Origin of the sequence: Acinetobacter sp. YH12076 (assembly GCF_013419525.1) — a bacterium.
Taxonomy (GTDB): Bacteria; Pseudomonadota; Gammaproteobacteria; order Pseudomonadales; family Moraxellaceae; genus Acinetobacter; species Acinetobacter amyesii.
The window spans coordinates 1-57,671 of the sequence record NZ_VOZY01000009.1 but is presented as its reverse complement, the minus strand read 5'-3'; the positions used below and the strand labels follow the sequence as shown (position 1 = coordinate 57,671).

Annotated in this window: 51 protein-coding genes and 1 pseudogene (1 of these 52 running past the window's edge); 36 read left to right on the top strand and 16 right to left on the bottom strand. The window is 40.9% G+C overall.

The window, feature by feature from the left end; all coding sequences use genetic code 11:
* On the bottom strand, window positions 1-1,076 hold the beginning of the coding sequence (locus tag FTU22_RS10515) for a ribonucleoside-diphosphate reductase subunit alpha (RefSeq protein ID WP_168378562.1). Its footprint begins 1,756 nt before the window's first position; the window shows 1,076 of its 2,832 coding nt (coding positions 1-1,076); it begins with the start codon at window positions 1,074-1,076; its stop codon lies beyond the left edge, outside the window.
* 588 nt (window positions 1,077-1,664) lie between these two features.
* Here FTU22_RS10515 and bfmR point away from each other — a divergent pair.
* Together bfmR and bfmS are read left to right on the top strand one after the other, a co-directional pair.
* On the top strand, window positions 1,665-2,381 hold the full coding sequence (bfmR, locus tag FTU22_RS10510) for a response regulator transcription factor BfmR (RefSeq protein ID WP_067764711.1): 717 nt from the start codon (window positions 1,665-1,667) through the stop codon (window positions 2,379-2,381).
* A 44-nt stretch (window positions 2,382-2,425) separates the two neighbouring features.
* Window positions 2,426-4,087, top strand: coding sequence for a sensor histidine kinase BfmS (gene bfmS / locus FTU22_RS10505; RefSeq protein ID WP_180094354.1), 1,662 nt, complete (start codon window positions 2,426-2,428; stop codon window positions 4,085-4,087).
* A 92-nt stretch (window positions 4,088-4,179) separates the two neighbouring features.
* Here bfmS and FTU22_RS10500 read toward each other — a convergent pair whose 3' ends face one another.
* Window positions 4,180-4,536: a hypothetical protein gene (locus FTU22_RS10500; RefSeq protein WP_078192296.1), complete on the bottom strand. Its 357-nt coding sequence runs from the start codon at window positions 4,534-4,536 to the stop codon at window positions 4,180-4,182.
* A 557-nt stretch (window positions 4,537-5,093) separates the two neighbouring features.
* Here FTU22_RS10500 and ndhC point away from each other — a divergent pair.
* From ndhC to FTU22_RS10420, 16 genes are all read left to right on the top strand, one after another.
* Complete coding sequence (ndhC, locus tag FTU22_RS10495; RefSeq protein WP_078192295.1) at window positions 5,094-5,642, top strand: NADH-quinone oxidoreductase subunit A; 549 nt, start codon at window positions 5,094-5,096, stop codon at window positions 5,640-5,642.
* A 6-nt stretch (window positions 5,643-5,648) separates the two neighbouring features.
* Complete coding sequence (locus tag FTU22_RS10490; protein WP_078191105.1) at window positions 5,649-6,326, top strand: NADH-quinone oxidoreductase subunit B family protein; 678 nt, start codon at window positions 5,649-5,651, stop codon at window positions 6,324-6,326.
* An 87-nt stretch (window positions 6,327-6,413) separates the two neighbouring features.
* Window positions 6,414-8,201 carry an NADH-quinone oxidoreductase subunit C/D gene (gene nuoC, locus FTU22_RS10485; RefSeq protein ID WP_078191104.1) on the top strand — a complete coding sequence of 596 codons (1,788 nt, stop codon included), beginning with the start codon at window positions 6,414-6,416 and terminating at the stop codon, window positions 8,199-8,201.
* A 14-nt stretch (window positions 8,202-8,215) separates the two neighbouring features.
* A complete protein-coding gene (gene nuoE, locus FTU22_RS10480; RefSeq protein WP_078191103.1) occupies window positions 8,216-8,725 on the top strand; it encodes an NADH-quinone oxidoreductase subunit NuoE in 510 nt (169 codons plus the stop codon).
* On the top strand, window positions 8,722-10,053 hold the full coding sequence (nuoF, locus tag FTU22_RS10475) for an NADH-quinone oxidoreductase subunit NuoF (RefSeq protein ID WP_111884890.1): 1,332 nt from the start codon (window positions 8,722-8,724) through the stop codon (window positions 10,051-10,053). The genes nuoE and nuoF overlap by 4 nt, the downstream gene beginning before the upstream one ends.
* 11 nt (window positions 10,054-10,064) lie before the next feature.
* Window positions 10,065-12,743: an NADH-quinone oxidoreductase subunit NuoG gene (nuoG, locus tag FTU22_RS10470; RefSeq protein WP_180094352.1), complete on the top strand. Its 2,679-nt coding sequence runs from the start codon at window positions 10,065-10,067 to the stop codon at window positions 12,741-12,743.
* Between the two features lie 3 nt (window positions 12,744-12,746).
* Window positions 12,747-13,763: an NADH-quinone oxidoreductase subunit NuoH gene (gene nuoH, locus FTU22_RS10465; RefSeq protein ID WP_078191100.1), complete on the top strand. Its 1,017-nt coding sequence runs from the start codon at window positions 12,747-12,749 to the stop codon at window positions 13,761-13,763.
* An 18-nt stretch (window positions 13,764-13,781) separates the two neighbouring features.
* Window positions 13,782-14,324 (top strand): NADH-quinone oxidoreductase subunit NuoI, encoded by a 543-nt coding sequence (gene nuoI / locus FTU22_RS10460; RefSeq protein ID WP_078191099.1) that lies wholly within the window; start codon window positions 13,782-13,784, stop codon window positions 14,322-14,324.
* Window positions 14,324-14,842: an NADH-quinone oxidoreductase subunit J gene (gene nuoJ / locus FTU22_RS10455; protein WP_171262661.1), complete on the top strand. Its 519-nt coding sequence runs from the start codon at window positions 14,324-14,326 to the stop codon at window positions 14,840-14,842. The genes nuoI and nuoJ overlap by 1 nt, the downstream gene beginning before the upstream one ends.
* Window positions 14,842-15,150, top strand: coding sequence for an NADH-quinone oxidoreductase subunit NuoK (gene nuoK, locus FTU22_RS10450; RefSeq protein WP_067665227.1), 309 nt, complete (start codon window positions 14,842-14,844; stop codon window positions 15,148-15,150). Before nuoJ ends, nuoK begins: the two co-directional genes overlap by 1 nt.
* On the top strand, window positions 15,147-17,036 hold the full coding sequence (gene nuoL / locus FTU22_RS10445; RefSeq protein ID WP_078191097.1) for an NADH-quinone oxidoreductase subunit L: 1,890 nt from the start codon (window positions 15,147-15,149) through the stop codon (window positions 17,034-17,036). The genes nuoK and nuoL overlap by 4 nt, the downstream gene beginning before the upstream one ends.
* 1 nt (window position 17,037) lies before the next feature.
* Window positions 17,038-18,651, top strand: a complete 1,614-nt coding sequence (gene nuoM / locus FTU22_RS10440; protein WP_078192291.1) for an NADH-quinone oxidoreductase subunit M — start codon at window positions 17,038-17,040, stop codon at window positions 18,649-18,651.
* Window positions 18,652-18,654: 3 nt separating this feature from the next.
* The gene (gene nuoN, locus FTU22_RS10435; protein ID WP_078192290.1) at window positions 18,655-20,199 is read left to right on the top strand and encodes an NADH-quinone oxidoreductase subunit NuoN; all 1,545 of its coding nucleotides are present in this window, start codon (window positions 18,655-18,657) and stop codon (window positions 20,197-20,199) included.
* Between the two features lie 126 nt (window positions 20,200-20,325).
* The gene (gene upp, locus FTU22_RS10430) at window positions 20,326-20,961 is read left to right on the top strand and encodes a uracil phosphoribosyltransferase (protein WP_078192289.1); all 636 of its coding nucleotides are present in this window, start codon (window positions 20,326-20,328) and stop codon (window positions 20,959-20,961) included.
* An 85-nt stretch (window positions 20,962-21,046) separates the two neighbouring features.
* Entirely contained in the window at window positions 21,047-21,340 is a 294-nt protein-coding gene (locus FTU22_RS10425) for a cold shock domain-containing protein (RefSeq protein ID WP_078192288.1), read from the top strand.
* A 107-nt stretch (window positions 21,341-21,447) separates the two neighbouring features.
* Window positions 21,448-22,200: a cold shock domain-containing protein gene (locus FTU22_RS10420; RefSeq protein ID WP_180094350.1), complete on the top strand. Its 753-nt coding sequence runs from the start codon at window positions 21,448-21,450 to the stop codon at window positions 22,198-22,200.
* A gap of 27 nt (window positions 22,201-22,227) precedes the next feature.
* Here the strand turns inward: FTU22_RS10420 and gigC are convergent, their stop codons facing one another.
* Window positions 22,228-23,112 carry a LysR family transcriptional regulator GigC gene (gene gigC / locus FTU22_RS10415; protein WP_078191091.1) on the bottom strand — a complete coding sequence of 295 codons (885 nt, stop codon included), beginning with the start codon at window positions 23,110-23,112 and terminating at the stop codon, window positions 22,228-22,230.
* Window positions 23,113-23,197: 85 nt separating this feature from the next.
* Between gigC and FTU22_RS10410 the strand changes: the two genes are divergently transcribed.
* Window positions 23,198-23,959: a ferredoxin--NADP reductase gene (locus FTU22_RS10410; RefSeq protein WP_180004746.1), complete on the top strand. Its 762-nt coding sequence runs from the start codon at window positions 23,198-23,200 to the stop codon at window positions 23,957-23,959.
* 68 nt (window positions 23,960-24,027) lie between these two features.
* Here FTU22_RS10410 and FTU22_RS10405 read toward each other — a convergent pair whose 3' ends face one another.
* The 5 genes from FTU22_RS10405 to FTU22_RS10385 all read right to left on the bottom strand — a co-directional run bounded on the left by FTU22_RS10405 (window position 24,028) and on the right by FTU22_RS10385 (window position 27,972).
* The gene (locus FTU22_RS10405) at window positions 24,028-24,771 is read right to left on the bottom strand and encodes an amino acid ABC transporter ATP-binding protein (protein WP_373684435.1); all 744 of its coding nucleotides are present in this window, start codon (window positions 24,769-24,771) and stop codon (window positions 24,028-24,030) included.
* Window positions 24,768-25,451: an ABC transporter permease subunit gene (locus FTU22_RS10400; protein ID WP_078191088.1), complete on the bottom strand. Its 684-nt coding sequence runs from the start codon at window positions 25,449-25,451 to the stop codon at window positions 24,768-24,770. The genes FTU22_RS10405 and FTU22_RS10400 overlap by 4 nt, the downstream gene beginning before the upstream one ends.
* A complete protein-coding gene (locus tag FTU22_RS10395; protein WP_078191087.1) occupies window positions 25,451-26,194 on the bottom strand; it encodes an amino acid ABC transporter permease in 744 nt (247 codons plus the stop codon). The genes FTU22_RS10400 and FTU22_RS10395 overlap by 1 nt, the downstream gene beginning before the upstream one ends.
* Window positions 26,195-26,264: 70 nt before the next feature.
* Window positions 26,265-27,212 (bottom strand): transporter substrate-binding domain-containing protein, encoded by a 948-nt coding sequence (locus FTU22_RS10390; RefSeq protein ID WP_180094349.1) that lies wholly within the window; start codon window positions 27,210-27,212, stop codon window positions 26,265-26,267.
* 337 nt (window positions 27,213-27,549) lie between these two features.
* The gene (locus FTU22_RS10385; RefSeq protein WP_078192409.1) at window positions 27,550-27,972 is read right to left on the bottom strand and encodes a hypothetical protein; all 423 of its coding nucleotides are present in this window, start codon (window positions 27,970-27,972) and stop codon (window positions 27,550-27,552) included.
* A gap of 360 nt (window positions 27,973-28,332) precedes the next feature.
* Between FTU22_RS10385 and FTU22_RS10380 the strand changes: the two genes are divergently transcribed.
* The 4 genes from FTU22_RS10380 (at window position 28,333) to FTU22_RS10365 (ending at window position 31,212) form a co-directional block, all read left to right on the top strand.
* On the top strand, window positions 28,333-28,611 hold the full coding sequence (locus FTU22_RS10380) for a hypothetical protein (RefSeq protein ID WP_111884899.1): 279 nt from the start codon (window positions 28,333-28,335) through the stop codon (window positions 28,609-28,611).
* Between the two features lie 284 nt (window positions 28,612-28,895).
* Window positions 28,896-30,674 (top strand): mechanosensitive ion channel, encoded by a 1,779-nt coding sequence (locus FTU22_RS10375; RefSeq protein ID WP_180094347.1) that lies wholly within the window; start codon window positions 28,896-28,898, stop codon window positions 30,672-30,674.
* A 69-nt stretch (window positions 30,675-30,743) separates the two neighbouring features.
* Window positions 30,744-30,926: a hypothetical protein gene (locus FTU22_RS10370; RefSeq protein WP_180094345.1), complete on the top strand. Its 183-nt coding sequence runs from the start codon at window positions 30,744-30,746 to the stop codon at window positions 30,924-30,926.
* Between the two features lie 124 nt (window positions 30,927-31,050).
* A complete protein-coding gene (locus FTU22_RS10365; RefSeq protein ID WP_180059308.1) occupies window positions 31,051-31,212 on the top strand; it encodes a hypothetical protein in 162 nt (53 codons plus the stop codon).
* 93 nt (window positions 31,213-31,305) lie between these two features.
* On the opposite strand, the gene FTU22_RS10360 is transcribed toward FTU22_RS10365, so the two are convergent.
* Both FTU22_RS10360 and FTU22_RS10355 read right to left on the bottom strand, forming a co-directional pair.
* A complete protein-coding gene (locus FTU22_RS10360) occupies window positions 31,306-32,505 on the bottom strand; it encodes an NAD(P)/FAD-dependent oxidoreductase (RefSeq protein WP_180094343.1) in 1,200 nt (399 codons plus the stop codon).
* 33 nt (window positions 32,506-32,538) lie between these two features.
* Window positions 32,539-33,429 carry a 1-aminocyclopropane-1-carboxylate deaminase/D-cysteine desulfhydrase gene (locus FTU22_RS10355; protein ID WP_180094341.1) on the bottom strand — a complete coding sequence of 297 codons (891 nt, stop codon included), beginning with the start codon at window positions 33,427-33,429 and terminating at the stop codon, window positions 32,539-32,541.
* Window positions 33,430-33,710: 281 nt separating this feature from the next.
* Here FTU22_RS10355 and FTU22_RS10350 point away from each other — a divergent pair, with 281 nt between their 5' ends.
* On the top strand, window positions 33,711-33,914 hold the full coding sequence (locus FTU22_RS10350; protein WP_180004753.1) for an NF038215 family lipoprotein: 204 nt from the start codon (window positions 33,711-33,713) through the stop codon (window positions 33,912-33,914).
* Between the two features lie 236 nt (window positions 33,915-34,150).
* Here FTU22_RS10350 and FTU22_RS10345 read toward each other — a convergent pair whose 3' ends face one another.
* Window positions 34,151-34,609, bottom strand: coding sequence for a DIP1984 family protein (locus FTU22_RS10345; protein WP_180094339.1), 459 nt, complete (start codon window positions 34,607-34,609; stop codon window positions 34,151-34,153).
* 171 nt (window positions 34,610-34,780) lie between these two features.
* Here FTU22_RS10345 and FTU22_RS10340 point away from each other — a divergent pair, with 171 nt between their 5' ends.
* Window positions 34,781-35,404: a LysE family translocator gene (locus FTU22_RS10340; RefSeq protein WP_078192408.1), complete on the top strand. Its 624-nt coding sequence runs from the start codon at window positions 34,781-34,783 to the stop codon at window positions 35,402-35,404.
* Window positions 35,405-35,739: 335 nt separating this feature from the next.
* Entirely contained in the window at window positions 35,740-37,338 is a 1,599-nt protein-coding gene (locus FTU22_RS10335; protein ID WP_180094337.1) for a DUF6119 family protein, read from the top strand.
* Between the two features lie 111 nt (window positions 37,339-37,449).
* On the opposite strand, the gene metG is transcribed toward FTU22_RS10335, so the two are convergent.
* The gene (metG, locus tag FTU22_RS10330; RefSeq protein WP_180094335.1) at window positions 37,450-39,507 is read right to left on the bottom strand and encodes a methionine--tRNA ligase; all 2,058 of its coding nucleotides are present in this window, start codon (window positions 39,505-39,507) and stop codon (window positions 37,450-37,452) included.
* Window positions 39,508-39,678: 171 nt separating this feature from the next.
* Here metG and FTU22_RS10325 point away from each other — a divergent pair, with 171 nt between their 5' ends.
* A complete protein-coding gene (locus FTU22_RS10325) occupies window positions 39,679-40,473 on the top strand; it encodes a hypothetical protein (protein ID WP_180094440.1) in 795 nt (264 codons plus the stop codon).
* Window positions 40,474-40,751: 278 nt separating this feature from the next.
* Window positions 40,752-41,150, top strand: coding sequence for a hypothetical protein (locus FTU22_RS10320; RefSeq protein ID WP_180007518.1), 399 nt, complete (start codon window positions 40,752-40,754; stop codon window positions 41,148-41,150).
* A 49-nt stretch (window positions 41,151-41,199) separates the two neighbouring features.
* On the opposite strand, the gene FTU22_RS10315 is transcribed toward FTU22_RS10320, so the two are convergent.
* A complete protein-coding gene (locus FTU22_RS10315) occupies window positions 41,200-41,538 on the bottom strand; it encodes a hypothetical protein (RefSeq protein WP_180094326.1) in 339 nt (112 codons plus the stop codon).
* A 347-nt stretch (window positions 41,539-41,885) separates the two neighbouring features.
* Here FTU22_RS10315 and apbC point away from each other — a divergent pair, with 347 nt between their 5' ends.
* The 8 genes from apbC to FTU22_RS10275 all read left to right on the top strand — a co-directional run bounded on the left by apbC (window position 41,886) and on the right by FTU22_RS10275 (window position 51,865).
* On the top strand, window positions 41,886-43,157 hold the full coding sequence (gene apbC / locus FTU22_RS10310) for an iron-sulfur cluster carrier protein ApbC (RefSeq protein WP_180094324.1): 1,272 nt from the start codon (window positions 41,886-41,888) through the stop codon (window positions 43,155-43,157).
* A 199-nt stretch (window positions 43,158-43,356) separates the two neighbouring features.
* Window positions 43,357-43,593 carry a hypothetical protein gene (locus FTU22_RS10305; protein WP_180094322.1) on the top strand — a complete coding sequence of 79 codons (237 nt, stop codon included), beginning with the start codon at window positions 43,357-43,359 and terminating at the stop codon, window positions 43,591-43,593.
* Between the two features lie 428 nt (window positions 43,594-44,021).
* Window positions 44,022-44,615 carry a LysE family translocator gene (locus FTU22_RS10300; protein WP_078192265.1) on the top strand — a complete coding sequence of 198 codons (594 nt, stop codon included), beginning with the start codon at window positions 44,022-44,024 and terminating at the stop codon, window positions 44,613-44,615.
* A gap of 112 nt (window positions 44,616-44,727) precedes the next feature.
* Window positions 44,728-45,297: a dCTP deaminase gene (gene dcd / locus FTU22_RS10295; protein WP_005008040.1), complete on the top strand. Its 570-nt coding sequence runs from the start codon at window positions 44,728-44,730 to the stop codon at window positions 45,295-45,297.
* Between the two features lie 244 nt (window positions 45,298-45,541).
* Window positions 45,542-47,602 (top strand): hypothetical protein, encoded by a 2,061-nt coding sequence (locus FTU22_RS10290; RefSeq protein WP_180094320.1) that lies wholly within the window; start codon window positions 45,542-45,544, stop codon window positions 47,600-47,602.
* A 10-nt stretch (window positions 47,603-47,612) separates the two neighbouring features.
* On the top strand, window positions 47,613-48,302 hold the full coding sequence (locus tag FTU22_RS10285; RefSeq protein ID WP_111884916.1) for a hypothetical protein: 690 nt from the start codon (window positions 47,613-47,615) through the stop codon (window positions 48,300-48,302).
* Between the two features lie 30 nt (window positions 48,303-48,332).
* The gene (locus FTU22_RS10280) at window positions 48,333-50,513 is read left to right on the top strand and encodes a DUF6160 family protein (protein WP_180094318.1); all 2,181 of its coding nucleotides are present in this window, start codon (window positions 48,333-48,335) and stop codon (window positions 50,511-50,513) included.
* Between the two features lie 50 nt (window positions 50,514-50,563).
* Window positions 50,564-51,865, top strand: a complete 1,302-nt coding sequence (locus tag FTU22_RS10275; protein ID WP_180094316.1) for a hypothetical protein — start codon at window positions 50,564-50,566, stop codon at window positions 51,863-51,865.
* A 62-nt stretch (window positions 51,866-51,927) separates the two neighbouring features.
* Here the strand turns inward: FTU22_RS10275 and FTU22_RS10270 are convergent, their stop codons facing one another.
* The 3 genes and pseudogenes from FTU22_RS10270 to FTU22_RS10260 all read right to left on the bottom strand — a co-directional run.
* Window positions 51,928-53,643 carry a proline--tRNA ligase gene (locus FTU22_RS10270; protein ID WP_180094314.1) on the bottom strand — a complete coding sequence of 572 codons (1,716 nt, stop codon included), beginning with the start codon at window positions 53,641-53,643 and terminating at the stop codon, window positions 51,928-51,930.
* Between the two features lie 96 nt (window positions 53,644-53,739).
* The gene (locus tag FTU22_RS10265) at window positions 53,740-56,844 is read right to left on the bottom strand and encodes an efflux RND transporter permease subunit (protein ID WP_180094312.1); all 3,105 of its coding nucleotides are present in this window, start codon (window positions 56,842-56,844) and stop codon (window positions 53,740-53,742) included.
* Between the two features lie 23 nt (window positions 56,845-56,867).
* Window positions 56,868-57,554, bottom strand: a pseudogene (locus FTU22_RS10260) (efflux RND transporter periplasmic adaptor subunit); the annotation flags it as partial.
* Between the last annotated feature and the right edge of the window lie 117 nt (window positions 57,555-57,671).

Here is a 57,671-nt window from a genome sequence, read left to right as displayed (position 1 = left end):
TTATCACGCATTGCGCCATAAATGTTGTAAAGGTCATCTGAAATCGTTGTTAAGTAGCAGCTAGATAACTGTGGACGTAAAGTACCAGAGTTAAATAGAGTAGGCGTAGACGCCATGTAATCGAAGCTAGACAATAAGTTATAGAATTCGATTGCACGTTCTTCACGGTTTGCTTCGTTCAATGAAAGACCCATTGAAACACGCATGAAGAATAATTGTGGTAATTCGAAACGTACACCATCTGAGTGGATGAAGTAACGGTCAAATAAGGTTTGTAGACCTAGATAAGTAAATTGGTTTGAGCGTTCTGGTTGAATCGCAGCAGCCAATTTTGCAAGGTCAAAGTTAAGTAGTTCTGGAGAAAGAAGATCAAGCTCGATACCTTTCTTCAAGAAAGTTTCTAAAGCGTCGCCTTCATTCGTGTCAGTATCTAAACCTAAGAACTCTAACCCTGTAGCAACAAGGTCGTTACGCAATAAACGCGCAGTCACATATGTATAGTTTGGTTCTTGTTCGATACGTGTACGAGTAGCCATCATCATGGTCGTTGAGATGTCTGACTCTTTTACGCCGTTATAAAGGTTTTTTACAGTCTCATCGATAATCGCTCGAACATCGATGCCTTCTAAACCTTCAGCTGCTTTAACAATATTTGCCTCAAGTGCGCCAAGATCAAGCGGTTTAAGCTGACCGTTTGAACCTGTCACTTGTAAAGTAGGGTGGTGGTGAGCACCAGTTTGTTTACGAGCTTCGGCACGTTGTTCGCGGTAAATCACGTAAGAGCGAGCAACTTTTTGCTCACCTGTACGCATAAGCGCAAGTTCAACCTGATCCTGAATTTCTTCAATATGAATGGTACCGCCAGAAGGTAAACGACGGTTAAAGGTATTCAATACCATCTCAGTTAATTGAGAGATACGGTCATGAATACGGCTGGAGTCAGCGCTTTGCTGGCCTTCAACGGCCAAGAACGCTTTACCAATCGCCACAGAGATTTTTTCTGCATCAAAAGGTGCAACGTCACCGGTGCGTTTAATCACCTGAATTTGACCAGGGGTTGAATTCGTTACGCTCATGCTAGCATAGCTCCATTTGTCATCTATTTTTATGTTAGGACCGTTTGAACTGGGCAATTTTTATGCCACAGTGTTTGAGGTTTAAACACAAGACCTAGTGGTTTAAAAATTTATTGAACACAAGATACGGGAAAATTCAGGGTATATCAATATTGACATTTTACTAAATGCTTTGAACTTTTCTGGCAGAAATCCATCTCAAAAAATCCCTATTTTTTATCTTTGTTATATATGCCTTATCCGACAAGGGCATAGCATAGCAAAGTCGAAAAAGAGTGCTTATAGATAACATTGTGGATAACTTCAGAAAGCCTAAAAAGTTGTGAATTAATCAGTCAGTTTTTATTCGATGAAAATGTATCCAAATTTATAATTGTTGGTATTGTGAGCAATAGGTCATGGAAATGATTGGTAAATACGGCTGCAAAAATGTAGCAGGTTAAAATTTATTACAAAATACGATATTGATGTATCAGTTTGGTGAATGCCATCTTGTTTACAATGTAAACGTGTGTATATTGCAAACTATGTTTAAGCGTATCTATCGGATTTCAAATAGGATACGCCCAATCAAATAAGGGGCAATCAATGAGCCAAGAAGAAAAGTTACCTAAAATTTTAATTGTTGAAGACGATGAGCGTCTTGCTCGTTTAACTCAAGAATACTTAATCCGTAACGGACTTGAAGTTGGGGTAGAACCAGACGGTAATCGTGCGATTCGCCGTATTATCGCTGAACAACCAGATATGGTATTACTTGACGTGATGCTTCCGGGTGCAGATGGTTTAACCATTTGTCGTGAAGTTCGTCCACACTACCATCAACCAATTTTAATGTTGACTGCACGTACCGAAGACATGGACCAAGTGTTGGGTCTAGAAATGGGTGCAGATGATTATGTTGCAAAACCTGTTCAACCTCGAGTTTTACTTGCGCGTATTCGTGCATTATTACGTCGTACAGACAAAGCACCAGAAGATGAGGTTGCACAGCGCATCGAATTTGATGATCTTGTAATTGATAATGGTGGTCGTTCTGTCACACTTAATAATGAGTTGGTTGACTTTACCAGTGCAGAATATGACCTTTTATGGTTGTTGGCATCTAATGCGGGTCGCATTCTTTCTCGTGAAGATATTTTTGAGCGTCTGCGTGGTATTGAATACGATGGTCAAGACCGTTCAATTGACGTGCGTATCTCGCGTATTCGTCCAAAAATTGGCGATGATCCAGAAAACCCGAAACGTATTAAGACCGTACGTAGTAAAGGTTATTTATTCGTAAAAGAAACCAACGGCATTTAATGTAAAATACCGTCCCTTAGTTTGGCAAAGTAGGACACTTTTACGTGTTTAAACACAGTATATTTTTGCGCGTTTATGCGGGGCTACTGATTTTAGTCTTTTTAGTCGCTACATTTGGCTATTTGCTGGTGCAAATCATAAACTACCAGCGCGCGCAAGAATATCGTGAATCGCTTACTGACGGTTTGGCTTTCATTATAAGTGAAGGTATTGCACGTCAGCCAAATGAACAACAAAAGTCAGATTGGGTGTCAGATGCATCCGATCTACTTGAGTTGCCTATTTATTATGTAAAAGCTAATCAGGTTGATTTAACCCGAGCGGAAACAAAACGTATAGAAGAGCGTAAAGCTGTAGTGCGTTGGGACGCACAAACCACAGCAGCTTATATTATTATTGGCTTAAAAGATGACCCTGCACATCTACTGTATATAAAAGCTGATAATATTTCAGAACGCCAAATGAAAGCATTGCCTGTATTTATACTGGATTATTTGGTGTATTACCCAGGTCAAGAAAAACAATATCTTGAAAAAATCCAACATCATTTTTCTTATCCAATTTCAATTCAAAATATTCAAAGTTTACCTTTAGACTCTGAGCAAATCGGCCGACTACGTTTAGATCACAGCATTATTTTGTATCGTGATAGTGCGACGGAGCGCGGCACAACTATTTCGATCGTATCGCCAATTCCAAGTTCAACATCAGAAGTCTTGGTCATGGGGCCGGTACCGCTATTTAATTGGATGCCTTTCCAATTGGCGGCCGGTATTACGCTACTAAGCTTATTTGTCTTGAGTTTGGGTGTTTATGGTCTATTGGTACCGATGCAACGTAAGTTACGTGCTGTAAATTATGCTTTAAATAAAATGAAGGGCGGGGACTTATCTGTACGTCTGCCTGTCGAAAGCACGGATGAGTTTGGTACTTTAGCATCGAGCTATAATTCCATGTCAGATCATATTGAGCGTTTAATTGAAGCACAGCGTGAGTTGATGCGCGCGGTATCGCATGAACTGCGGACACCCGTGGCACGTATTCGCTTTGGTGTAGAAATGATGGCGGATGAAGATGATTATGATTACCGGCAGCAACAAGTTGAACAAATCGACAAAGATATCGAAGCGCTCAACACCTTGATTGATGAAATCATGACCTATGCTAAGCTCGAACAGGGTATGCCATCTTTGGAGTTTGAAGATGTCAGCTTGTTTGAAGTTTTAGATCAGGTCCTGATTGAAACTGAAGCCTTAAAGACTGGGAAAACCTTGGAATTGCAAGCACCACCAATTGGAGTGGTTGTGGAAACCGAGCGTCGCTATTTACACCGTGTTGTACAAAACTTGGTGGGGAATGCAGTGCGATATTGTGATGATAAAGTGCTGATTAGTGGTGGTGTGAATGATGAAGGTATGGCTTATATCTGTGTTGAAGATGATGGCCCCGGCATTCCAGAAGAAGATCGTAAACGTATCTTTGATGCTTTTGCACGTTTAGATGATAGTCGCACTCGTGCCTCAGGGGGCTATGGTTTAGGCTTATCGATTGTTAGTCGCATTGCATATTGGTTTGGCGGGACTATTGATATTGATGAAAGTCCAATATTAGGCGGGGCGCGTTTCACCATGACATGGCCTGCAACTCGTTTTAAGAAAAATAAACCGAAGTTAGATGTTAAAGAACCGAGTACCAATGAAAATTAAGTAAGCTTAGATATGTAGCTAAGCTGATTTTAGTGAATGATAAGTATAAAAAGCCATTCAATTTGAATGGCTTTTTGATATCAGTTTTCTACTTATTCCGTAATTGTTGCATCGGGTTCAATAATAGGTTTGCCATTTTTTAATGCGGCAAGAGCATCTGCATTAAAATCGATGAGTAAGGAGTTGTTTTTAGCATCGATAGAATAATTGCTAATAAGTTTTTGATCACCGTTTAAAGTTTCAAGTTTATATTCATCTGCAATATTCATAATCCCGTTAAGGTTGGTTGTTGCAGAAGCTAAATCTTGTCGTAACAACTCATAAATATCACGTAAATCAAAAATGGCATTTTGAGCATCAGGATGCTTATCTAAGTAGCTTTTAATATGGTGAATCACCAATTGTGCAGATAGAAAATAATCAGGTTTATGCGTAAATTCTAAAGTCATTATTGTCTCTCCGTTGTGATTGCTTTTTCTGTTTTAACTACAAATATCACACTCTTTGTGGGTCGTGTCAAAGAATTGCAAAAAAGTCACAAGAAGCTAAAAAAAGACTTTTTTCTTTGTGCTAATTCAACTTGTTTTTCATTTTAGGGGAAAGATCAAAGCTAATAGATGGGATAAAAAAGGCAACCAATTTGAAACAAGATGGAATTTCTTTAATAAATTATACGGCCATGAAAATTTAATACATGAGCTAAAAGTTGAAGGATTTGTTCATGAAACTGAACAGTCATAATTTTCTGTTAAAATCACATAAATGTAATAATTAATAAAAAAATAAGATCTAATCTAATTAAACGATTAATCCTAAATTTAAGGGAGTAAACCCAATTTAAATGCTGAAATGATTAAAAAATCATCCTAAAGACGAATATCGATAAGCTAGCAAGAAGCCTCCTCAATCAGGTACAATTGGCGGGATTAATTTTGTGTTTGGTGTATTTGAAGGCCAATACATACATTCTTTGTTAATAAATAGGCCTGCCAGGAGTTATCCCCGCATGAGTGCCATTACTCCATACGATTGGGCAATTATTGCCTTCGTGATCGGCGTTACATTCCTTTGCGTCTTTATGCTGACCGTCCCTTTACTCCTTGGGGGTAAATCATGGGGTCGTGCTAAGCAAGAGCAGTTTGAGTCAGGTGTAGTAGGTGCTGGTGGTGCACGTATTCGCTTGTCTGCGAAATTCTATTTAGTTGCGATCTTCTTCGTGGTGTTCGATATCGAAGCACTTTACCTTTATGCATGGGCATCTTCTGTTCGTGAAACTGGGTGGGTTGGTTTTGCAGCTGCAGCAGTCTTTATTTTAGTTTTACTTGCTGGTTTGGTTTATGAATTGTCTTCTGGTGGTTTGAATTGGTCACCTTCTGACAAGCGTAAAGCGGCGGGAATTAAACCTAAAATTGGTTCGCCAAATATGGATATCGCAGAAATCACACGCTTTAACTCTATTGAAGAGTTGGTTATGGACCCTACAGGTCAAATTCCAGCGCAATCATCTGGTCGTGTGAAATCTAAGTCACCGACTGCATCATCTGACAAGGAGTAAGACGGGATGAAATATACATTAACCCGTGCGAATCCGGATGCTGATCAATATCCACTTCAAGAGCGTCAAATCGTCACCGATCCGCTTGAAGAAGAAGTGAATAAAAATGTGTTCATGACTCGTTTAGAGGATGTTGCACATACAGCAGTAAACTGGGGTCGTAAAAACTCAGTTTGGCCGTTCAACTTTGGTACATCTTGCTGCTACGTAGAGTATGCAACGACTTTAACAGGCGTGCATGACTTGTCACGTTTCGGTGCCGAGGTTATTCGTGCTTCACCACGTCAGGCTGACTTGATGATTGTTGCAGGTACATGCTTCATGAAAATGGCGCCTGTAATTCAACGTTTGTACGAGCAAATGCTTGAGCCTAAATGGGTAATCTCAATGGGCGCATGTGCAAACTCTGGTGGTATGTACGACATTTATTCAGTTGTGCAAGGTGTGGATAAAATCATCCCTGTCGATGTGTATATCCCGGGTTGCCCACCACGTCCTGAAGCTTTAATTCAGGCATTGATGTTATTGCAAGACCAGATTCAACTTGAGCGCCGTCCTTTATCGGCCGTGATTGGTGATGATCTTAAGCCAGTGTATAAGCCAAAGATGATGCCAGAACGTGACCGTAAGAACGCACAGCGTATTGCAGTGAAAAACTTACGCTCAATGGATGAAATTAAATAATCACTACGACGAAATATTGATACACCCGGACTGGGTGTAATTGTCGTTTTGATTGACTGAATTTGTATTAAATAGGAAGCCAAGCCAATGGCTGAAACTGACATTGCTATGCCAGAATCAACTCCAGTTGATTCCCGCCCTGCATTTGCAATTGTAGAAGAGCTCAAAACCAAATTTGGTGAGAACTTCTACGTGCAAACGACTTTTGAAGACTTTCCAACAGTCTGGGTTGAGCGCGCACGTGTACAAGAAGTTTTAATGTTCTTGCGTACGGTGTCACGTCCATACGTGATGCTGTTTGACTTGTCTGCGGTTGATGAGCGTTTACGTACACACCGCGATGGTCTGCCTGCATCTGACTTCACTGTGTTCTATCACTTGTTATCGTTAGAGCGTAACAGTGATATTCGTATCAAGGTTGCATTAGCTGAGAATGATGTAAACATTCCAACGGCAACCAATATTTGGCCGAATGCCAACTGGTACGAACGTGAAGCTTACGACATGTTTGGTATCAACTTCGAAGGGCATCCAATGCTCCGTCGTATCTTGTTGCCAACATATTGGGAAGGTCACCCGTTACGTAAAGAATATTCTGCACGTGCGACCGAATACACGCCTTATCGCCAAAACCAAGCGAAACAGGATTACGAACAAGAACATCTTCGTTTCGTACCTGAAGATTGGGGTATGAAGCGTGGGAACGATGATGAAGACTTCATGTTCCTAAACTTGGGTCCTAACCATCCATCTGCGCACGGTGCCTTCCGTGTGATCTTGCAGTTGGACGGTGAAGAAGTGAAAGACTGTGTTCCTGACATCGGCTATCACCACCGTGGTGTGGAAAAAATGGCTGAGCGTCAAACATGGCACTCATTCATTCCGTATACAGACCGTGTTGACTACTTAGGTGGTTGTGCGCAAAACATGCCTTACGTTCTTGGCGTAGAGCAAATGGCAGGGATTACCGTTCCTGATCGTGCACAATGTATCCGTGTCATGATGTCTGAATTGTTCCGTATCAATAACCACTTATTGTTCATTGGTACTGCGATTCAGGATGCCGGCGGTATGACCCCAGTATTCTATATGTTCGCTGACCGTCAAAAAATCTATGACGCGATCGAAGCGATCACGGGTTACCGTATGCACCCAGCATGGTTCCGTATCGGTGGTACAGCGCACGACTTGCCAAACAACTGGCAGCACCTCATTCGCGAAATCCTAGATTGGATGCCGAAGCGTATGAACGAGTATTACACTGCAGCACTTAAAAACTCAGTGTTTATCGGTCGTACCCGTAATGTTGCTCAGTATGATGCTAAATCTGCATTGGCTTGGGGTGTAACGGGTACTGGTCTACGTGCTACAGGTATTGATTTCGATGTTCGTAAATACCGTCCTTATAGCGGCTACGAAAACTACGACTTCGATGTGCCTTTAGAGTACGAAGGCGATGCTTATGCACGTGTTCTTGTTCACTTCCGTGAAATTGAAGAATCGCTGAAAATCATCAAGCAATGTTTAGACAACATGCCTTCTGGTGCATACAAAGCAGACCATCCACTGGCTGTTCCACCACCAAAAGATAAAACTTTACAAGACATCGAAACATTGATTACGCACTTCTTGAGCGTGTCATGGGGTCCTGTAATGCCAGCAGGCGAAAGCTCTGTAATGGCGGAAGTGGTAAAAGGTGCGTCGAACTACTACTTGACTTCAGACAAGTCAACGATGAGTTACCGTACACGTATCCGTACACCAACCTTCACGCACTTACAGCAAATGCCTTCTGTGATTAACGGCAGCTTAATGTCTGACTTAATCATTTATTTAGCGACAATTGACGTCGTAATGGCTGACGTGGATCGCTAAGGGGTAATCGCATTATGATGATTTTGACTGACAAAAAACCACGTGTGAATGTTGAAGGGATTTTAACTGCGGAAGAAATCCACGATATCGAACATCACATTGGTCACTATCCGTACCCACGCGCAGCATGTCTTGATGCTTTGAAGTGTGTACAACGCCGTAATGGCTGGGTAGATGATGCACAGATGAATGCTATTGCGCAATTGCTTAGCATGAGCCTTGCAGACCTAGAAGGTGTTGCAACTTTCTATAACCGTATTTACCGTCAACCAGTTGGTCGCCACGTAATTTTATTATGTGACTCGATTGCTTGTTTCTTGATGGGTGCGGAAACACTTGCTGAAGCATTCCAGCGTGAATTAGGCATTTCATTTGGTCAAACGACTGCAGATGGTCGCTTTACTTTATTGCCAATTTGCTGCCTAGGTAACTGTGACAAAGGTCCGACGTTAATGATTGACGAAGACACTCACGGTCTAGTTGAAGTGACTTCAATTAAACAGTTATTGGAGAAGTATGTATGAATACTGAACCAAAACCAATTTATGGCGACGGTAACCCAGAAACTCACCCATTAACTTGGCGTTTGAGCAAACAGGAACACGTTCGCAGTGCAGATGATTACGAAGCACTTGAAGGGTATGCAGGCTTTAAGAAAGCTGTTGGCATGCAACCGAAAGAAGTGCTTGAAGTGATCAAAGCTGCGACTGTAAAAGGTCGTGGTGGTGCGGGCTTCCCTGCAGGGATCAAATGGTCGCTTATGGCGCCAAATGATAACTCAGGCCCTCGTTACCTTATCTGTAATGCCGATGAAATGGAACCAGGTACCTTTAAAGACCGTCTGTTGATGGAAAAACTTCCTCATCAGTTGATCGAAGGTATGTTGATTGCTGCTTATACATTAGAAGCAACACAGGGTTATATCTTCATCCGTGGTGAATACATCGAAGCGGCTCAATACTTAAATGAAGCATTGGACCAAATTCGTGCCAAAGGTTACTTGGGTGAAAACATCTTAGGTACAGGTTGGAACTTCGAGTTACACGTGCATACTGGTGCGGGTCGTTATATCTGTGGTGAAGAAACTGCATTGATTAACTCGCTTGAAGGTCGCCGTGCGAACCCTCGTACTAAACCGCCATTCCCACAAGTTGCAGGTGCTTGGGGTCGTCCTACGATTGTTAACAACGTAGAGACTTACAACAACTTACCCGCAATTATGCTTCGTGGTCCTGAATGGTATATCGGTTTATCTGAAGGTAAGTCGAAAGATCCAGGTACTAAAATTTATGGCGCTTCAGGCAAAGTAAAATTCCCAGGTCTTTGGGAGCTTCCATTTGGTACAACTGCGCGTGAAGTGATTGAAGATCATGCTGGTGGTATGCGTGATGGTTTAAAACTCAAAGCATGGTTACCGGGTGGTGCTTCTACAGACTTCCTTGCTGCTGAACATATTGACCTTCCTATGGATGCTGAAAGCATCATGAAAGCAGGTTCACGTTTAGGTACGTGTTTGCTCATGGTAGTCGATGAAACTCAGTGTATGGTTTCAGCAACCCGTAACTTAGAAGAATTCTTTGCGCGTGAATCTTGCGGTTGGTGTACACCATGCCGTGATGGCTTACCTTGGGCGGTTAAAGCGCTTAAAGCCTTGGAAGATGGCACAGGTAAGAAAGAAGATATCGATCACTTACAAGAACTGACTCGTAAGCTTTGGATTGGTAAAACTTTCTGTGCGCATGCTCCAGGTGCGATGGAACCGTTAATGGGCGCACTCAAACATTTCCGTGGCGAGTTTGAAGCTAAAGTCGTAAATGCGGCAGCTCAAACTAGCAACGTAGAACAAGCTTAAGGAATTCGACTATGGCTACAATTCATGTCGATGGAAAATCGTATGAAGTCAACGGCTCAGAGAACTTGCTACAAGCATGTCTTAGCCTTGGCATCGACATCCCATACTTTTGTTGGCATCCATCCTTAGGTTCTGTCGGTTCTTGCCGTCAATGTGCTGTGACTCAATACGCGAATCCTGAAGATACTCGCGGTCGTTTAGTTATGTCATGTATGACGCCTGCATCTGACAATACCTACATCTCGATTGAAGATGACGAAGCAAAAAATTTCCGTGCTTCTGTTGTTGAATTCTTGATGACCAACCACCCACACGACTGTCCAGTGTGTGAAGAGGGTGGTCACTGTCATTTACAAGATATGACTGTAATGACTCAGCATGACCGTCGTCGTTACCGCTTCACAAAACGTACGCATTACAACCAAGAGCTAGGCTCTTTCATTTCTCATGAAATGAACCGTTGTATTGCGTGCTACCGTTGTGTGCGTTACTACAAAGATTATGCAGGTGGTACGGACTTTGGTGTGTATGCAAACGCTTCGCGTGTTTACTTTGGTCGTCCAGAATCAGGTACTTTAGAATCTGAATTCTCTGGTAACTTGACTGAAGTGTGCCCAACAGGTGTATTCACAGATAAAACACACTCTGAACGCTATAACCGTAAATGGGACATGCAGTATGCGCCAAGCGTATGCCAAGGCTGTTCTTCAGGTTGTAACATCTCTCCGGGTGAACGTTATGGCGAACTACGTCGTGTAGAAAACCGCTTTAACGGTGACGTGAACCAATACTTCCTTTGCGATAAAGGTCGTTTCGGTACAGGTTATGTGAACCGTGAAGATCGTCCACGTCAACCACAATTCCGCTCTGGTGCAAATGTGACTACAGTTTCTGTAGACCAAGCATTGGATACCGTAATTGAAAATATCCAAGGCAAAAAAGTATTGGGTATCGGTTCACCACGTGCGTCCCTTGAATCAAACTTCGCGCTTCGCGAACTTGTAGGTCAAGACAACTTCTCAACAGGTATGTCTCAAAAAGAGCAAAAACTTGTTGAGCTTGCAGCTTCTATCATGCAAACCGAAGGTGTTTATAACCCTGGTATGCGTGAAATTGAAAGCTACGATGCTGTGTTAATTTTGGGTGAAGATCTGACTCAAACTGCACCACGTATGGCTCTATCTGTTCGCCAAGCTGCGAAAAATAAAGCTAAAGAAATGGCTGCAGAGCGCCGTACGCAAGAGTGGTTGGCTGAGCCTGTACAACGTATTGCTCAAGATGCGAAATCTCCGATTTACATCCTTGCTGCAACTCAAACACGTTTAGCTGATGTTGCAACAGGTGAAGTTGTTGCATCACCTAACGACATTGCACGTTTAGGTTTTGCGGTCGCTGCTGCTGTCAAAGGTGAAGTGATCTTAGGTTTGGATGACGATGCAAAAGCATTTGCACAAACGATTGCTGACACTTTAAAAGCTGCGAAAAAAACATTAATCATCTCTGGTACAAGCTTGCAAGACGCATCAATCATGGAAGCTGCTGCACAAGTTGCACAGAACCTTGGTAATGCGGGCTTAACATTGACTGTTCCTGAAGTGAACTCAATGGGCTTAGCGATCTTTGGTGGTCAAAGCCTAGAACAAGCATTTGCACAAGATTACGATACTGTGATCGTGGTGGAAAATGACCTTTATCGTCGCTTACCAGCCGCTCAGGTGAATGCTGCACTTTCTGGTAAAGAAGTGATCGTACTTGATCATTCTGAAACTGAAACTGTGAAGAAAGCCAACATCGTACTTTCTGCTGCTTCATTTGCTGAAGGTGATGGTACTGTTGTCTCTCAGGAAGGCCGTGCACAACGTTTCTACCAAGTGTATGACCCAAGCTACTACAAACCAGAACTTGCGATCAAAGAATCTTGGCGCTGGTTACATGCCATTGAAACTGGCGTGAAAGGCAAAGCGATTTCTTGGACAGTTCTTGATGACGTGATTGAGTCAGTAGCGAAAAACGTTCCTGCACTTGAAGCAATTCAAGATGTAGCACCAGATGCTGGCTTCCGTGTACATGGTCTGAAAGTGGCACGTGAACCACGTCGTTACTCAGGTCGTACTGCGATGCGCGCACCACTTTCTATTCATGAACCAAAACAACCAGTCGATAAAGACTCTGCGTTGACGTTCTCTATGGAAGGTTATGTAGGTAACCAAACTCCAGCTTCACTTGTACCATTTGCTTGGTCTGCAGGTTGGAACTCACCACAAGCTTGGAACAAATTCCAAGACAACGTGGGTGGTCACTTAAAAGGTGGTGATGCAGGCGTTCGTTTATTTGATCGTTTAGCGAAACGTCCAGCACGTACATTCGTTGCACCTGCACCTGTTGCGGTTAATGGTGAAAGCTTCCGTCTTGTACCGATGCATCACATCTTCGCTTCTGGTGAATTTACAGTGAAAACACCTGCGATGGAATCACGTATTCCTGAAGCAATGTTTGCTGTGGGTGAACAAGATGCAGCACGCTTAAATGTTCAAGATGGTCAACGTATCGCTGTGAAAGCAGGGGATGTTGAAATCGTCCTTCCAGTTCAAGTGATTGAATACTTACCTACAGGTTATATCGGTTACCCAGTGGGTCTAGCACCTACAGTATCGCTTGCAGAACCTGTTTCAGTCGCGGTAGGAGTGTAATTCATGGAACAAGAATTAATCCGTCAAACGCCGCTGTGGGCTGAAAACTGGCCAATCGCCTATTCAGTTCTTCAAGCAATTGTGATCTTACTGGTTGTGGTATTGATCGCTGCGTTGATGTCTTTTATTGAACGTCGTTTACTCGGCTTGTGGCAAGACCGTTACGGTCCGAACCGTGTAGGTCCGGGCGGTATGTTCCAGATTGTTGCCGACATGCTGAAAATCATGTTCAAAGAAGACTGGACACCAAAATTTGCTGACAAATTGACTTTCCGTATGGCTCCAGCAGTTGCGATGGCAACTGCGGTGCTATCGTTCATGGTTATTCCTGTTTCACCTTATCTAGGTGTTTCAGACATGAGCATCGGTCTATTGTTCTTTATGGCAATGGCTGGTATTGCGGTATACGCAGTATTGTTCGGTGGTTGGTCATCAAATAACAAATACGCATTACTTGGTGGTTTACGTTCTGCTGCTCAAACCATTTCTTATGAAGTGTTCTTGGGTATTTCACTGATGGGTGTGGTTGCGATTGCAGGCTCATTCAACATGCGTGAAATTGTTGAAGCTCAACGTGATGTTTGGTTTGTTATTCCTCAGTTCTTAGGTTTCTTAATCTTCGTGGTTGCGGGTGTTGCGGTAACTCACCGTCATCCATTTGACCAACCAGAAGCAGAACAAGAATTGGCGGAAGGTTACCATGTCGAATACGGCGGTATGAAATGGGGTATGTTCTTCGTTGCGGAATACGTCAACGTCGTACTGATCTCTGCATTAATCGTGACTTTATTCTTCGGTGGTTGGTTAGCGCCTTTCAACCTAGATATTCCATTCATTCCAGCTGCGTTCTGGTTCATTATTAAAACAGCATTCTTTGTAATGATGTTTGTCTTGGCTCGTGGTTCTTTAATGCGTCCACGTTATGACCAAGTCATGAACTTTGGTTGGAAAATTTGCTTGCCATTGGCGTTGGTTAACCTTCTGGTAACTGGTGCTGTGATTCTGATGAATCAGGCCTAAGACAGCAGGGAGAATAAAATGTTTAAATTTCTAGCTGGATTTGGGTCAATTGTACGTTCGTTGTGGATGGTATTCTCACACGCGACACGTAAACGTGACACCATTTTATATCCAGAGGTTAAAGCGGAAGACATCGTACCACCACGTTTCCGTGGTCGTATCGTGTTAACGCGTGACCCTGATGGTGAAGAGCGCTGCGTTGCATGTAACCTTTGTGCGGTTGCATGTCCAGTCGGCTGTATTTCACTACAAAAAGCTGAAAAAGAAGATGGTCGTTGGTATCCGGAATTTTTCCGTATCAACTTCTCACGTTGTATTTTCTGCGGTATGTGTGAAGAAGCATGTCCTACGACTGCGATTCAAATGACACCTGACTTTGAGTTAGGTGAGTATGTTCGTCAGGACTTAGTATATGAGAAAGAAAACCTTCTTATCTCAGGTCCTGGTAAATACCCAGACTATAACTTCTACCGCGTAACAGGTATGGCTGTTGCTGGTAAAGATAAAGGTCAGGCTCAACGCGAAAGCACACCAGTTGATGTACGGAGTCTATTACCATGATGTGGCCATTTTATTTGATGGCGCTTGTGGCCATCGTCTCTACCGTTCGTGTTGTAACTAACACGAACCCAGTACACGCTTTATTAAGCTTGATTATCTCTTTACTTGCAGTTGCAGGTATCTTCATGATCGTGGGTGCGCCGTTTGCCGGTGCTCTCGAAATTATCGTTTACGCTGGCGCAATCATGGTGCTATTCGTATTCGTCGTGATGATGCTGAATCTTGGTCAAAATACTGTTGAACAAGAAAGCAAATGGCTGACTTCTTCAGCGTGGGCATATCCTGCGTTGATGAGCTTCCTGATGGGTCTAATCCTTGTTTGGATGTTGAAGTCAGACTACACAACTGCTGGCACTGTCATGGGTGCTCAAGTTGTCGGTCCGAAAGAAGTGGGTACTTCACTCTTTACTCAGTACTTATTGCTGGTTGAAGTTGCTGCGATGTTATTGCTTGGCGCACTTGTCGCTGCATTCCATCTTGGCAAACGTGAGCCAGGTGCAGAAGAGGACAAAGAATAATGGGCAACATCCCTTTAGAACATGGTTTGATCGTTGCAACCATTCTTTTTGCACTGGGTTTTTACGGTGTGATGGTTCGACGCAACCTACTATTTATTTTAATGAGCCTTGAAATCATGATGAACGCAGCTGCTTTAGCGTTCGTTTTGGCAGGAAGCGCATGGGCACAGCCAGATGGTCAAGTGATGTTTATCTTGATCTTAACGCTTGCTGCAGCAGAGGCTTGTATCGGTCTTGCGATCGTCCTTCAGTTCTATCATCGCTTCCATCATCTGGATGTGGATGCTGCTAGTGAGATGCGCGGATGAGTTATTTATATTTAACAGTACTATTCCCGCTAATTGGTTTTATCCTGTTGGCGGCAGGTCGTAAAAATCTTCCTGAATCAGTTGCTGCAATTATTGGTGCAGGTTCAGTTGGTCTTTCAGCTTTATTTGCATTAATTGCCGGTATCGACTTTGTTAATAATGGTTCAGTTGCAACAACTCAGCATCTTTGGACTTGGTTCAGTGCAGGTAACTTAGCACCGGGCTTCACGCTTCATTTAGATGGCTTATCATTATTGATGATGGGCATGATTACAGGTGTGGGTTTCTTAATTCACATCTTTGCAACATGGTACATGCGTGGCGAAGAAGACTTTGCACGTTTCTTCTCATACTTCAACCTATTCGTAGCAAGCATGCTGCTTTTAGTGTTGGGTGACAACTTAGCATTGTTATTCTTGGGTTGGGAAGGTGTAGGTCTATGTTCATACCTATTGATTGGTTACTACTACCAAACACCTGCAAACGGTTTTGCTGCAATTAAAGCATTCACTGTGACACGTGTGGGTGACGTATTCCTACTGATCGCATTGTTCTTGATCTACCAACAATTCGGCACTTTAAACATTGCAGAAGTTGTAGCTGCTGCGCCAACAGTTTTGGCTCAGAGTTCTTCAATTGCGATTTGGACTGCATTGATGTTGTTCTTGGGTGCTGCAGGTAAATCTGCTCAGATCCCATTACAAACATGGTTGGCAGATGCGATGGCTGGTCCTACACCAGTATCTGCATTGATCCACGCAGCAACAATGGTAACGGCAGGTGTTTACCTATGTAGCCGTATGTTCAGCGTGTTTGAACAAGCGCCAGAAGTGATGATGTTCATCTCAATCACAGGTGCGGTGACATTGTTAGTTGCAGGCTTTGCTGCATTGGTACAAACAGACATCAAACGTATTCTTGCTTACTCAACTATGAGTCAGTTGGGTTATATGTTTATGGCTGTAGGTGCTGAAGCTTACCAAGCTGGTCTATTCCACATGCTGACTCACGCATTCTTCAAGGCATTATTATTCTTGTCTTCTGGTGCAGTGATTTTGGCTTACCATCATGAACAAAACATCTTCAAGATGGGTGGTCTATTCCACAAAAACAAATTCTTGTTTGCTTGTTTCGCGATTGGTGGCGGTGCATTGGCTGCGATTCCATTCATCACGATCGGCTTCTTCTCGAAAGATGCGATTCTTGGTGCGGTATGGGTGAAAGGTCAAGCGATTGCAGTTTATGACTGCTTGTACTGGACTGGTGTAGCAGGTGCGTTCTTAACTTCAATTTATACATTCCGTCTTATTTGGGTTGTATTCTTTGGTAAAGAAAACACGCCTTACCACGAAATCAAAGGTGTTACTTACTGGGGTCCATTGGCGATTCTTGCAGTGCTTTCAACTGGTTTAGCTTATGTATTAAAAGCACCAGTAACGAATATTTTAAATGCTGCACAAATCCCAGCGTTTAATATTCCAGAAGCACTAGAACACGGTATGCATAGCGCTGAATATACAGCAGTTGGTATTGCACTTGCAGGTCTTGCAGTGGGTGTGGTGTTATTTGCCTTTGCTTATGGTGCAGTGAAATCGTTCGCGAAAACTTCACTGGGCGCGGGTCTTGCAAATATCTGTCGTAATGCACTTGGTTTCGATGCTTTGTACAACATTGTTTTCGTTAAGCCTTATTTACTACTGGCTAAAATCTTTGGTCGTGATCCAATTGACGGCTTATGGCTTGTATTGCCTGCACTTGTTAAAGGCGGTAATAGCTTTACAAGTTCACGTCAAACAGGTTCATTGCGTGAATACGCATCTAGTATGGCATTCGGTACGTTTGCATTACTATTGATCCTGGTCGTGATTCAGGTCGTGGGGAAATAAAATGGAAACTCCAAACAATTTAATTCTACCCGCTCTGATCCTTATTCCGTTCATTGCAGGTTTTGTATGCTGGCTTGTCGATAAACTCGACAAGCACTTACCACGCTATATTGCCTTAATTGGTATGCTATTAACGTTGGTGTTAACCGTCGTTTTATGGCAAAGCGGTACTTATAACTACGAGTTGGGTACACAAGCTCCACAGTGGGCTGCTCAATTTAATCTACCATGGATTACCACTTTAGGGATTAACATTCACCTTGCGGTGGATGGTCTTTCACTGCTTATGGTAGGTTTAACTGCATTACTGGGTGTACTTGCGGTCGGCTGTTCATGGGGTGAGATTCAAAAGAACGTTGGTTTCTTCCACTTAAACCTACTTTGGTCTTTAGGTGGTGTGATCGGTGTATTCTTAGCGATTGACATGTTCCTCTTCTTCTTCTTCTGGGAGATGATGCTGGTACCAATCTACTTCTTGATCGCACTTTGGGGTCATAAAGGGGCAGAAGGTAAGTCACGCGTTTACGCTGCAACTAAATTCTTTATCTATACTCAGGTTGCGGGTCTGATCATGTTGATCGGTATCTTGGGTCTAGTGGTTGTTGGCTTCCAACTTCACGGTCAAATCAGCTTTAACTATGACTTCTTGATGAGTGTTGCACACACTGTTGAGGCAAAAGCTCCAGCACTTGCGTATGCATTCATGATCTGTATGTTTATTGGTTTTGCGGTAAAACTTCCAGTTTTCCCATTACACGGCTGGTTACCAGATGCACATGCGCAAGCACCTACAGCGGGTTCTGTCGACCTTGCAGGTATCTTGATTAAAACTGCGGCTTATGGTCTTTTACGTTTCGTTATTCCATTCTTCCCAGTAGCATCTGCTCAATTTGCTGACATCGCGATCATTCTTGGTCTAATCGGTATTTTCTACGGTGCATGGTGTGCATTCCAACAAACAGACATGAAACGTCTGCTTGCGTACACATCTATTTCGCACATGGGCTTCGTACTTCTTGCTTTGTATGCAGGTAACATCCTGACATTCCAAGGTTTGATGATTATGATGCTGGCTCACGGTCTATCTTCTGCTGCATTGTTCATTATGTGTGGTCAGGTTTACGAACGTCTGCATACACGTGACATGCGTTTGATGGGCGGTATCCGTGGTCAGTTCCAATACCTTTCATTCTTCTTAATGTTCTTTGTTGCGGCACTTGTAGGTATTCCGGGTCTAGGTAACTTCATCGGTGAATTCCTGATCTTGATGGGTTCTTATGACAAGTTCCCTGTGTATACAATCCTTGCTGCAGTAAGCTTAGTATTTGCCGGTCTTTACGGTTTAATCCTGATCCACAAAGCGTTGTTTGGTACACCAAACGAAGAACAAAAACAGCATTACGCAAATCCGTTGAAAGACTTAAATGCGCGTGAAGTTGTGATTCTTTTAATCTGTGCTCTTGGTCTAGTATGGCTTGGTCTATTCCCACAAAGCTTCCTTGATATTTCAAATTCAAGCATGGCGTGGATTGCAAATAGCTATATCCCAGTTCAAGAAGTCGTTGATGTTGTGCAGCAGATTGCTGTACAACCTGAAAATGTGGAGATGCAATAAGCCATGGACTTCACAATGTCATTTTCTGAGCTTATGCCATTAGCTCCTGTGATGATCGTGGCTTTAACTGCGATCGTCGTGATGTTGCTAATTGCAATCAAGCGTAACCACAATTTAGTTGCAACGACTTCCGTTATCGGTCTGAACCTTGCAGCCTTTTATATTATTTTTGTTTTCGTTGCAGGGCAGTATGCACCTGCAAACGTAATGAATTTGTTCATCGTAGATCCATTTACGATGTTGTACCAATTCGTGATTTTGATTGCAGCACTTGCTTGCTGCACATTGTCACATGCGTATATCGAAACCTATAAAGATAACCGTGAAGAACTTTATATCTTGATGCTGTGCTCTGTAACAGGTGCATTGTTAATGGTTGCAAGTTCTCACTATGCGTCATTCTTTATCAGCCTTGAGTTAATGTCGATTCCTGTATACGGCCTATTGGCTTATACACACCAACGTTCACAGTCGCTTGAAGCGGGTGTGAAATACTTGGTGCTTTCAGCAACCGCTTCTGCGATGTTGTTGATGGGTATGGCTTATGTATATGCGTATACAGGTACAATGGCATTCGTTGCTGAACCAGGCAAAATGTTCACAACATTCAGCCAACCGGGTGTAGTCCTTGGTCTTGCACTGATTGTATTTGCTGTTGCATTTAAATTGTCTCTTGCGCCATTCCACAAATGGACACCAGACGTGTATGCAGGTGCGCCAGCGCCAATCGCGACATTCTTAGCGACTGTGGCTAAAGTGGCAATGATCGGTCTATTCGTTCGTTACTTCTTGGCTTCTGGCTTAATCCTTTCTGACAGCTTCATCACGATCGTGACCATCATTGCAGTATTGTCTATCCTTGCGGGTAACTTACTAGCAGTACGTCAAGTGAACTTGAAACGTATCCTTGCATACTCTTCAATCGCTCACTTTGGTTACTTACTTGTTGCGATTGTCAGTGCACGTAATACTGATTTTGTTCAAGTACAAGGCTTTGCAACATTTAGCAGCGTCAACGTTTATGTGATTACTTATGTATTAACAACGATTGGTGCGTTCGGTGTTGTGACACTGATGTCTAGCCCTTACAACAACAAAGACGAAGCAGGTAGCCTTGCTGAGTACCGTGGTTTGTTCTGGCGTCGTCCAGTGTTGACTGCAACACTAACTGTCATGATGTTATCTCTTGCAGGTATCCCATTAACAGCGGGCTTTATTGGTAAGTTCCTTGTGATCAAAACAGCAGTTGCTGGTGGTTCATGGTTCTTAGCTGCGATGGTTATCCTTGGTTCAGGTATCGGTTTGTACTACTACCTACGTGTGATGGTTGTGATGTACATGACTCCACCGGAAAACCCACGTATCGACGCTGTCGATCATTGGGGTCAAAAAGTGGGTGGTATTATGGTGCTTGGCGCAGCTGCTCTTGTGTTGTTGATCGGTGTATATCCAGATCCAATCATTGCAGTTTCTCAAGTGGCATACTTTGCGATCTCACCTGAATTACAACAGTTCATTTTTAGCTTAATTCAAAGTGGGTTTAACTAATGAATTAAGCAATTAATTTGCTTATTACAAAAAAGCCTCCTGTAAAGGGGGCTTTTTTATTTTTATCATTTGTTAAATAGCTTTATAATGGTTGAAATTTTATCTTAACCTTTTAGGTGTTCTCCCGTGGCTATCCATGAAATCCGTCATCCGCTTATTCGACATAAACTCGGCTTACTTCGTCGTGCAGATATTAGTACTAAAAACTTCCGTGAGCTTGCTCAAGAAGTGACTATGCTTCTGACTTATGAAGCAACGAAAGATTTACCAATGGTCGATCATGAAATTGATGGTTGGAATGGTAAAGTAACTGTAGATCGTATTGCCGGTAAAAAAATAACAGTTGTACCGATTTTACGTGCAGGTATTGGTATGTTGGATGGTTTCTTAAACCTGATTCCAAGTGCGAAGGTATCTGTATTGGGTTTAGAGCGTGATGAAGAAACTTTAGAAGCGCGTACTTACTACAAAAAATTAGTACCAGACGTACAAAACCGTTTAGCGATGATTATTGACCCAATGCTTGCAACAGGTTCATCGCTCGTTGCTGCTATTGACGTTCTAAAAGCCAGTGGTTGTAAAGATATTCGTGTCATGGTGCTTGTTGCCGCTCCAGAAGGCATTAAACGTGTGAATGAAGCTCACCCAGATGTGATCATTTACACAGCATCTGTAGACCAAGGTTTAAATGAAAACGGTTATATCGTTCCTGGTCTTGGCGATGCAGGCGATAAAATTTTCGGTTCAGTTCAAAAAGACTAATTTTTGCATCATGAACAGAAAAGGGGCTTTTATAGCCTCTTTTTTATATACTAAAGACATTGGAATAAATGGAATAGGGTACTTTATGAAGTCCGAACAATATAAAGGTAAAGTGAAGCAGTACAATCCTGAAAAGGGCTTTGGCTTTCTTTCATGTGAAGAAGGTGATGTATTTTTCCATATCTCTGACTTTCCCGCAGATGGTGTCGAGCCAAAACGTAATGATCGTGTGAAATTTAATGTGGTGAAAAATGGTGATCGTTATAAAGCCATAAACATTGAGCGTGAAGAAGACAAATCTGCAAAAGCTAAAAAATCTAAAGTCGTGGCAAATAACCAGTCAATTACTTCAGCTTTGCTTTCGAATTTGCGTAAATAATGTGATTTTAAGATTTCATGGAAATCTTTGAAATAAAAAAAGAGGTCTATAGGACCTCTTTTTTATTATCATAAGAGTATTAAAAGAAAAGATGAGAGACAATTTTTATGTTTAAAGAGGGGAAAATCAAAAGCTATAACGTTGAGCGCGGCTTTGGATTTATACAACAAGATCAAGCACAGGATTTATTTTTTCATATTCGTGATTTTCCTAGCCGACACATCGAACCACGTGTTGGAGAAAATCTCAAATACAGGATTGAAGAAGATCAAGGTAAATTTAAAGCTGTAAATATCATCCGTTTAGATTTGAAAAAAGAGCAGTCCGCTCATGAACAGATAAATCCATCATTTGAATCAAGGTCGGATCGAGTGAACGATCAAGTTACTCGTCACGATATAGCCAAAGGCACAGTCTGGGGCAGTAAAATCTTCAGCATGATTGGACTCATTGTAATTGTAGTATTAGCTGTGGCAATCTATGGGAAATATCAGCAGTACCAAGAACAGAAGCAGCTACATTTACAACAGCTCATGCAAGAAAATGAAAACATCGTAAAAGAACAACGTAAAGCTCAAGGGGATTTACCCGATCGGGTGCTGACTGAGCAAGGTGAAAAAAATCTATACGGAACAGCTTCAACGCACGCTCAGTCTGTTGTTCAAGACACTGCGCAGGCACCTGCTTCAAGTGAATCGCCAAGGGCAGTAGAAAAAGCTCAGTTTAGTTGTGATGGGCGTACGCATTGTAGTCAGATGAAATCTTATGAAGAAGCGGTGTATTTTCTACAACATTGTCCAGGTACGAAAATGGACGGAAACAACGACGGAATACCTTGCGAACGACAATTTAATAAATAAAAAAAGCGCCATTAGGCGCTTTTTAGTTTAAACAGATTTTTCACAAAATTGCATAAAGGCTTTGAGACCCGGTCCTTGGTATTTCTGACGATGTACCAACATAAATAATGGACGGGCAAGTTGCCAAAACGGCGTATCTAAAACCACCAATTGACCTTTTTCACGTAAAGGCTCAATTGCCAGTTTAGAAATACATGACATACCAAGACCACCTGCCACGATTTTTAAAATGGCTTCGTTATGACCCAAGGTTAAACGAATATTGGCATCTGGCAGGTCTTTTAAAATTGCGTTGTCAAATACTTCACGTGTGCCTGAACCTTCTTCACGTAAGATCCATTCCACGTTATCAAAGTCAGCTGCAGTGAGTGCACGATCCAACTTCGCTAAAGGGTGCTCTGGTGAACAGCACACGGCAAGTTCATCGTCACGCCAGTGAATACATTGTAGCTGTGGCAGATGGCATGAACCTTCAATTAAGGCCAAATCCAACTGAAATTGGTTTACCGCTTCAATCATTTGGCGGGTATTGCCGACTTGAAGTTGTAAATGTGCTTGAGGCTGAATTTGTAAGAAATCTGCCATGAGGTCTGGCATCAGGTAGTCGCTGATGGTCAGGGTAGCGCCCAAACGTAGATCAATACTTTGTAGTTCGCCTTTGGCTGCTTGTTCAAAAGCTTCGCAGCGCCCTAAAATTTCCAAAGCTTGTGGCAATAAAAAACGACCCAAGTCATTCAATTGCAAGCGTTTACCAAGTCGGTCAAACAGTGGAGCACCGAGACCATCTTCGAGGTCTGCCAATGCCATACTTGCTGCACTTTGAGTAAGTTTGACAGCATCACTGGCTTTGGTAACGGTACCTTCTTGAGCGACTGCTACAAAAACAGCCAACTGGCGTAAAGTCATGCGCATGAATCAGGCCTTAACATTTAAAAAATATTAATAAATTATGCTGTCATGCTAACATGAGCACAGTCTGTCACGCCACGTTCAAATCATGTCAATTGAAAAATTTAGCTTAGAAAAGGTTTTATCTGTACACCGTTGGACCAATACTTTGTTCAGTTTTACCATGACACGCCCTGCACATTTTAAATTCACCGCTGGTCAGTTCGCACGAATTGGTTTGAAAGTGGGCGATGAATTGGTGGTTCGTGCCTATTCTGTGGTGTCGTCACCTTTTGATGAAACTTTAGAATTTTTCTCTATCGTCGTTCCAGATGGTGCGTTTACTTCAAATTTGCAGCATCTACAAGTTGGCGATGAGCTGTATTTAGAAAAAGTGCCTTATGGCTTCCTCACCTTGGCACGTTATCAGTTGCCATTGCCGAAGGACTTATGGCTGTTGGGAACAGGAACGGGTTTGGCACCATTTTTATCGATGTTACAAGACTTTGAAACGTGGTCTAAATACGAAAAAATTAATCTAGTCTACAGTGTGCGCACCGTATCAGAACTGGCTTATGTAGAGCGGATTCAAGAAATCGCTGAGACCTTTGGTGAAGGGCATACGGGCTTCAAATTTATTCCTATTGTGACACGTGATCCAAATGCACCGCTGCATGACCGTCTACCAGTTTTAATTGAAAATGGCGAGTTAGAACAGGCGGCAGGCTTAGCGTTTAATGTTGATACGACGCATGTCATGCTGTGTGGTAATCCACAAATGGTTGATGACACCAAGGCGGCCTTAAAAGCGCGTGGTTTGACCATGAACCGTCGTGGTGAAGGCAATATTGCTGTAGAAAATTATTGGTAATCTGCCATGAAAAAAAGCTCATCGATGGATGAGCTTTTTTATTTTCGGAAATTAAATACGTTTTGATGTTAATGCAGAATTTTATTTAAGAACTGCTGCGCTCGTTCACCACGAGGGGCATTAAAGAAATCATCTTTACTGCAGTCTTCCACAATTTTTCCTTGATCCATAAAGATCACACGGTCCGCAACCTGACGCGCAAAGCCCATCTCATGGGTTACACACATCATGGTCATACCTTCTTTGGCAAGACCCACCATCACATCAAGCACTTCGTTAATCATCTCTGGATCAAGTGCCGAAGTCGGTTCATCAAACAGCATGGCAATCGGGTCCATACTGAGCGCACGTGCAATCGCAACACGTTGTTGTTGTCCACCTGATAACTGTGCAGGGAATTTAGCGGCATGTGCACTTAAACCCACACGGTCTAAATAAGCCAAACCTTTATTCTTGGCTTCGGCTTCTGATCGGCCCAAGACTTTAACTTGCGCAATGGTCAGGTTTTCGGTAATGGATAAATGTGGAAACAGTTCAAAGTGTTGGAACACCATACCGACACGACTACGCAATTTATTTAAATCAGTTTTTGGGTCATTAATGGAAATACCGTCGACCAAAATCTTACCGGCCTGAAAAGGCTCAAGTCCATTGACGGTTTTAATGAGCGTTGATTTACCTGAACCCGAAGGTCCACACACCACAACCACTTCACCTTGTTTAATTTGAGTCGTGCAATCGGTGAGCACTTGAAAATCTTTATACCATTTACTGACATTTTGGAGGTCAATCATCGTTTTTTGATCGGTCATACACTTAACCTCCGTTGTAATTTTTTAACTGCATAGGTAGCGATCATACTAATAGTGAAATACACCAGACCGGCAAACAGAATGTATTGAGTTAACAATGACATGAGGTCGCCTCGAACATAGTTGGTGCGGAAAAAGTCTAACAGTCCGATGGCATAAACCATGGTTGAATCTTGGAACAGAATGATGGTTTGCTGTAAAAGCAGTGGCGTCATTTTGCGAAAAGATTGCGGCAAAATAATTAAGCGCATCGCTTGGCTATAGCTCATACCGAGAGCATAAGCTGCAGAAGTTTGACCTTTAGGAATTGATTGAATCCCTGCACGGACAATCTCTGAAAAGTAAGCCGCTTCAAATAGCATGAAGGCCACGATACTCGACACAAGGGCAGTATCAATCGTTAGATAGTTACCGGTGATTCCTGTGTAGATAAAGGGTACTGCAAAGTAGAACCACATCAGCACCAAGAGCAAAGGAATAGAACGGAAGAGGTTCACATAGCCTTTAGCAAAAATATTAAAAGCCTTAATCGAGGACAGGCGCATCAACGCCAGTAAGGTCCCAATAAAGACACCACCAATGGTTGCCGTGATCACCACTTTGAGTGTGATACTGAAACCATGCCATAGCGCAGGGCCAGACGCTTGGAGGTCTTGAATAAAAGAACTGAGCCATTCCATTATTTATCTCCTGCAATTAAGCCAGGAACGCGTAGGCGTTTTTCCAGAAAATTCATGAAACCAATTAAACAGATATTGATCACGATGAAAATAATGGTGACGTAGGTATAAATTTCGATGGTGTTTTGCGTGTATTCACTGATGGTTTTCATCTGCGAAATGATTTCTGCAACACCGACCAAAGACGCGACTGAGGTGTTTTTGACACAGTTGGTCAACTCAGAGCTCAGTGGTGGCAAAATCGTGCGGAATGACTGCGGTAAGATCACATAGCGGTATAGTTGAGCCGTACTAAATCCCATGGCATAACCTGCATTGGTTTGCCCCAAAGGAAGCGCTTCAATACCTGTCCTGACTTGCTCACAGACTCGTGCAGCTGTAAAAAGACCCAAGCCGACACTTGCAGAAATTAAGGCGGTCGTGTTTGCCCCAAGGTCATTCATCCACCAGCTTTTAATCGCAGCAGGGAGGAAGTTGGGTACAACATAGAACCATATAAACAGTTGAATCAATAAGGGTACATTTCGGAAAATAGTCACGTAGGCCGTACCAATACCACGTGCTACAGGACTCGGTAGGGTACGCATAATACCCAAGATGCTGCCAAGCACCATCGCAATGCTCCATGCCACCAAAGCGATGACAAACAGCCAGCCGATCCCAATTAAGATCCAATTCAGGTAGGTTGAATCACCTACACCTGTAGATTGGAACAGCACACCCCAATTCCAGCTATAATTCATAGGAACTCCCTATAATGAGCTTAAGCCAAAATCCGTTTGGCTTAAGCATCTTTAGAATGTTTAGGGAAAGTTATTCGTCACGGTCATGTGGATTACTAATCAATGCTTTTAATTGATCAGACATCGGGAAATTCAAATTGATATTTTTTGGTGGAATTGGCGTTTGGAACCATTTTTTATACATGTCATTGATTTCACCAGAGCTATAAGTTGCTTTGATTGCATCATCAACCACTTGTTTAAAGCCAGTATCGCCTTTACGCATCATACAACCATAGATTTCATGAATCGGTGCTGTACCCACGATTTCCCATTTATTAGGATCTTTGGCTTTCGATTTTTCACCTGCCAGCAAAATATCATCCATCATAAATGCCGCTGCACGACCATTTTGTAGCATGAGGAAAGACTCAGCATGGTCTTTGGCAGAAATGACTTCACCAATACCTAACTCTTTTTCATGTTGACGAATATAACGCTCAGATGTCGTTCCTGCTGTGGTCACTAACTTTTTGCCTTTGAGGTCAGCAAAATCTTTAACCCCAGAGTCTTTTGCAGTAAGTAAGCGTGAACCCACTTCAAAGAAACCTGTTGAGAAATCTACTTGTTGTTGGCGTTCTTTATTGTTTGTGGTTGAACCACACTCTAAGTCGACGGTGCCATTAGAAACCAATGGAATACGGTTTTGGCTGGTCACTAAGTTATAACGGACTTTTAAATCTGGAAGATTTAATTGCTTTTTAACCGCCTCAACGACTTTTAATTGAAGATCGTGTGCATAACCTACAGGTTGGTTTGGATTATCTGCGATATATGAAAATGGAATCGATGAATCGCGATAGCCTAATACAATCGTGCTGGATTTTTTGATCTTATCTAAAGTCCCTGAGTCAGAAACAGCAGCTTCACTTCCTGCAGCTTTATCCGTTGTAGGTGCTTTATTGTCACTACATGCGCTAAGCCCTAAAGTGAGCGCACTTGCACAGAACAAAGTTGCTAAATGTTTTTTTGACGTCATCGTTAAAACTCCTTTTACCCTGATTTAATATCCACTTTTTATGATCTTGTTTCTCATTAGATTTTATTGCTTTGTTTTTAAGAATGTTTCAACAATAAAAAAGAGATCATTTTCTACATCTTAGGTGATAAATCGAGCAAGGCTCAAGCAAAATTTATTGCCGAATTGTTACTAAGAAATGGGATAAGTTATGAACATTTTTTATAAGAAGGTTTGCTATAAGTTATTAAATATAAAATAATTTAATTTTATTGTGAAATAAATAATTAAAATAAAAGGGCATAAAAAAACCTCCAAATGGAGGTTTTCGGGATTAAACTTTAGTTTAATCTCTGTATTAATGCACAAACATATCCATAAATTCACGAATTTCTTGAATCGCTGTGTCTACGTCAGCAGTCAACCAAGTCGGTTCAAAAAAGCCAGCATAATGCTCCAGTCGATCTTGGGGAACAACTAAGCGAATCGGACATTCTTCTTCGAGCAAGCGCCAAGGAATAATAGGCACTTCATTATCTAAAAAAGCCGCAATATTTCGAATATCAATCACCATCGCATTGATGCATTCAGGGAATGGCATCACTGAAAACTCTTCAGTACGTCGGCGAAAATATTCCAAATCACCCCATTTCAACACATAACTTGGCTTACTAAATTCAATAATGCCAATAAGATGTTGATCGCGAGTGTAATGAAGGGAACATTGATGAGTGACGTCAGTGTCAAGATCAAGCGTTACACCTTGTTGATGGTACGCCATAGATTTGATAACAGGTGAAAAATAAGGTGCATGATTATAGCTCATTTCATTCATCAAAAGCAGATAATTCCACCGGGCTCAAAAAAGCATTTATTTTGTAAGAGGTCATACAATAAAAAATGCTTTAGATTTAAATATTGCACTTAAATCTTTGCCCGATATTTGCGCCCTTATATATTGATTTATATTTGAAAATAACTCATCTAGCTCCAAAGGAAAGTATATTTATTAAACTTATCATTCGAGATTTATCATTCAAGTTACACGTTTTCACTGATTGTAATTGTTCTTCACACAATACAGGATATTGTATTGCTAGTATAAAAATTCAACTATGAACAACAAAATAGCGAGGGGAATATGACACACGATTTTAATAAACCACCCCATACCACCAGTACGGAAGAAACAACACAAAAAAAACGTATCCCTGTATACATACTGATCTTAGTGGGTATCTTTTTAATTGCATTATTATTTTATATGTTTGCAGATATGAAACCTTCTGCTTCAGATGCACCGCCTGATCATCCTGCACCCAATGCACAAACTGCAACAGCCAATGATACGACTAGCGGTACAGCGGGGGATGAAGCTGTTGCTAATGATTCAAATACTGCAACTGCGACAGATCGTTGATAATAATTGATGATAAATACATGAGTCAGAGTTACATGAGTGCAATATCTGAACCTTAATTTTCTCATCAGACTGACATAAATAAAGCCTTGGTTGTTCCAAGGCTTTTTTACATTCAATTGTGAGCTTTTGTTGGAGTTATGCATACTTTGGTTGATTAAAAAATATGCAAAAACTAAGGTGGAAAAGAAAGCTTAAGTTCAAAGCACTAATGCTGTGTGATATCGCGGCATACGTAAAAATGCACATAACAACAGATCATGTATAACAATGAGGGCGAACGTATGAATGATTATCTGGGTGGTCCGCGTGGCCGTTTTGATGCCATGTATTATTGGGAACAGTTTCACCCCATTTTAAGTGCAGTAGCAATTCTCCTGATAGGTTGGGTCATTGCCTTATTGATTGCTGCTGGCGTCAAAAAAGTTCTGCAAAAATTAGGTACAAATCAAAAACTTTCAAATGCAACTGGGCACCGTTCCAATGTTGAAAATATAGTCTCCAGAGTTGTGTTCTGGATTATTTTGATCATTGCCGTCATTGGTGCACTCAATGTACTGAATTTGACTAGTGTCAGTGGCCCATTCAGTAACATGATTCAGCAGTTCTTGTTATTTATTCCACAGCTCTTGGCTGCAGTAGCTGTAGGTTTTATTGGCTGGATCGTGGCGAGTTTGGTCAAAGTCGGTTCAAAGAAACTGCTTGATAAAACCCAACTCGATGAAAAACTTAGTTCTGAGGTTGGCGTCAGTCCAATCAGTCAAAATATCAGTGAAATTGTATATTGGCTGATTTTGTTACTTTTCCTACCGATTGTTTTATCGATATTGGGTTTGAACGGTCTCTTGTTCCCAATCCAAAATATGGTCACTGAAGTTGTTTCTTATCTTCCAAATATCTTTATTGCCGGTGTCATCGTCTTTGTGGGTTATATCTTGGCGAAGATTGTACGAGGCATCGTGGAAGGCTTGGTGAACAGTTTAAGTTTGCAGCAGCAAGTCGAAAAAGTGGGCATGTTTAAAAACGCAAAACTTGCTCAAGTTTTGGGTAATTTTGTCTTTGCTATAGTTATTATCACTGCATTAATTGTGGCTTTCGAAGCACTTGGTATCGAGGCGATTTCTCAGCCTGCAACGGCCATGTTACATGAGGTTATGTATGCAATACCGAATATTATTGCCGCAGGTTTAATCTTAATCTTGGCTTATGTGGTGTCACGCTTTGTAGCGCGTCTAGTTGTGGATGTGATCTCGGGTACAGGTGTCGATACTGTGCCAGAAAAATTAGACATTCAACGCTTTTTGGGCAAAACCAAAGTGTCGGATGTGGTCGGTTGCCTCATTGTATTTTTCACCATGTTATTTGCGGTATCTGAAGCTGCTAACCGTTTAGGCTTTGAACAAATCAGTGCCTTGATTGCGATGTTTATCCAGTTCGGTGCAAGTATTTTACTTGGTGCCGTGATCTTGGTGGTGGGTTTCTGGCTTGCCAATATTGTGGCAAATGTGGTGCAACGAGGGGAATATAACAGTTCACGTTGGTTAGGTAATTTGGTCCGTGTGCTGATTATGGGCTTGGTTGTAGCCATGGGCTTACGTGCCATGGGTATTGCCGACTCGATCGTGAATTTGGCCTTTGGTTTAACTCTCGGTGCGGTTGCAGTTGCTTTCGCTTTGGCCTTTGGTTTAGGTGGTCGCAATCCGGCGGAACGATTGTTATCAGATCTTATTGATAAAGCAAAACGTGAAGCCAATGAACCGAATCCAGTACAGGAACAGGCGAAGGCAAAAACCACCTTTAATACACCTACATCGTCTACAGCGAGTCCAACGCCATCAACATCTGTGATGACTTATGAAGTGAAAACCGATGATGGCTATCCAAACATTCAACAGGCTGCTCCCGGTGTCAGTGAAAAAGAAACGGCCACGCCAGATCAGTTGGATGTAAACCCAAGTGATCAACCACAAAATAATCCATTTGGATCGACAGGCGAGGCTGAAAAACAGGTCGATGCACCTTCGGCACCTGTAACCCCGCCAAAACCAGATGATCCAAATTAAACTATTCTGTCTGTACAAAATCGGCCACGTTTATGTGGTCGATTTTAATGCTTTATAAGGAATATTTGTATGGCAAAAGCACCGAATAAATTTTTAGCCCCAGTGATTATTGCAGGGATCACGGTGGGTTTTTTGGCGAGCGCACGACGCTTTATTTTTGCAAAATCAAAACGCACTGATTTGGAGCAGACAGAACAATCACCGCCAGAAAGTGAAAAAAATTATACCAATCAGTCCAAAAATAATGATTGAAATTTACTCGAAAATTGGTATTTTAAGTAATAGTGATATATAGAATATTACTTAAAATATAAAAACTTAGGATTCATATTGCTGTCATGAATGACACTTATGATCCGTGCAAAGGAATGGCAAAATGGGGGTAATTTCAATGCTCAATACTTTAGTATCGACACTCAAACAAACCGCAAGCGTGCAACCACAACATATTTCAGTTGCCGTTGAAAAAATGGATATGACAATTCAACGAACTTCGTCGTCGTCAGTATCATTATTTAAAACCGACTATCTTGAATAAGTCAGATCGGGCAAGAAAAAGGGCTGAATGAATCAGCCCTTTTTTTATGCAGAGATCTTCTGCAGGTTATATTTAATTAATTCTATGTCGAGATCAGACGTATTCAGAAGCGGCATGCGCAGAAGCCCATGCCCATTGGAAATTGTATCCACCTAAATGTCCCGTTACATCGAGCACTTCGCCAATAAAGTACAGGCCTTTCTGTTTTTTACTTTCCATGGTTTTTGATGAGATTTCAGTGGTATCCACACCACCGAGTGTAACTTCAGCAGTACGGTAACCTTCAGTACCTGATGGTTTCACTTCAAAGCTTTCTAAACGGCTTGCAATGAGTTCTAGTTTTTCATCGCTGATATTGCCAATGGCTAATTCAGCTTGTTCAGGCCAAATCAGATTTTGTAATTCTACAACCACGCTTTTCGGTAAGTGTTCATTAAACAGTGTGCGCAGTAACACTTTTGGTTGACTAGATTTCTTAGATTTGAGGAAATCTAAAACATCTAAAGTTGGCAGGAAATTGATGTTAAAGCGTTGACCGATATCCCAATAGTTTGAAAGTTGTAAAGAGCTTGGACCACTTAAACCACGGTGAGTAAAGAGTAAAGCCTCAGTAAAACTATTTAACTCATTCGATAACGTGGCTTCAACAGCATTGCCACTCAAGCGAGTGGTGACTTCTTTAAAACTATCGGAGAAGGTAAAGGGGACTAAGCCTGCACGAGTGGGGTAGACAGAATGTCCAAATTGTTTAGCAATCTCATAGCCAATTCCTGAACCACCTAACGTTGGAATGGACAGACCACCAGTGGCAATAACCACCGATTCTGCTTCAAAATAGCCTAGATTGGTTGCCACTTGAAAGCCTTGTTCAGGTAAGGCATTGACTGCTTTTACTTCACAGTTGGTTTTAATATCTACCAAGCCTGTTTTGTCACATTCTGCCAATAGCATGGCGAGAATTTCTTTTGCACCATTTTGGGTAAATAACTGCCCATGTTTGCGCTCTTCGTACTCAATGCCATATTCGCAGACCATACCAATGAAGTCCCAGTTGGTATAGCGAGTTAATGCTGAAATAACAAAGTGTGGATTATGCGAAATATAATTTTCTGGTTCGACATACAAATTGGTGAAATTACATTTACCACCACCAGACATCAGGATCTTTTTGCCAACTTTATTGGCTTTTTCAACCACCAAAACTTTGCGTCCACGCTGCGCCGCTTTATATGCCGTCATTAAGCCTGATGCGCCAGCACCTAAAACAAGGACATCATATTGATTTTGCGACATGGTAAGTTTCCGCGTGGAAGAAAGGACGCAGGATTATACGCTTTTTAGCGCTTCGGTTGAACCTTTCAGGCGACCTTGTAGGCCACCAGTATGGATCACTAAAACACGCTGATGGTTTGTAATCTGACCACGCTCAATCATGCTGAAAATACCTCGCAGCATTTTAGCCGTATAAACCTGTTCTAATGGGATCGCATAGCGTTGTTCAAAGTCATGCATAAACTGTAAAAGTTCCGGCGTTGTTTTGGCATAGCCACCACAGCAAAATTCATCACTGATGCTCCAATTGGTTTTCTGTGTCAACTGAGCAACATCGTCGCAAAGAAAATTGCCTTTGAGCGCAGAAAAACCAAGAACAAGTTGATGTTCCGCACTGGCTTCGATCAAGCCCGTTATGGTTCCACCTGTACCGACTGCACAGCAGATGAGATCAAAATTTTGTTGATTTTCATGGCTTAAGATTTCCGTACAGCCACGGATAGCCAACGCATTGGTTCCACCTTCAGGAATGACATAATGTTCGGGATATTGCTGTCGTAATTGCGCTAATGCGTCAACTTGTTTCATTTCCCGATACTGTTGGCGTGTGACAAAACTGAGCTGCATACCAAACTGTTCGGCGGTGGCTAAAGTAGGATTTCGGGCTTGATGTTGTAATTCTTCTCCACGGATGATGCCTAGACTGCCGAATCCAAATAAATGTGCAGCATATGCTGTGGCTGCAATGTGATTTGAATAAGCACCGCCAAAGCTAAGCACCTGTTTAAACCCTAATTTCTGCGCCTCAATAAAATTATATTTGAGTTTATAAAATTTATTGCCTGATATTTGTGGGTGTACCAAGTCCAAACGCTTAATACACAAATCAACCCCTTGATATTGAATAGTCTGCTCAGGAATGGCGTGGGCGATAGATTCAAACATGTTGGTAATCGTTATCTTGGTGGTTAGAGGTCAAATAGGTAGGCATTGTAAAACGGTAGGTGCGGAAGATGAAATCCTGTTGAGTATATTTAGTTTACCAAGAGAACGATTCCGTTTATATCAGCACATATCATATGATCCTATGATTAGTATAGGAAACGACATAGAGACATCATTCCTAACAATTGACCCTAAATCGGCAGATAAATAAAGTGAATATCTGCACAAAAATGCTATGCTGATTTTATAAGCAAGATAATTATAAAAATGGAGGACATCCAATGAGCAAATTAAGTCGGGCTGTGCTGCCTATGCTGTGCCTGTACAGTTTTTGGATGGTTGGCTGTGATACGACAGACGAATTGCATCGTCCTCAAAATGAACATCGCACCATGATCATTGGCGGTGTCCCTGTCAATGACCATGACTACAAATTACCGCGTGAAGATGTTGCACTCAATGAAGCTGCCGCAGATGATGATTAGCAGATAGATCCGTCAAAAATAGGGTGGACATACTGTCAGTACACGGTAGTGAGACGTGACATGTAAAGAGTCACAGATGCAGTGTGCTACGTCAGATGTGTGAACATTTTGAAGTAGACGTCTTACTTCTGCAGTTTAGTTTGTTGGATTAAAGCCTTACAAACATTTAAAAAGGCTCTGTACTCGCCCAGTATGCCCGAACTGGAATGAACCGTGGTTCAAATGCTTAAATCAGGTCAATCTATCAGGTCTATTTGCCAATTGGATGCCTGAATTTCTAAGTTATTTTGTCTAAGTTGCTGACTAATGCTATCGGCCTGTTTCTGTAAATCTGCCACTGCAATGGTTTTAATCCAACGGATTTCACTTGAGCTATAACGACCATTTTCACGGCGTGAGCTGTCAATCGCTTGTTGCAAGATACGATGCTGTTGGGTCAATAAATCACGTTCATTGAGCACTGAAAGCATGGAGCGTCCAGAACGGGTTTTAGCCTGCGCATTGGTGGCGTGAATCTTTTCAATTAAACCATAAAGTTCTGTATTTACGGCAAATGCTTCTTGAATTAAAGCATTCGGTTCTTCGCTAGGTGCATCACCTTCTTGAATGAGCACGTTGTTATTGATTCGTTGTTGCAGCGAGGCCAATTTAGTTTGTAAGTCACTGCGTAAAAGTAGGGCTTCGGCTAATTTCATTGTCTTGATATTAATTTGTACTTTTAGCGATCATGCGATGGATTAATGCAGTATTCAAGTTATTTATAGTGAAAAATTTGGTCAATTAAAATAAACACTGCAAATTATAGGGAGAAATTCAGAGATTCTGTCTGTAAAATTGCCACGAATTTAAGTGAAAACGGTGTGACAGTGGAATCATTTTGGATATTAGGCTCGATTGCGGCAGCACTATTACTTGGTGCAATGAGCCCGGGGCCAACGTCAATTTATGTGGCGAAGAATTCCATTGCGATTTCACGTAAACACGGTTTATTTACTGCACTTGGTACAGGTTTGGGCGCTGCAATATTTGGGCTTTTAGCTGTATTGGGTTTGCAGGCATTTTTATTGGCTGTACCTTCTGCATATTTGGCTTTAAAAATTTGTGGTGGTTTATACCTGCTTTGGATGGCATTTAAAATTATAAAACATGCCAAAGAACCGATTGAAGCAGGTGATGCCAGCAGCTCGCAGATGTCACTCCGTCGTGCATTTACGACTGGTTTAATTACCCAGTTGTCGAATCCGAAAATTGCAATTGTGTTAGCCAGTATTTTTACGGCACTTTTACCGAAAGACATTCCGACGTATTTTTACTTTGTACTGCCAGTTTTGTGTTTCTTTATCGATGCAGGGTGGTGCTCATTGGTCGCTGTAGCTTTATCGGCAGAAAAACCACGCAAAGTTTATTTGAAGTTTAAAGCGGGTTTTGATCGGGCAGCTGGGGCAGTGATGACAGTGCTAGGTTTAAAGCTGATTTTTGGGATGAAGTGATTGAACTTAGCTCCCCCAAAAAGCCTCTACGAATAGAGGCTTTTTTATTGGATTTATATTTAAATTTACAATGAATTCCCTCTCCTTTTAGGGTATGAGAAGCACTGCTTCGTAAGGGGAGAGTTTACTGAAAGTAGCTTAGGGTAATTGCTAAAAATATTGGTTATAAAGTTTTCTTAGGATTGTTATAAGTTTTAAAGGGATTTTTCTTGTTTATAGCATTTATTTAAGGACTTTAAAATAGATTATCTTTGCTAAAAAAAGTATTGATAAAAAAAATTTACATTTTTTGTACAAATTTATAGGATTAATAATTAACATAATTAGATGAAAAAATGATCAATACATACAATATATATAAATTAAAATTTTCTGAAATGAAGGGATTACTCGAAAAACTCGAGTCAGTAGGTCTAGTAGAGCAAAAGACTCAAATTTACGATAACTATGAAATGACTTTTTATTTTTCAGAAAAAGTTGAAGGTAATGATGTTTGGTGGCACGAAACATACAAGGATTTTTTGATTTCTCAAAATAATTCGCCAAAAAATATTTTCCATTTTGGATTGTTGATTTGTAAAAATGAAGACAACCTTCAAGAAATATATGCTGTGAGTTTAGGGAAATCTCACTTTTATCTTGCAAAATTTATTGAGCCAAATTTTGGGATCAGCCTAGCTGTAAGAATGGGTAATGAACAAACTACCATTCTTAAAAAAAGTAGATACTTTACAGGTACGAAAAGACATGAAGTTTCATCCTATGAGAACTTTAATATAAATAGCTATGAATCAGGGGAGTCAGTTGAGCATCTAAAAATTAAAGCTTCCAACTCTGAAATATGGGGAGATAAAAATATTATTTTTGCTGATTCAGTACAGTTAAATGTAGATAAGTCTCCTAGTGATTTGGCACAAATTCTAAATGAAATTTCTGATACTTTAGGTACTGAAGAAATAATAAAACTACCTAAATTAGAACCAGTTATAGATCAAAATTTAATAACCCAATTAGATGCCGAAATTATAGATTCTTTACAAGAAAATGTATCTATCTGTCTTGAAGAAATACATGTGGCTGGAATTAATATTTCTTTTCGATTTAATGAATATAACTACGAATTAATTTACAAGAAAGAGCGTAAGCAACTTGCAAAACTTGAACTTGGCAATTCATTTGATATTTCTATGATTTCTAGTTTTATTAAAGAACATAATCTTCAAAGTATTGATGATTTGTACGTGAAATTTAAAATAGAAGGTAGTGGTCGTTTCACACAACCACTAAAAGAAATTTTAGATTTCTACACCTCATATGAAGATGCTCAATATTTTCTAAAATGTGGAAAATGGTTTAAATTCAACGAAACTTTCAAAGCATATTTAAAAAAATCTTTAGAACAAATAACACTAATATTTGAACAGGATTTAATTGAAAGTGATTATTTAACTTGGAAAAAAAATAAAGAAACCCAAATCAGAAATGGAGAAAATTTAGGTAATGAAATAACGTACCGTGAATACTATTTTAATGAGAAACTTAGTCTTAACAATGGCTATAAATTGCTTGATAGGCAATTAGAAGCAATACAATCCTTATCTAGTAAAGGGCGTAATTATAAGTTTGAAGTTGCTGATTTATATAAGGATAATGAAATAATTTCAGTTAAAATTTCAGGAAAACCTCAAGATCTAATTTATAATATAGAACAGTCGAAAGGGGCTGTAGAACTTATCAAACAAAGAGTTATTCCTTTTGAAGATAAACTTGAGTCAGCTGCATTATGGCTTGTTTTAGAGCAGCCTGTTTCATCTTTAATTGAAATAAACTCGATACAGTTTTTATTAGCTGTGGATTCATGGAAAAAAAGAGTAGAGTTTTTTGATTTAAAACCAAAGATATATATTTCTAACCATATAAAAATTGATTCATAAATCACCTCTCCCTTGCGAAGCAGCGCTTCTCATCTCCTAAAAGGAGAGGGAAACTAAAGGCATAAAAAAGCCCCTACAAAGTAGAGGCTTTTCCTATCTAAGACTTAAATCTTAAGACACTTTATCACCCGGTTTAGCACCAGTTTCAGGTGAAATCACCCAAACACCTTCACCATTACCCGCAGCTAAAACCATACCGTTAGAAATACCAAAACGCATCTTACGCGGTGCAAGGTTAGCTACCATGACCACCAATTTGCCTTTAAGGTCTTCAGGTTGGTAGAACTCACGAATACCGCTAAACACGTTACGTGGCTCAGCTTCGCCGACATTTAAGGTCAATTGAAGCAGTTTGTCTGAACCTTCAACGTGAGCAGCTTCTAAAACTTCCGCTACACGTAAGTCAACTTTCATAAAGTCTTCGATACCGATAATTTCAGCTTCGCCAACTTTAAGCTCAGGTTTCTTTTCAGCTTTTTTCTCTTTTTTCTTCTCAGCCTTTGGTGCTTCAGCAGGGGCAGCCAAAGAATCTTTAGAGGCATCCACCATAGCAGCCACAGCTTTAGGATCAACACGTTGCATCAATGGTTGGAACAATGCAATTTCATGCGCAACCAATACTTGCTTACGAGATTCAAAATTGAAGCTGTCGAGTTGTAAGAACGCTTGAACTTGCTCTGCCAATGTTGGAAGTACAGGCGCAAGGTAAACCGCCAATTGACGGAACAGGTTGATACCGACAGAACATACGTCATGAACTTGTTGTTCTTCGCCTTCAATTTTTGCTAAAGCCCAAGGCTTTTTCTCATCGATGTATTGGTTGGCTTTATCAGCTAACGCCATGATTTCACGAATCGCTGTTGAAAATTCACGAGCTTCATACGCCTGAGCGATCGAATCACCCGCATCGATAAAGCTTTGAACCAATTCAGGCTCTGCACACGTTGCAGATAGTTTGTTATCAAATTTCGTGTTAATGAATTTCGCACAACGACTTGCGATGTTCACCACTTTACCAACAAGGTCAGAATTCACTTTTTGAACGAAATCATCAAGGTTCAAGTCAGAATCTTCAACTTTGTCTGAAAGTTTAGATGCGAAGTAGTAACGCAAATATTCAGGGTTTAAATGCTGTAAATACGTTTCCGCTTTAATAAACGTACCACGAGATTTAGACATCTTCTGACCGTTTACAGTTAAGAAACCGTTGACGAACAGGCTTGTCGGTGTACGGTAGTTCGCACCTTCAAGCATTGCAGGCCAGAACAATGCGTGGAAATACACGATGTCTTTACCAATGAAGTGATACACCTCATTTTTAGAATCTTTTTTCCAATAATCGTCAAAGCTTAGGTCAGGTCGTTTAGTTTTGATGTAGTTTTCAAAGCTAGACATATAGCCAATTGGCGCGTCTACCCAAACGTAGAAGTATTTGTTCGGTGCATCAGGAATTTCAAAACCGAAGTAAGGCGCATCACGTGAGATATCCCAGTCAGATAAACCTGCTTCAAACCATTCATCTAACTTGTTGGCAATCGACACAGGTAAACGACCTTCGTCACGTGTCCATTTTTGTAGGTATTCACCAAAGTTCGGCAGTTTAAAGAAGTAGTGATCTGAAGATTTTTCTACAGGTGTCGCACCGCTTAAAGTCGATTTTGGATTTAACAATTCAGTTGCGTTGTATGTTGTACCACACACTTCACATGAGTCGCCGTATTGGTCTTCCGCTTTACATTTCGGGCATGTACCTTTAATGAAACGGTCAGACAAGAACATGCCTTTTTCAGGGTCAAACAATTGCGTCACAGGGCGTACAGCAATATTGTCCGCTTCACGGTTCTTAATGTAAATCTCTGAAGCGCGTGCTTGGTTTTCAGGGCTATTAGTTGAGTCGTAATGGTCAAAGTCAACTCTAAAGCCAGCAAAGTCACGTTCATGTTCTTTTTGCACATTGGCAATTTGCTGTTCAGGCGAAATACCATTGGCTTCCGCACGTAGCATAATCGCTGTGCCGTGAGCATCATCCGCACATACATAAGTCACGTTATGACCCATTGCACGCATGGCACGAACCCAAATATCAGCTTGGATATAACCGAGTAAATGACCCATATGAATTGGGCCATTCGCGTATGGAAGGGCGTTAGTAACTAAAATATTACGCACGGATATGACTCTCTCATTCGTATTTATGCAATGGGCTGTAATTTTACATGAGATAGCCAGTACTTGCACAAGGGAATAGGTGAAATCTTTGCAAAAGTAAAAAAATCTATATTGCTGACACAATTACAGTGATAATAGGGCATAACTGTGATGCTTAAGAGTAAGAAGCCCATGTATGAAGATGACTATGAAGACGATCAGCCAATCACTCGTATTCCTCAAAATGAACAGCGTCATAAATTGGGACATCACATTATTAAAGATGCGCAGAAATATTTAGAACAGATTTCTGCAGATGAGCATGCCTTACTGATTCAAACCCTGCGTCATTTGGCACAAGATGAGCCTTATTTCGATATTTTGGCCGATGAACTAGATCAGCCTATAGAAATGAAAGTAGCGAATGATGCTTTAAATTTATTGTATTTTTGGCAACTGCTTCATCAACATGAAGATCAAAAACGGTTTCATTTACTCGATGCGATTAACACCGAGTTTTTTCAGATAGAAATGTTGAAAGCCTTTGATGCCTTAGAGATTGGTGAAAATAAAGCGCAACGTCGTTTGGTTCTACTTGAAGCTTTTAAACTGTATAAGCTGAATTTCCATGCCGGTTGTATCCCTGTCTTGTATGCACAGTTAGAAGGCATTTTAACGGATGTACTGATTCAAACGGGCTTTTTAAAGCAGAGCGGTACCAAGTTTGTCGATGTATATAAAATTGTACCCGGTCTAAAAGGCAGTGAAATTAAGAGTCTTTGGCATAAAGCAAAAATTGCCAATGAACTGAATCATTATTTTGCTGAATTAGCTGCTTATCAAATGGATAGCAGTTCAACAGTTGCGATGACGCGCCATAATATTTTACATGGAACAGAGCTTACCCATTTCAATCAAGGTCGTAGCTTTGTACTCTTTATTTGGTTATTTGCAGCAGTTAGTTTTATGAGCACAGTCAGCAAATAATCTTTTTATGTAGCGGTAAAGTGCGTCATTAGGGGCTTTACCGTTATTCCTTTTGCTTAATTTAGATTGATGAATATCAATACAATAAAAATAGCCTTTATATTTTTCAATGATTTAATACATTTAAACTCGGATCAATTTTAAATCCTAAACTTATGCCAAAAAGCATAAATGCAACGTCATGTAGCTCAATTGTTTCTAAATGCATATTTTTAAGGTCATCCCGTCAAAGCACGTTATAACTATTGTTAGACAATAACAGAGAAGAGGCGAGAACGATGACAACTGAAAATAAAATTGATCAATTGAAAGATAAAGCGTCAGAGTTGGGTGATGATCTAAAGCTCAAAGCCAAAGAGGCTCAACTTGAAGGTGAAAAAGCACTCGATGGTACAAAGCATAAAGTTGAAGAACTCAAGCTTGAGGGTGAAAAAACCTTAAATGACGCCAAACATGAACATGCAGAACAGCATGCTGAAACCAAAGACCGTCTAGAGCAGTTAAAAGCAGAAGCGAGTCATAAATTTGATGAAGCCAAAGTCAAAGCTTCCGAACTTAAACATGAGGCTGTCGAAAAATTTGATGAACTAAAAGTGCAGGCGACAGAGAAATTTGACGAGTTAAAAAAGAAAGCCACTGACACACTGAATAAGTTTAAAAAAGATGATCAAGCTTAATTGGGGCTGATCAAAAAAGCCGTTCTATCAAGAGCGGCTTTTTTAGGATTCATTGTTTTAATCCATCTAAATTTTCAGTTTTAATATTTTTGACTTGATCATCGACTATGGTAATCACATAGCGCATATTGGCAATTTCATAGGTGTAATCTACCGCTAGTTTCGCAGGCAGATTTTTCTCTTGCAGCGGATAAGACAGCATTTTCATCGGAGAAGCTTGCATACGCGAGCGCATGAGATCGATGCTATCACCAATCGCTACAGTTTGTCGGTCAGGTGTTTGAATGGCTTCAGTCGCAATTTCTGCATAGGCTGCTGAAGTCAGGAGCATCAAGGCACATAAAGTCGTTTTATAAATATTCTTCTTATAGATAGTCTTCGGATACATCGTCATCCCCATTTTAAAAACTAAAAAGCACAAAATGTGCCTTTAGATTGCACATCCATCGCTATGATTATTCTGTTGAAACGACTGAAATATAAACTGAAATTACGCTGAAAATGTATGGTTGATATGTAATCAATTCAAATTTAAAGGCTTTGGTTTAGCCGCAAAAATCAGTTGCAGGTGCATTTTTAAGTGTCACACGTTAGAAAAATTGTTTGAAAGCTGACTAAATTACTCAACTTTATAAGCTTATAGGGATAAGTCATTCATCTCCCTCTTACTCTGGGGCAGATGAACAGGTAAACTATCGCTATTATCTTTTGATGTTCCTGTTTGGAGACAACATAATGTCGTGGCTTTCTTCTCTAAAATCTGTGTTTTCACCCTCCCAAGAGGTGAAAGAAGAGGAAATCCAACAGGTTTTACAAAACTATGTACTTCCCAATTCAAATAATGCTTTAAAAGACCGTATTACACAGGTAAATGTGCAAGGTCAGATCTTACAGATCACGATTAATACCTTTCCTTCAGAAGCCGATGACTTACAAAAAATCCATGATGATTTGGCTGATGCGTTAGAAAAATGCGGCATTAACGAGCTGAATATGCATGTAATTCAACAAAAAACAGGGCATAAATCTGAAGGTGGTTGTGGTCATCATCATGCAGAAGGCGAAAGCTGTTCTAGCCAAGAAAAAGCTGAGAGTTCAGCAGCAAAACGTCAGTTACCTCCAGTTGTGGATGCGTCTGCGAAAACACCCGAAGCACCTGCCGAAGTTGATCCGAATAACCCACCGATTCAAAAAGCCGCTCCACAACAGCGTGATGTACCGAAACACCCACGCATTAAAAATGTCATTTTGGTGTCATCTGGTAAAGGTGGTGTGGGTAAATCGACCACCACAGTGAATTTGGCGCTTGCATTACAACAACTGGGTTTAAAGGTTGGGGTATTGGATGCAGACATCTATGGTCCAAGTATTCCAACGATGCTCGGCAATGCAGGCCGCACGCCGATGATTGAAGCTGAGCAATTTGTTCCTATCGAAGCATATGGTATGGCTGTACTTTCAATTGGTCACTTAACTGGGGATAACAATACGCCAGTGGCTTGGCGTGGGCCGAAAGCGACGGGGGCGTTAATGCAGCTCTTTAACCAAACTTTATGGCCTGATCTGGATGTATTGGTCATTGATATGCCACCAGGCACAGGTGATATTCAGTTAACGCTTGCACAACGTATACCAGTGACAGGTGCTGTGATTGTGACGACACCACAAAACGTTGCATTAATGGATGCGACCAAAGGTATTGAGTTGTTTAACCGTGTACACATCCCTGTGATGGGCGTGGTTGAAAATATGTCGACGCATATCTGTTCGAACTGTGGACATGAAGAGCAAATCTTTGGCACAGGTGGTGGCGACCAACTTTCAGCCCAATACGACATTCCACTCTTAGGCCGTTTACCGCTGAACGTACAAATTCGTGAAAATGCCGATGCAGGGAAACCGTCCGTGATTGCTGGTGATGATGCTGCTGAAAGCTATATGGCGATTGCGCAAAAAATTGCAGATGCATTGCCTCAGGCTGAAAAAGATAAAAACCGTATTTTCTAAGGGTTAACTGAAATTTAAGTTGATCGCATTAAATCTGGCCTAGTGCCAGATTTTTTTTCTTAATAAGACCCATTTTGATTTTTTTATAGGCAGTTGGTTGCTGTAATTACACAATATTACATTGTATACATATGTAACGCTATATTTTAGCGCTTTATCACACTCATTAAATTATCTTGATAAATAATGAGTTAACCAAATGAAAACTTTAGTCAAATCTATCGTTCTTGCTGTGAGTACAACTGTGTTCGCTGCTTCTGCAATGGCAAATACAACGGCTCCTGCGGCGAAACAGGTTGCGGGTCAAATTGCCCAACAAAAAATCGCTGCAAATTCAGATGTACAAAAAGCGGTAAAAGCAAAGTCTGAATCTGAAGCGAAAGCGGCAAAAAAAGTCAGCGATCAAAAATCAAAATTGACTACAAAAAGAACTTAAAGCGAAAAAAGCAGCTGAAGCTAAAGCAGAGAAAGCTGCAAAAGCCAAAGCCAAGGCAGATCAAAAAGTTGCTGAAAAGAAAGCAAAAATTGCAAAAGAAAAAGCCAAAGCTACGCAAAAAGCACAAACTGCACAAGACTTGAAAAAAGCGATTGTGGGTTAATCACTGAATATTGATTTTTCAGTGCGCCTGACTTCGGTCAGGCTTTTTTTTTGTCAAAATGAAAAAAAGCAGCGTTAAACATAAGACTTTTAGAGGATTTTGACTGCGTAGGTTTTTAAATTATACGCTGAAATATTTGCTTAATATTTTGATATTTAAACATAAAAATTAGTCATTACTAAAATTCATTAATCATCGTAAAATAAGTTTTTGCTAAGTCCAGCAAACTGAATTAATCTTCGCGGATTAAGTTTGAGGTCAAAGTATGATTTCATGGTTTTTTATTGGTCTAGTTATCAGTATTTTGTTAACGCCGGGACCAACCAATACGCTACTCGCATCTTCGGGTATTCAAGTTGGGCTACGTAAATCATTCCGACTCATTCCAGCGGAAGCCTTTGGTTATCTTATTTCGATTAGCCTATGGGGTTTTCTCATTGGTAAAATTTCCGTACATCTGCCTTTACTGCCGACCATTTTGAAATTGTTTAGTGCTGGCTATATTCTATTTTTGGCTATGCGATTATGGCGTACAGCAACTGTTGCTGAAAATTTTAATCAAAAGGGCATTCGTGCACGCGAACTTTTTGTTGCGACGTTATTAAACCCCAAAGCATTATTATTCGCATCTGCGATTTTTCCTGCATTGGCTTGGCAAAATGCGCAGTATTATGTAGCTCACATGCTAATTTTTTTGTTGTTGATCGTTCCTATTGCATTTTTTTGGACCTTTCTTGGTTCAGTTTTGGCATCGAATAAAATTAGTTGGCTCAATCAAGCCAATTTACAACGAACAGCGTCATTGGTCTTGGTTAGTTTTTCGATACCACTGAGTTATTCTGCGATTTTAAAACTCTAAATTGATTTCAAAATGACTAAATCCGCTTAGTTCGGCAAAGCTTATTTTCATTAAGTCGGATTTCAGTTAAAGTACCACGCAATAATTGATTTAAGTTTTTGGATAGAGATAAATGGCTATTAAGTCTGATCGTTGGATTCGCGAAATGAGCGAAAAACACGGCATGATTGAACCGTATGCAGAAAACCAAGTCCGTTATGATGAAAATGGCGAAAAGCTTATTTCGTATGGCGTGTCGAGCTATGGTTATGACGTGCGCTGTGCTCGTGAATTTAAAGTCTTTACCAATGTTCATTCAGCAATTGTTGACCCTAAAAACTTTGACGATAAAAGCTTTATTGATATCGAATCAGACGTTTGTATCATTCCGCCGAACTCGTTTGCACTAGCACGGACAGTCGAATATTTCCGTATTCCACGTAATGTTTTAACCGTTTGTTTGGGTAAATCAACCTATGCTCGCTGCGGTATTATTGTCAATGTGACGCCTCTTGAACCAGAGTGGGAAGGTCACGTGACTTTAGAATTTTCGAATACAACCAACTTACCTGCACGTATTTACGCGGGTGAAGGTGTCGCACAAATGTTGTTCTTCGAATCAGATGAAGTGTGTGAAACCTCTTATAAAGACCGTGGTGGTAAATACCAAGGTCAAACCGGTGTGACATTACCGAAAGCTTAATCCTTCGGATTGAGTTTAAAAAAGCGGGCGAATTAGCCCGCTTTTTTGTTGGGTCATTCATCGGAAAATAGACCATTCGGTGGGGAAGTTTTTGCAATTGAGTAATTATTCAGCATAATAAAAAGTTAAGTGACTGGTCTATCACAAGTCTCCATTTAAGGAATAAATGGACAATAACATCAAAGCCAGTTCTCAGGAATAAATATAAGAGAGATGCAGAGCATCTGATAAAAGGAAGGTCGAGATGACTCAATTCACCCAGGCTAAGTTATTCCGCCAGAGTTGCTTAGCAGCCGCAGTCAGCATTTTTGCTGCACCATCTGTATATGCGCTTCAAGATTTATCAGATGAAGCACTTTCAGCCACAACTGGTGAAGGTGTTGCACTCACTTTAGAAAATTTCAAAATGGTCTTTCAAGGCCCAAATGACCGTTCTACAGCTTCTAGTTATGCGTCAGGTATGGTTGATCCAGGGAAAAGCGATACAGGTTTTATTCGGATTATTCCTACAGGTGAAAACTATGAACAATTAGGCCAGCGTGCTTACGATAAAATCTATAAAGCTGCATATGTTGATGCCTATCAGCAAGGCCGAGTTACGGGCTATAACGGTGTTTATGACTCCACTTTCTTAAGTTCTAAAAGCACCTATGAGACCAATAATGCTACACGTATTACCAATGAAACCATAGCAACATATTCAACAGAATATCGTGGCCGATTAGTACAGTCTTATCTTGAATCACCAACGATGAAGGCATATTACGATCAGCGTTATGCAGATTATTATGATGGTTCATCGGCTGGCTTATCTTTTGAAAACGATGGCACAACGAAAGAATCAATTACACCGTTCTTAAAAGAAAAGTCTCAAGCTGCCGCTTTAAAAAATACCTATGAAATGATTGAGTTACTATACGGTAACAATAGTACGGGTAATTTACCGACCACTTCGACATTTTATAAAAATTATGTCTCGGGAAAAATTACACGTTCAAATATTATTGATACAACAAAAGATGCTCAGTTAAATGCCAAAGCTGCAGAAACCCTCAATCAGTTGGCAACGGACTATGCCAAGCTTGAAGCTCAAAAGGCAAGCGATGCAGCATTAGCAACCGTGAAGAAAAATGCTGAGATTACAGCAAAACAAATTGCTTCGACTGCGACCGTATCGAGTCTCAGATCGAAAGCAGATGTATTTATATATGGTTTAGCCCTGTCCAATAGCAAAGATAAAAATGGCAAAAGTTCATTAGCAACGCGCTATACAGACCAAGGATTTAATTGGGGTACAGCAGAAAACCCATGGCTTTTCCATGCGGGGAATCAAGATGTTGAACAATTTGCGAAAGATAATAAGGGGAATGTTGGTTACTTAGCGATTGAGGCACCATTAAAGAAAATTGCGGCAGATGATGCATCTAACAACATCAAGCTTGGTTTGTGGATGGATGTATTTTCACGGTCTTTAAATTCAAGTAATGTCGTCGATCCGATTACCGGTGCGCCGACCAGTGGCTTAGATAAAGATTATCGGTTACGGACTCAAATTGTTGCGAATGGTTTGAGTTTTAATGGTTCACAAGTTCGAATTTTTCAAACCCTAAAATCAACAAATACCAACTATAACCAAACTTTAGGTTTAGCCAGTTTAATTCGTATTAATACCAATGATCGTGCTGAGTCACTGAGTATCAATGACGGTGATTTGGATGCTCGCGGTATGCGTATCAGTACAGCTGCACGCTCCGAACTGGATGATGGTACTGCAGCGACACCAGCGATGGATCGATCTGCAGCTCCAATCTTTCATGAAACTGAAGGTCTATATTTATATAGCCCAAATATCAATTTAGTTTTAGGCAATATGTATCAGCCCTTTATTGTGGGTTCAGAAGGTCGAAATATTATTCTGGAAGTAACTCGTATTCCAAATGTGCCTTCTATTTACAGTAAAATTTATACCTACTATACGGATATCCCGGGTAATACCACCGGTACATCGGGTTTAACCGCTGCTGACTTTAAAGGTTCAACCTGTAACGTCTATAGTTGTGGTACGGAGTTAAAAGCAAACTCTTCAGATGCGACAGCACTATATCAAGGGCGTAATGCAACACATAGTAGTATTGCAATCGGTACAGTAGAGCGTTTGCCTGGTAATCTGCTGAATGCAAAAAGTACGGATACGGCGACAGGTGTGGTCTTTAAAGGTGTCAATGGACAAAGCACGAATTTAGGATCTGTTGCCATAGATGGCGTATTGATTCAGCACTTAAAAATAAGAACAACAGGGCTGTAGGAGAAATTACATGTATAAAATTTTATGCGCTGTTGTTTGTGCTGCACTGACACAAACTCATGCAGGCTTAGTGTCTATGGATAATAGCGAACTTACCGCTGCAACCGGTCAAGGCGGTGCTGATCTCAGTTGGACACTTTCATTAAACCATCAATACGCCAATGATATGTCGAAAAACAACATTTCTATCATGGATGCGAATGGAAAAACGACTCAAGCTTTTTATGGATATCAATGTTCATCCAATGAGTTTTGTCGCTTAGCACTTGCGCCCAATAATCATGTGGATGCAAATGGTAATAAGAAATGGTTGGTGTTTAAACAGTTTCAAGGAACGTTACAGATCGATCAATTTTCACTAGATGGTGTGACGATTATCAATCGTGAAGGCAATCCACAAACGGCTATGCAGTTGACATTTTATGATGATAAGCCATTAAAAATTAGAAATTTAGGTTTTGCTACGTTGGCGGTGGAAACAGGGACGACAGGTAAGGAAGGTTATGAAAATACCAGTACTTATACGACCTATACCGAAAAGAAAGCTGATGGAACAACTTCAACTTTAGCAGTGCCTGATTTTGATCGTGGTTCAGAACAAGGATTTATGGGTGTTAATGTGCATGGCAACATGCACATGAGTGGAAAGTTAAACATCTTCAGTTTTAACTGCACTGGAAATGGTGCAGGTCGCTGTTAATCAGCTGTGACTGAATATAAGGATATTGTGATGAAAAAAATAACAACTTTAACGGCACTCGCAACCAGTATTTTACTTGCTCAACATGCATATGCTTTTGAAGCGATGACCGATGAAAGCTTGGGTGCAGTTACTGGCCAAGATGGTATTTCGATTACCCATGAAGTTTCTAGAGTCAAAGTTGATCAGTTAAATTGGGTTGACCCAACTGACCAAAATAAGATGAAAATGGGTTTGCACAATGTACAAATAGATGGCGTTGGGCAAAGCACCATTACATCAAAATTAGATTTTGATGTTGGGACTACGGATGCTGGTGTAGGCATGCGTATAGCTGCAAGTGTCAGTCCATTTACGGCTGTTGCGCAAAATATTATGCTGCTGTGTCAAGGCACAACGTGCCAAACGCCTACGCAAAATTTAGGTTCACTTACGATTGCAACATCTTCACCTTTAAAAGTATTACTTGAAACCAGTAATGGTCTATTTAACCGTAATGATACGGCATATATGGAATTTCAATTGCAAAATGCCAGTATTAGTCATGGTATGAATGGACATAGCGTAACCTTAAAGGACTTTAACTTTAACTTTGCTGGTTCAGGTTATATGTATGTCGCAGCTGATGAAGGCATTGTTCTCACCACAAAATCCATAGGGAGCAAAGACCATGCGGTCAATTTGGGGCGGGTAAAGGATACTTCAGATGTACATAGCTCACGTAGCGATGCCACAAACCCCGGCGTTAATATCGATTTACGATACGGTACCGATGGTGGTGCACAGCGCAATTTAATTCGTATGGGAGCATCGGGTGCTGTCACTAATGCACGAGTTGCCTTAAATGCCAATCAAGAAGGAATTAAAGATTTTGGTCTAGCAACGAAAGCTTCAGGATATGAGTCCGTTGGTTCAGGTGGTTTACATTTAGGTGTGCGCGCGGATTTCACTTCAAAAGATGATCCGAGTCTTGTTGCAGGTCAAGCACCGACAACCTTAGAAATTGGCCATACGGGTATTGGTAGTTATGCCATTGAATTTTCTAATTTAACGTCTTTAGTTGCTGATAAAAATGCCTATATTGATTTTGGCGATATTTATATCAATACCATTCAAGCAAAAAGCCTTGATTTTCTGGTAAATGATAAATTAAAAGCGACATTAGGTTTAACCAATAATGTTTTAACCCAAAACTTGTCAAATCAAACGGCGGGTGGAAATTTTGCACTTGTGGCGATTCGTGGTATGGATTTTCAGTCCATCGCGCGTACCGCACGATTTATTTCGGATAACTCAATTGCTGCAATTGCAAGTAATGACAACAGTTGGGGGATTGGTATCCCAATTTATAATATGAATGCCAACGTTGCATTATCAGAGAAAAAATACAGTTATAAAAATGCGGCTGAAAAATCAGGTATTGGCTATAACCTTGTAATGAGCACAGATGGTTATGGTGTTGATAAAAAAACAGGAACACCAAGTACAACTTCCATTATTTTGATTGATGGTAAAAAAGGTATTAATGGTCAAGAAGTCAATTATTATGCCGGCTTGCGAAACATCAATGCACTTATTCAATCTGATGGTGTGATTGGCTATGAAAATGATGGCATCTATGTACGTGCAGATAATTTATTGATTGCAGCTAATGCCGAGTTAGCGATTGGTCAACTTCCGGGTTCAACCTATAACTGTGCGACTACAGCTTCTGCCAAATGTGGGACTACAGTACCTTTAGATAATTTCTCTAAACGTGATGATGTGTTGACGAATATTGCGTTTAAACTCGATGGTAAAGGTGAGCTATTTATAGTACCGGGTCTAAATGACAGTGCAGAAAATAATTATTTATCTTTCCGTGGAAGCTTTGAATTTAAAGCATTAACAGATGCTGAAAAGAAAGATCAAAAAGTTATGGGAAGCTATTTAAGTTTGATGAATGAAGATGTAAATGCCAGCGGTGTCGTTTCAGCTTCAAGTATCAATATTAATAAAATGCAGGGCGATCTAGGCTTTGATGCTCGAATTAAAATGAAACAAGATTCGGTAGAGTTTGATAATCAGGTAAAATTCAATCCAACCAATAATATGTCTAAAGCGTTTCGTGCAGAAGTTTCGATGTTAACAAATGGCAATATGCAAAAGATGGCGGATATTGCCCTAACCGGTGGAACAATGCGAAGTACGATGGGGATTACTCCACGCTAGTAAAATTAAATCAATAACAAATAAATAAAATAACGAACAGGGAATTTGTTATGAAAAAGAAGTTAATCAGAGGTTTGATATTCTCGACATTTGCGATGAGTAGCTTATCTCATGCAATGATGGCTTTAGATGATGAAAGCTTATCAAAAGTTGATGGTCAAGCTTTACTCTCCATGGAATATACGCAGGGGTATAATTCTGTGGATGAGAGTGGACAAGCTGTTGACCAATCCAAAGTTGGCTTTTATAAACTTGGTTTGGAAGCTGAAATGGAGCTCAATGCCAATATTAAAAAGCTCCAATTGGGTTGTGGTGGTGCAAATGGCTCAGGTGCTTGTGATATTGATATTGATCATATTTCACTGAGTGGATTGCCTGCAAATAGCAATTATACGTCGGATGAACGTGCGGCAACTTCTGCTTTGTTGACCAATCCTTTTATCGAAATTGCAATTAAAGATCCGAAATCAGCGGCAACTCGTGAAGTGATGGGTTTTCGTCTGAGCGCTGAAAAAATTTCTGGATTAATGACATTAGGTACAGAAAATAGCAATACACCCAATGGTATCAATACCTTTAGTGGTTATATGAAAACAAAAGCGTCTGCGGGTGTTGCAACAACTGCCGAGCGTGTGATGGACTATGCTTCTACGCAGCAATACATTGAAGGGGCTGTTAAGGGGACATTATTTGGTGCTGAAGTTGATCGACCACTTCACTACAAATCAGATAATTATTCTTTTAATTTAAAATCAACCACGGCTCCTTTTACGATTCCAGCCACTGTTGTGAGTGGGAATCGAATGACAGATGTACAGTTAAAGGGTACAGGAACTGTTGATCGTATAGATTTTAGTGGTCCATTAGAAGCTCAAATCTCTCTACTCGGTTTAAACATTAATTTGGATAAAGATGTGACGGGGTATCTTACTGGGTTAAAAACCGATATTACGGTAAATCAAAGTTTAGGTTTGATTCACGCACTTTATCTAAATAACCCTGCTTCGCTATCATTACAAGCTCAAAAAATACTCTGGCCTGGTGCTGCAGTCGCAGCAGAAAGAGGGTGGTGGCTGGCGATGGAAGATGAAGTTGATTTGGGCAGTATTACACCATCAGATAAAGTGGCGATTACAGATGAGGTATTGAAACAAACGATCGCCGGAATTAACCATGATCTAAGTACCAATGTTCGTAACTGTGGAGATTTAATCTTTGGTTGTGTTGCAGGTTCGGCTTTGGATGTTAAGGAGATTAAAAACCCGTCATTAATTGATTTCCCATTAACCAATTTAAAACTGTCTGGACAAGAGTTTCGTTCTAACTGCTTCGGCGGTCTGAAATTCTGTTAAGGCTTAAAATATTTCACATAAAAAATCCCGCACGTAGCGGGATTTTTTATGTTTAGCGCAAATTATTTTGCAATTTTCGCTAAAAGGTCTACTTTACTTAAGTTGCTTGATTCTTCATCACGGCGACCTTTGTACTCAAATGTACCAGCATCCAAACCTTTCTCGCCAATGACAATACGGTGTGGAATACCTGTTAACTCGATATCAGAGAATTTAACACCAGGACGTTCATTACGATCATCAAGAAGTACATCATAACCAGAAGCAGTTAATTCTGCATACAGTGCTTCAGCAGCTTCCATTGTACGCGGTGACTTATGTGCATTCATTGGCACAATAGCAACTTCGAAAGGAGCAATTGCAGATGGCCAGATAATCCCTTTGTCATCGAAGTTTTGTTCAATTGCAGAAGCAACAACACGGGTTACACCAATACCGTAGCAACCCATAGTCACAACGAGAGGTTTGCCATCTTCACCTAAAACTTTACAGCCAAGTGCTTCAGAGTATTTTTGACCCAACTGGAAGATATGACCAACTTCGATACCACGTTTAATCAAGATTGTACCTCGACCATCTGGAGAAGGGTCACCTTCAACAACATTACGCAGGTCATAAACTTCGGTGTATTGTGCATCACGTTCCCAGTTTACACCTACAGCATGTTTATCAACTTGGTTCGCACCAGCAACAAAGTCTGAAAGTACAGACGCTGCACGGTCAACAATAACGGTAATGCCTTTTTCGGTTAAGCCTTGAGGGCCACAGAAACCAGCAGTTAAGCCTAAGTCAGCTAATTGTGCTTCAGTTGCAAAAGTTAATGGAGCAGCAATTAATGGGTGTTTTTCTGCTTTAATTTCATTCAGTTCATGGTCGCCACGTAGGAATAAGGCAACCACTGGTGCAGCTTTACCTTCTTCAGCAACACCTTGAACCAATAATGCTTTGACAGATTGAGTAGGGTCTGATTTAAGGAATTCAGAAACCTCAGCAATGGTTTTCTGATTTGGTGTATCAACAATTTCAAGTGCTTTAGTCGGAGCAGCACGTTCACCTACTAATACTGCTTCCGCCATTTCTACGTTAGCAGCATAATCTGACTCTGTAGAGAATGCGATGTCATCTTCGCCGCTAGACGCAAGGACGTGGAATTCGTGTGAACCAGAACCACCAATTGAACCTGTATCCGCTTGAACTGGACGGAAATTTAAACCTAAACGAGTGAAAATCTTGCAATAAGCTGCATACATCTTGTCATAGGTTTCTTGTAAAGAAGCTTGGTCAACATGGAAAGAATAGGCATCTTTCATGATGAATTCACGTGAACGCATCACACCGAAACGAGGGCGGATTTCGTCACGGAATTTAGTTTGTACTTGGTAGAAGTTTGCAGGCAATTGCTTATAGCTTTTCAATTCATTGCGAGCAAGATCTGTAATTACTTCTTCATGTGTAGGGCCAAGTACAAAGTCATTGTTATGACGGTCTTTAAAACGTAAAAGTTCTGGACCATATTGTACGAAACGACCTGATTCTTCCCATAAAGATGCGGGTTGAGTGACAGGCATCAGGACTTGAAGTGAACCAGCACGATCCATCTCTTCGCGGATAATCGCTTCAACTTTATTTAATACGCGAACGCCCATCGGCAGCCAAGTGTATAAACCTGAAGCCAATTTACGAATCATCCCGGCACGAAGCATAAGCTGATGTGAAATAACTTCAGCATCGTTTGGGGTTTCTCTTAACGTTGCAAATAAAAAGCGACTCGCGCGCATGGAAACTGTCCTAAAAAATTAAGCGTTAAAGTGGAGAGTATACAATAAAAAATGAGGTGAACATTTTCCAAAGTCACCTCATTTTAGATTTTGTCATTATGACATGATTTTTTTGGCCTGACGTGCAAGGAAGTTTCGGAAATCATCCAAATAGGTAAAAATCACCGGCACAACCACAAGTGTTAGTAGGGTAGAGGTAATCACCCCGCCAATCACGGCATGTGCCATAGGCGCACTTTGTTCACCGCCTTCACCCAGACCAAGTGCAAGCGGAACCATACCCATCACCATTGCACTGGTGGTCATTAAAATGGGGCGTAAACGGGTTTTACCTGCTTCAATAATTGCGTCATAACGATCTACACCATGATCCATGGCTTTTTTAATAAAGTCGATGAGTAGAATTGCGTTCTTTGTCACCAAGCCCATGAGCATAATAATCCCGATAATGGAAAAGAGGTTCATGGTTGAATTAAATAAGAATAAGGCTAAGAACACCCCAATCAATGATAAGGGTAATGAAGCCATAATGGCTGCAGGGTGAATGAAGCTATTAAATTGTGAACCCAAAACAATATAAATAAATACAATAGAGAGGGTAATTGCAGTCATTGCATAACCCGCAGACTCAGCCATATCTTTATTGGCACCTTGCGTGACAAAACTATAACCTGGTGGCAAGTCGAAGTTTTTCTCTATCTCATTGATTTCGGCACCAATATCACCCGCAGGACGTCCTGCTGTGTTGGCTTCAACCATTACTTCACGTGCCAGATCACGACGGTTAATTTGTGAAGCACCAAGTGTTTCTTCAAAGCTTGCCACACTTGCCAATGGAACTAAAATAGGTAAGCCTGCAGCATCGGTTTTTTGTGATGTGATGTACATGCTTTGAATGTCAGTTGGCAGTCGACGCTGATCTTCAGTGAGTCTTAAATTTACATCATAGGTTTCGCCTTTATCATCCTTCCACGTTGTTACATTATCACCCGCAAGAAGAGGGCGTAATACATTGGCGATTTGATTGACGGATAAACCTAAATCACTGGCTAAAACGCGATTGATATGTACACCTAAGGTCGGTTTAGGTTCTTTGAGTGAGCTTTCTAAGTCGACAATACCGTCGACTTTCGAAATTTCTTTCATGAAGCGGTCAGAAATGCGTTGTAACTCATCTAAGTCTGGTCCTTTAATCGAGATCATAACCGGCTTTTGGCCGCCCGATACTGTTTCATCAGCTGAGGCAATCGAGGTAATGGTAATACCTGCTACATGTTTTAAGCGGGTACGGAATTCATTGTTGAGATCCGTTAATGTTTGACTACGCTCCGTACGTGGTGAAACAGTGACACGAATGCTAGCATGGTTTTTACCCCGATCAGTGGCACTATTAATTGCACCATAAGTGGCTTTGACTTCTGGATGTTGGCGAATTATACGATCTACTTGCTTAAGCTTAGCCTGCGAATATTCAAGGGTTGCATCAACTGGTGTTTCAAATTTGATCCGAATTTCACCTTTGTCTGGTACGGGTACAAATTCAGTTCCGATCATTTTGGATAAACCTAATGCACCAAATAAAGACGCGACGGCGATTAAAAGGGTAATGAGCCTAAATTTTAAAGCAAGCTTGAGTAATTTTTCATAATGATGGCTTAGGTTGTCGAGCTTGCCCGAAATCCAGTTAAAAAAACGTTTGATTTTACCCGGCTTTTTATTTGGATCGTGGCGCTCTGCCCAGTGAGCAGACAACATCGGGTCAAGGGTGAAACTCACAAACATTGAAATCAGTACAGCGGTACTGACGGTTACACCAAATTGATAGAAGAAACGCCCAATAATGCCGCCCATAAATGCCACAGGTAAAAATACCGCGACAATGGTCAATGTTGTGGCCAATACGGCTAAACCAATTTCTTTTGTGCCGTCGAGTGCAGCGGTGACGTGGTCCTTGCCCATATCGGCATGGCGGACAATATTTTCACGAACCACAATGGCATCATCAATGAGTAGACCGATACTTAGTGAGAGAGCCAGTAGGGTCATCATATTGATAGTAAAACCAAAAATCCAAACAAAGGTGAGGGTACCTAGTAGCGAAATCGGTAGGGTTAAACCTGTAATGGCTGTCGAACGAAATGAGCCGAGAAATAACAATACAATGAGTACCGCAAGTACTGCACCTTCAATAATCGTACGTGCCACGTCTTTAATGCTGCCACGAATACCTTTTGAAGAATCAACCACAATTTCTGCGGTCGTGCCTTTCGGCAATTGCTGTTGGATTTTACTTAAGGTTTTACGGGTATTATCAACTACCTCAATCACATTAGAGTCCGAACTTCTTAGAATGTCGACAGCGACGGCTGTTTTACCATTCAGATAAGCACTCGACTCCATTTCAGCTTGGCTATCTTCTATCTCGGCAATTTGTTTGAGATAAATCGGCGCGCCATTTTTATTGGCAACCACTAAATCACAGAATGAGTTTGGGTGAATAACCCGAGATTTAATTTCGACCACCAATTCTGAGTTCTTTTGTTTTAAAGTTCCTCCCGGAACTTCAATATTTTCAGATTTTAGGGTGTTTATAACTTGATCGATCCCAATCCCGAAACTTTGTAATTTTTGCGGATTTACTTGAATACGAATTTGACGCTGCGCATCACCCAATAAATTGACCGTACCGACACCGGGAACCGTTCTAAGCTGGGGCACAATCCGTTGATTCAGATAGGAGCTCAAATCACGTAAAGACATGTCCTTCGATTCAAAAACAATCGACATAATTGCACTGGCAGTAGGGTCGTAGCGCTCTACAATCGGGTCATCAATTTCATCACGAAATTGTGCAGTTACTGGTGCAATTTTATCTCGAATATCTTGTGCAGCTACAGAGGACGAGACATCTAGATTAAATTCGACAATGACCGTGGATAAACCTTCACTGGACTGTGAAATGACTTGCTTAAGGCCTGAAATCGTATTGATCTGATCTTCAAGTTTCTTGGTGATCTCAGATTCGACAGACTCAGGAGAAGCACCCGGATAGTTGGTGTAGACTACAACAAAAGGGAAGTCGACATCAGGAAACTCCTCAACGCCCATACGTTGCCAAGATGCGAGTCCTAACACCATCAGACAAAACATCATCATGAAGGTGAAAACAGGATATTTCACACTAATTCGGGTTAACCACATAACAATAGTCCTGCCTTATTCTTTTAATTTTGGCTGATACTTACATCTTGTTTGATATCTGAATCATTAAATTTAATTCGGCTGATCAGATCACTATTTTGTAAGCCCTGAACAATCGCGGTGTTATTGCTATAACTCTGATTCAAAATTTGTACAGGCACTTTGGCAATTTTATTTTGACGAATGACCCAAACGTAAGGTTTGTCTTTTAGATTTTGAATGGTGTCGAGTGGAATTTTTTGGCCTGAAATATTATCCGTGCCTAAGATGTGACCTTCGACAAAAGCACCAATACTTAATGAAGTAATAGTTTCATTTGGGGCTGCAAAAAATTCAATTTGACGACTGGCTTGATCGGCAATCGGTGAAATCCGGCTGATTTGTGCTGTGAGTAAATTGCTATTACCTTGGATGCTATATTCAATCTTTTGTCCAATTTTCAGTGCAGCTTGCTGATCACTTGGTAATTTGGCTTGAATTTCTAATTGGTCTGGATTGACAATTTCAAAAAGGGTTTGTCCGGCAGCAACCGTTTGTCCCGGTTCAACATCACGTTTGGTAATCACGCCTTGGATAGGGCTATAAATGGTACCATCTTGACTGGCTTTTCGAGCAATATCGACATTAGCTTGTTGGGCACGAACATTTTCCATTTGAGCTTGGTAATCGACACGACTTTGTTCAAACTCTACTTTGGAAAGGCTTTGTTGCACAAAGATTTGAAATGCAAAGCGCCCCTAATTGATCCAAATTTAAGGCGTAACTTGGGTAAGTGGGCGACCTAATTCCGTAAATCTGTTAAGGACTGCTACACGTGCATGGATCTC

Bases quoted from the DNA above. Each gene is read 5' to 3' on its own strand.
- bfmR (WP_067764711.1), top strand. From the start codon at position 1,665: ATGAGCCAAGAAGAAAAGTTACCTAAAATTTTAATTGTTGAAGACGAT.
- FTU22_RS10500 (WP_078192296.1), bottom strand. From the start codon at position 4,536: ATGACTTTAGAATTTACGCATAAACCTGATTATTTTCTATCTGCACAA.
- ndhC (WP_078192295.1), top strand. From the start codon at position 5,094: ATGAGTGCCATTACTCCATACGATTGGGCAATTATTGCCTTCGTGATC.
- FTU22_RS10490 (WP_078191105.1), top strand. From the start codon at position 5,649: ATGAAATATACATTAACCCGTGCGAATCCGGATGCTGATCAATATCCA.
- nuoC (WP_078191104.1), top strand. From the start codon at position 6,414: ATGGCTGAAACTGACATTGCTATGCCAGAATCAACTCCAGTTGATTCC.
- nuoE (WP_078191103.1), top strand. From the start codon at position 8,216: ATGATGATTTTGACTGACAAAAAACCACGTGTGAATGTTGAAGGGATT.
- nuoF (WP_111884890.1), top strand. From the start codon at position 8,722: ATGAATACTGAACCAAAACCAATTTATGGCGACGGTAACCCAGAAACT.
- nuoG (WP_180094352.1), top strand. From the start codon at position 10,065: ATGGCTACAATTCATGTCGATGGAAAATCGTATGAAGTCAACGGCTCA.
- nuoH (WP_078191100.1), top strand. From the start codon at position 12,747: ATGGAACAAGAATTAATCCGTCAAACGCCGCTGTGGGCTGAAAACTGG.
- nuoI (WP_078191099.1), top strand. From the start codon at position 13,782: ATGTTTAAATTTCTAGCTGGATTTGGGTCAATTGTACGTTCGTTGTGG.
- nuoJ (WP_171262661.1), top strand. From the start codon at position 14,324: ATGTGGCCATTTTATTTGATGGCGCTTGTGGCCATCGTCTCTACCGTT.
- nuoK (WP_067665227.1), top strand. From the start codon at position 14,842: ATGGGCAACATCCCTTTAGAACATGGTTTGATCGTTGCAACCATTCTT.
- nuoL (WP_078191097.1), top strand. From the start codon at position 15,147: ATGAGTTATTTATATTTAACAGTACTATTCCCGCTAATTGGTTTTATC.
- nuoM (WP_078192291.1), top strand. From the start codon at position 17,038: ATGGAAACTCCAAACAATTTAATTCTACCCGCTCTGATCCTTATTCCG.
- nuoN (WP_078192290.1), top strand. From the start codon at position 18,655: ATGGACTTCACAATGTCATTTTCTGAGCTTATGCCATTAGCTCCTGTG.
- FTU22_RS10425 (WP_078192288.1), top strand. From the start codon at position 21,047: ATGAAGTCCGAACAATATAAAGGTAAAGTGAAGCAGTACAATCCTGAA.
- FTU22_RS10420 (WP_180094350.1), top strand. From the start codon at position 21,448: ATGTTTAAAGAGGGGAAAATCAAAAGCTATAACGTTGAGCGCGGCTTT.
- gigC (WP_078191091.1), bottom strand. From the start codon at position 23,112: ATGCGCATGACTTTACGCCAGTTGGCTGTTTTTGTAGCAGTCGCTCAA.
- FTU22_RS10410 (WP_180004746.1), top strand. From the start codon at position 23,198: ATGTCAATTGAAAAATTTAGCTTAGAAAAGGTTTTATCTGTACACCGT.
- FTU22_RS10405 (WP_373684435.1), bottom strand. From the start codon at position 24,771: ATGACCGATCAAAAAACGATGATTGACCTCCAAAATGTCAGTAAATGG.
- FTU22_RS10400 (WP_078191088.1), bottom strand. From the start codon at position 25,451: ATGGAATGGCTCAGTTCTTTTATTCAAGACCTCCAAGCGTCTGGCCCT.
- FTU22_RS10395 (WP_078191087.1), bottom strand. From the start codon at position 26,194: ATGAATTATAGCTGGAATTGGGGTGTGCTGTTCCAATCTACAGGTGTA.
- FTU22_RS10390 (WP_180094349.1), bottom strand. From the start codon at position 27,212: ATGACGTCAAAAAAACATTTAGCAACTTTGTTCTGTGCAAGTGCGCTC.
- FTU22_RS10385 (WP_078192409.1), bottom strand. From the start codon at position 27,972: ATGGCGTACCATCAACAAGGTGTAACGCTTGATCTTGACACTGACGTC.
- FTU22_RS10380 (WP_111884899.1), top strand. From the start codon at position 28,333: ATGACACACGATTTTAATAAACCACCCCATACCACCAGTACGGAAGAA.
- FTU22_RS10375 (WP_180094347.1), top strand. From the start codon at position 28,896: ATGAATGATTATCTGGGTGGTCCGCGTGGCCGTTTTGATGCCATGTAT.
- FTU22_RS10370 (WP_180094345.1), top strand. From the start codon at position 30,744: ATGGCAAAAGCACCGAATAAATTTTTAGCCCCAGTGATTATTGCAGGG.
- FTU22_RS10365 (WP_180059308.1), top strand. From the start codon at position 31,051: ATGGGGGTAATTTCAATGCTCAATACTTTAGTATCGACACTCAAACAA.
- FTU22_RS10360 (WP_180094343.1), bottom strand. From the start codon at position 32,505: ATGTCGCAAAATCAATATGATGTCCTTGTTTTAGGTGCTGGCGCATCA.
- FTU22_RS10355 (WP_180094341.1), bottom strand. From the start codon at position 33,429: ATGTTTGAATCTATCGCCCACGCCATTCCTGAGCAGACTATTCAATAT.
- FTU22_RS10350 (WP_180004753.1), top strand. From the start codon at position 33,711: ATGAGCAAATTAAGTCGGGCTGTGCTGCCTATGCTGTGCCTGTACAGT.
- FTU22_RS10345 (WP_180094339.1), bottom strand. From the start codon at position 34,609: ATGAAATTAGCCGAAGCCCTACTTTTACGCAGTGACTTACAAACTAAA.
- FTU22_RS10335 (WP_180094337.1), top strand. From the start codon at position 35,740: ATGATCAATACATACAATATATATAAATTAAAATTTTCTGAAATGAAG.
- FTU22_RS10325 (WP_180094440.1), top strand. From the start codon at position 39,679: ATGTATGAAGATGACTATGAAGACGATCAGCCAATCACTCGTATTCCT.
- FTU22_RS10320 (WP_180007518.1), top strand. From the start codon at position 40,752: ATGACAACTGAAAATAAAATTGATCAATTGAAAGATAAAGCGTCAGAG.
- FTU22_RS10315 (WP_180094326.1), bottom strand. From the start codon at position 41,538: ATGTATCCGAAGACTATCTATAAGAAGAATATTTATAAAACGACTTTA.
- apbC (WP_180094324.1), top strand. From the start codon at position 41,886: ATGTCGTGGCTTTCTTCTCTAAAATCTGTGTTTTCACCCTCCCAAGAG.
- FTU22_RS10305 (WP_180094322.1), top strand. From the start codon at position 43,357: ATGAAAACTTTAGTCAAATCTATCGTTCTTGCTGTGAGTACAACTGTG.
- FTU22_RS10300 (WP_078192265.1), top strand. From the start codon at position 44,022: ATGATTTCATGGTTTTTTATTGGTCTAGTTATCAGTATTTTGTTAACG.
- dcd (WP_005008040.1), top strand. From the start codon at position 44,728: ATGGCTATTAAGTCTGATCGTTGGATTCGCGAAATGAGCGAAAAACAC.
- FTU22_RS10290 (WP_180094320.1), top strand. From the start codon at position 45,542: ATGACTCAATTCACCCAGGCTAAGTTATTCCGCCAGAGTTGCTTAGCA.
- FTU22_RS10285 (WP_111884916.1), top strand. From the start codon at position 47,613: ATGTATAAAATTTTATGCGCTGTTGTTTGTGCTGCACTGACACAAACT.
- FTU22_RS10280 (WP_180094318.1), top strand. From the start codon at position 48,333: ATGAAAAAAATAACAACTTTAACGGCACTCGCAACCAGTATTTTACTT.
- FTU22_RS10275 (WP_180094316.1), top strand. From the start codon at position 50,564: ATGAAAAAGAAGTTAATCAGAGGTTTGATATTCTCGACATTTGCGATG.
- FTU22_RS10270 (WP_180094314.1), bottom strand. From the start codon at position 53,643: ATGCGCGCGAGTCGCTTTTTATTTGCAACGTTAAGAGAAACCCCAAAC.
- FTU22_RS10265 (WP_180094312.1), bottom strand. From the start codon at position 56,844: ATGTGGTTAACCCGAATTAGTGTGAAATATCCTGTTTTCACCTTCATG.